Genomic DNA, 56,165 nt, shown 5'->3' with positions numbered 1-56,165 from the left:
TGGCACGTCTCGGCTTTGCCGGCGAGGGCGAACTCATCCTCCTGTTCGGCGCGCCGGACTGGTGGGGCACGCATCTCGGTCAGTCGATCTATATGCGCGACATCCATGGCCGAAACGATGGCCCTCCCCCGCCGGTCGACCTTGCGCATGAGAAAACGGTCGGCGATTTCGTGCGCGGACTGATCCAGGAAGGAATTGCCACCGCGGTGCACGATGTCTCCGACGGCGGACTGGCGGTAGCGCTCGCGGAAATGGCGATGGCGTCGGGTATCGGCGCTGCGGTCAACCAGTTGGAGGACGGCGATCCGATCCCGCAGTTCTTCGGCGAAGACCAGGGCCGCTATGTCGTGACGGTCAAGGAATTCCCCGATCTCGAGGACTTTGCGCTCTTCATGGCCCGCATCAAGGAAGCCGGCATTTTTGCCCCGTGGATTGGCACCACCGGCGGCTCAGAATTGAAACTCGGCAATGCGCGTGCGATATCTGTATCGGAACTGAAAACCGCGCACGAATCGTGGTTTCCTGGTTTCATGGGCAACTGACGGAGAATTTTCTATGGCGATGGATGCCCACGAAATCGAAAAACTGATCAAGGATGGCATTCCGGACGCGAAGGTGACAATTCGCGATCTCGCCGGCGACGGCGACCACTACGCGGCGGAAGTTGTTGCCGAGAGCTTTCGCGGCAAGACGCGCGTTCAGCAGCACCAGATGGTCTACGACGCCCTGAAGGGCAATATGGGCGGTGTGCTGCACGCGCTGGCGCTGCAGACCAGCATTCCGGAATAAACGCTGCATGTCCTTCGTCAGCGATCTCGTCAAAAGCGTCGTCCACGATGTCGTGCAGGACATGCTGAAGAAGGCGACGGGCAAGCGCGCACGCCGGCGCAAGCGTACATTGACCGCCGCCGAACGGCTGAACCGCATTGAAAAGCTGCTCAAGCCCGCCAGGAAGCAGACGAGCCGCAAGCGCACAGTGAGCTCACGTTCCAAGACACGCCGCCGCGCCTCTTAAGATCCCGGCGCGTCGTTCTTCGCGGACACGGCGATAATCGGCCCCGCCGGAAAATCGCCGCCGACAATTGTCTCCCTGCCGTTGGACAGCGCTGAAATATCGCCGTCGAAGAACAGCGCATTCGCGCATCCAAGCGCATCGCGGAAGAACCGCGCGAAGCTGCCGAGGCTGACTTCCGACCGGGAAATCGCCAGAATCGCCGTGTCAGCATCGCGCACACCGACGCCGTTTCGGATAAGGCGTGACGCGCCGTTTTCCTCGAACCGCGGATGTATCTGACCGTCGATCACCAGCATGGGACCCGACTGCGTGGCTCCGGTCACATCCGGCTTTGCCGCAACGAAAGCCGTCGTCTCCATAACCGCGGGCTGCCCTTGCCGGTTTATGAAGAAGACGCCGTTCGGCTTCATGAAAAAGTTGCCGACACCATCCGCGAGGTTCAGCGGCGCCTCGACTTTTCCACGGCTGGCGAAGAGGCCGACCGGCGTCAGGTCAGCATGATACATGCCGGCATTCATGGCGAGCAGGGCCGGCTTGCCCTCGGCGGCCCTCGATTTGTCGAAGGCGCGCAGCGAGCCGAATGGCTTGCCATCGGGACCGAGGCGAAAGAGGTCGACGTCGTAGCGGCGGACATCGATTTCGCAGACGACATAGCCGATTCCCTCGAAATCGAGGTCCCGGCAAGGCTGCGGCAATTCTGAGATAGGTAAAGCAGGCGCCATCTCGGGCTCTCTAAACCACCAAACCGACGCGACCGCCACCACCAGAAGTCCGGCCAGCGCCGCAGCAAGCTCACCCCGTTTCATCGATCGCCTGGAAAAGATAGCCGGTTTTCAGTCGCCGGAAGAGAACCACATTCCAAGCCCTTCCGATTGCTTGGCCCGCAAGCGTCTTGTTTCGGGTCGCCGTAGGGTTTATTTGAATGTCATGTTTCCGGCCTGACTGCTACAGGCGCGAAAGGGTTAGATATGAGCGGTATCAACGACTACATCGACAGCGAAGTGAAGAGCCAGGACGTTGTCGTCTTCATGAAAGGCACGCCCGGCTTTCCGCAGTGCGGTTTTTCCGGACAGGTTGTGCAAATCCTCGATTATCTCGGCGTCGACTACAAGGGCGTGAACGTCCTCACCTCGAACGAGCTTCGCCAGGGCATCAAGGACTATTCCAACTGGCCAACGATACCGCAGCTCTACGTGAAGGGTGAATTCGTCGGCGGCTGCGACATCATCCGCGAAATGTTCCAGGCTGGCGAACTTCAGACGTTCCTCAGCGAAAAGGGCATCGCTGCTCGCGGCGCGGCCTGATTATCCCGCAGAAACAATAGTTTCCGGGCTTTTCCGGAGACTTCTACAGAACAATGCGCCGGTCCGCCGGCGCGTTTTGTTTTGGCAGCGACCGTAAGCAGGGCGATGGACCAGAAGACCTCTCCCGACACGACGAATCCGGTGATGACGCTCCCCCGGTGGGAGTTCATCGCGTTGGCTGCGGCGCTGATGGCGCTGAACGCGCTGGCGATCGACATCATGCTGCCCGGCCTCCAGCAGATCGGCGCCAGTCTGGGCGTCGAGAACGAGAACCATCGCCAGTATGTCATCACCGCTTACATTTCGGGCTTCGGGCTGGCGCAGCTGGCTTATGGGCCGATCTCGGACCGATTCGGCCGCCGGGCGCCACTGCTGATTGGGCTGGCGATCTATGTGGTCGCCGCCTTTAGCGCTTCCTTCGCACCGACATTCGCGACACTGCTGGTGCTGCGTTTCGTACAGGGCATCGGCGCCGCGGCAACCCGCGTCATTGCCGTCTCCGTCATCCGCGACGTTTTTGGCGGCCGCGCGATGGCCGAGATCATGTCGCTGGTCTTCATGGTCTTCATGGTCATTCCGGTGGTGGCGCCGGGCATCGGGCAGCTGGTGATGCTTTTTGCCGAATGGCACGTGATCTTCATCTTCATGGCGGCGATCGCGCTGGCGGTTACGATCTGGACAGCGGTGAGGTTGCCCGAAACGCTGCACCCGGAATATCGCCGTGCCTTCACATTGAGATCAATTGTGGGTGGCTTCGGCATCGTGCTGACCAACCGAACATCGCTTTGCTACACGCTGGCGACGACGATCGTTTTTGGCGCCCTGTTCGGGTTCATCAATTCCGCGCAACAAATCTACGTCGGCATCTACGGGCTAGGCGTCTGGTTTCCGGTACTCTTCGCGGCGGTCGCCAGCATGATGGCGGTGTCGTCGTTCATCAATTCGCGGCTTGTCGGCCGCTTCGGCATGCGGCGGCTGTCGCATGGCGCGCTGGTGGGTTTTGCGGCGGTGAACTGCGTCATGTTCGGACTGTCCCTGCTCGGTCCGGTGCCATTGCCGATTTTCGTCGGCCTCTTCACGCTGGCAATGCTGCAATTCGGCTGGATCGGCTCGAACTTCAATTCGATCGCCATGGAGCCACTCGGCCACGTCGCGGGCACGGCTTCATCCGTCATCGGCTTTACGCAGACGGTTGGAGGCGGCGCAATCGGCGCGGGCATCGGCCAGGCGTTCGATGGTACGATCACGCCCCTCACCGCCGGGTACTGCGCAGTATCGGTGCTGGGCCTGCTGATCGTGCTCTATGCGGAGCGGGGGAAGCTGTTTCAACCGCACAGCAATCCGACGAACTGAGGCTGCTACTCCGGGCTCAGCCCCACGAAATCGAACAGGCTTCGGTCGAGAAGCTGAGAGGCCCGTACATTGCCCAGCGCGCGGATCATCGTGTCCTTGCGGCCGGGCATGCGCTGCTCGATGTCCTCGAGCATCGCCTTCATCGCATTGCGCTGCAGCCCTTCCTGGCTGCCGCAAAGATCGCAGGGAATGATCGGGAACTGCATGATGCCGGCAAATTTCGCCAGATCCGCTTCGGCGCAATAACTGAGCGGCCTCAGCACCATCACATCGCCCTCGTCGTTCAGCAGCTTTGGCGGCATTGCGGAAAGCCTCCCGCCATGAAAGAGGTTCATGAAGAACGTCTCCAGGATATCCTCCCTGTGGTGGCCGAGCACCAGCGACGAACAGCCCTCCTCCCGCGCGATGCGATAGAGATGGCCGCGCCGCAGCCGCGAACACAAGGAGCAGTAGGTTCTGCCTTCGCCGATCTTGTCGGTAACAATCGAATAGGTGTCCCGGTATTCGATGCGGTGGGCAATGCCGTGTCTGTTCAGGAAATCGGGCAAAATATGCTTGGGGAAGTTCGGCTGGCCCTGATCGAGATTGCAGGCCAGGAGATCGACCGGCAGAAAGCCGCGCCATTTGAGGTCGAGCAGGATCGCCAGCAGCCCATAAGAATCCTTGCCGCCCGACAGCGCCACCAGCCAGCGATCACCGGGGCGCACCATGGCGAAGTTGTCCATCGCCTCGCGCGCCAGCCGCAGCAGCCGCTTGCGCAGCTTGTTGACCTCCACCGACTGCGGCAGTTCGCGAAACAGCGAAAACTCGCCTCCGATCTGGCCTGCGTCTTCCGGCAGTGGCTCGAAGGCTTCTTGTGCCCGCGGCTGGATACTCATCTCGACCCTCTTCGGCTCGGGCTCAAGCCCTGCCACTATCTCGCATCATCTCCGGCCGTTAAGCTTGTCATGGCGAGCGACATACCGCTAATAGCCTATCCCAGCTTCCGGTGAACCGTTCGAGGTGCGCTTTTGCGCGAAAATTTGATAGTTTCGATCATTGTTCCGGTTCTAAACGAACAGGATACGATAGCGCGGTTCGTCAAGGATTGCGTACCGGTGCTTGAGAAGGTTTGCCGCGACCAGCTCAAATCCGGCAGCTACGAGATCATCTTCATTGACGACGGCAGCGCCGACGCGACCCGCCCGGCTATCCTTGCCGAGGCTCGCGTCAACCCGAATATCAAGCTGGTGCGTTTCTCGCGAAATTTCGGCAAGGAGGCAGCGCTTGCCGCAGGCTTCCGCCACGCGACCGGCGATGCGGTCATCCCGATGGATGTCGACCTGCAGGATCCGCCCGAAGTGGTGCCCCGCATGGTTGAGAAGTGGCTCGAGGGCGCCGAAATCGTCAACGCGATCAGGCGCCGCCGCGACACGGACACCGCAATCAAACGTTTTACCGCACGGCTTTTCTACAAGCTCTATAACAAGATAGCCGATATTCCGATCAAGGCGGATGTCGGCGACTTCCGGCTGCTCGACCGTGCGGTGGTCGATACATTGAACGAATTGTCGGAAGGGTCGCGTTTCACCAAGGCGCTGTATTCCTGGGTCGGATACCGCAACGTGGACATCGAATACGACCGCGCCGGCCGCTCCGGCGGTGACAGCAAATGGCCATATCGCAGGCTGGTCCGGTTTGCCTTGGACGGGCTGATCGGCTCCACCACGGCGCCGCTGCGGGTCTGGAGCTATCTTGGCCTGCTGATCGGTTTTTGCGCATTCGTCTACGCAGCGATCGTGATCGTCAAAACAGCGATTTTGGGCATCGATGTTCCGGGCTATGCATCCACACTGGTTACCGTCCTGCTTCTCGGCGGACTGAACCTCCTGTCGCTCGGCATCATGGGCGAATATATCGGGCGCATGTCGCAGGAAGTGCGCAACCGGCCGCTTTACGTCGTGCGCGAGACGTACGGCTGGGCTGATGACAAGGGCAAGAGTTCCCGATTGGAAAGCGCGCCGGGTCGGTCCGAAATGGCCTCTCCGGTCGCGGCAAAGCGCAAATGACGGACGGACCGGCGGGACGCTCGCTCGTCTCGAAAATGGTGCGATTCGGGGCTGTCGGCGTAGCCAACAGCCTGATCGACCTCTGCATTTTTTCCGTGCTGCTCTGGTTTGGCACAGCACCCCTTTTTGCAAATCTGCTGGGCTGGTTCGGCGCCGTCTGCTTTTCCTACTTTGCCAACTCTCGCTGGTCGTTCGAACGCGCCGGAAATCTCCGGCAAGGCCGTTCCTTCCTGCGGTTCTTCACCTTGGGCGCCATTATCACGCTCGGCGTTTCGAGCGGCGCCATCGTCGCACTCGGAGGGCTGATAGGCATCCTTCCCGCCAAGATCACCGGGCTCGTCGTGGCGGCGGTCATAAGTTTTCTCGCGGCACGATGGTCCATCGAGGACCGCGTTCTGTAACGGTAACGGCGGAAACCAGTCTAGGCAGGCCGCCGGCCGTCGGCTAAAGTTATCGGCTTGCAGAGGCGTCTTGACACGGCGCCCGCTTATCAGGAAAGCCTGCTGCATGACGACCGGGACGGCACTATATTTTAGATTCAATGCCCTTGGGATGATACCTCAAGCGCAAAGCCGGTCTGCAAAATGCGGCGGCTCCCCCAAGCAGCCGTCCTGACATCAGGATGTTTTCTTATCGTGCGAAATCGCATGTGGCTGGAAACGGTCCGACGGCGAAACCAAGGTTGATTTGACCATGATGCGGCGCTTCGAACATGCCCGAATCCTGATGTACAGCCACGATACGTTCGGGCTCGGCCATCTGCGCCGATGCCGGACCATCGCCCACTCTCTGGTCGAGGATTATGGCGGCCTCAATGTGCTGATCATTTCCGGTGCGACGATCGCGGGTGCCTTCGACTACAGGGCGCGCGTCGACTTCGTCAAAATTCCCAGCGTCATCAAGCTTCGCAACGGCGAATACACTTCGCTTGAACGGCATATCGACCTGCAAGAAACCCTGAAGATGCGGCAGTCGATCATCCGCCATACCGCCGAAACCTTCCAGCCGGACATTTTCATCGTCGACAAGGAGCCGCTCGGATTGCGCGGCGAGGTGGAGGAAACCCTTTCATACCTGAAAACGCGGGGCACCACCCTGGTGCTCGGCCTGCGCGAAGTCATGGATGCGCCGCACCTGCTCGAAGCCGAGTGGAAAAAGAGCGACGTGATGCGCAAGATCGGTCGCTTCTACGACATGATCTGGGCCTATGGACCACCAGATTTCTACGATCCGCTAACCGGGCTCGATGTACCCGCCCAGGTCAGCGCCAAGATGAAATTCGTCGGTTTTTTGCAGCGCAGCCTTTCCCACGACGAAATGCCGGGACACCGCCCGGAAGGCGACTACATTCTGGTCACCACGGGCGGCGGCGGCGATGGCGCCGAACTCATTCACAACGTCATCCACGCCTACCAGCAGGACCCGGAACTGCAGCATAAGGCGCTGATCGTGCTCGGCCCCTATATGCCGGTCAAAAAGCGCCGCAAGTTGATCAAAAAGGGCGGGAAAATACCGCAGATCAAGATCATCGAGTTTGATTCGCACATGGAAGAGCTGATCGCCGGCGCCAAGGCGGTGGTCGCGATGGGCGGCTACAACACCTATTGCGAGATTCTTTCCTTCGACAAGCCAGCGCTGATCGTGCCTCGCGTCAAGCCGCGCGAGGAACAGCTGATCCGTGCACGCCGCGCTGCCGAACTCGGCCTGGTCGAAATGCTGCTGCCGGAAGAAGCGGACGACGCGCCGCGCTTTGCGGCAGCGTTAAGGGCCTTGCCCGACCGGCCGCGCCCCTCGCAGAGCAATCCCGATCTGCGGCTGGCAGGACTGGTCAACATTTCGGAGATCGTCGGCGGCTGGCTCGACCAGCGCACCCACCCTCACCTCTCCGTGGTCGATGGCGCGAGCTGAAGCTTGTCCAACCGCCGCAAGATTGTCGTCGTCCTGAAGGGTTATCCGCGTCTGTCGGAAACCTTCATCGCGCAGGAGTTGCTGGGACTGGAGCGTGCCGGCATGGAGTTGGTGCTGGTCGCGCTGAGGAGGCCGACGGACGGCAAGCGCCATCCCGTACATGACGAAATCCGCGCGCCTGTGCACTACCTCCCCGAATATCTGCATGAGGAGCCGTCGCGGGTTGGCCGCGCATTGCTTTCCTGGCTGCCGCACGGCAGTTTCTGGAAAACTCTGCGGATTTTTGCTGCTGACCTTCGTCGTGACCCGACACGTAACCGCATCCGCCGTTTCGGCCAAGCGTTGGTGTTGGCAAGAGAATGGCCGGAGGACGGCGAATGGCTGCATGCACACTTTGCCCATACGCCGGCGTCGGTGACTCGTTACACGAGCCTGCTTCGCGGGCTTCCTTGGACCTGTTCGGCGCATGCCAAGGATATCTGGACCTCGCAGGACTGGGATCTCGCCGCCAAGCTTTCCTCCGCGCGCTGGATGGTGACATGCACGCGCACCGGCTACGACCATCTGAAAAGCCTGGCCAACGGCGGTTCCAATATACATCTCAGCTATCACGGGTTGGACCTCGCCCGCTTCGGCCATTTCGAAGGAACGCGGCCAGCCCGCGACGGGTCTCTCGGAACCGATCCGGTTGTCGTGCTGAGCGTCGGTCGCGCGGTTGAGAAAAAGGGTTACGATGTGCTGTTGCGGGCGTTTGCCCTGCTGCCGGCCGATCTTCATTGGCGGTTCGAACATATTGGCGGAGGCGAACAGTTAAGCCGGCTCAAGGCCCTCGCAGAAAGCCTCGGCATTGCGCAGCGCGTTTCATGGAAAGGCGCGCTGGCCCAGGAAGACGTGCTCGAACACTACCGCCGGTCGGATATTTTTGCGCTGGCCTGCCGGATTGCCGCCGACGGCGACCGCGACGGTCTGCCAAACGTGCTGGTGGAGGCGGCGAGCCAGAAATTGGTATGCGTTTCGACCAATGTATCCGGCGTGCCGGAACTGCTGACCCATGATGAAAACGGCCTGGTTGTCGCTTCCGAAGATCCTCAGGCACTCGCCCGGGCACTGGAACGCGCGATACGCGAGCCATCGCTGCGCAAACGTCTCGGCGATGCTGCGGAGCGGCGGGTGCGCGATCATTTCGACCACAATTCAAGCATCGTCCAGCTGAAGAGCCTGTTCGAGCGGGAATGGCAGGCGGATACCGCGTGATACAGCCTCGCGTGTTGTTCTACGTTCAGCATCTGCTCGGCATCGGACATCTCGCGCGCGCCAGCCGGATTGCCACCGCACTTGCCGATGATGGCTTTGACATTCTTGTGGTAACCGGCGGCGCGCCTGTTGCCGGCTTCCCAGCGCCGGGGCTGAAGACGCTGACGTTGCCACCGGTGGTCTCCGGCGACGAGGGGTTTTCCGGCTTGACGGATCTCAACGGGAACCCGGTCGACGACGCCTTCAAGGAAAAGCGGCGGCAAATGCTGCTGCAGACGGTCGACGATTTTCAGCCCGACATCGTTATTATCGAAGCCTTCCCATTCGGCCGCCGCCAGATGCGGTTCGAGCTCATTCCGCTGCTCGAGAAAGTTGCCGCGCTGGCGCCAAAGCCGCTACTGGTGGCTTCGGTGCGAGACATCCTGCAGGAACGCACAAAACCCGGCCGCAACGAAGAAACAGTCGACCTTGTCGAAAACTTCTTCGACCTCGTCATGGTCCATGGCGACCCGTCTTTTGCCACGATCGGCCAGACCTTCCCGCTCGCCCGGGTAATCGAAAGCAAGGTCGCCTATACTGGCCTTGTCGCGGCTCCGCCACCCGCCGTGACGAGCGAACACTTCGATGTCCTGGTTTCGGCTGGCGGCGGCGCTGCCGGCGGGGATTTGGTCGCATCGGCACTCGCTGCCGCAGGTATGCTGGCCGGCAATCTGAAATGGTGCCTGATCACCGGCCCCAACCTGCCGAAACCCGACTTCGAGGCAGCTGTTGCGGGGGCGCCCTCAAACCTCACCATCTCCAGGTTCCGTGTGGATTTCGCCAGCCTTTTGACCGGCTGCCGTCTTTCGGTTTCGCAAGCCGGCTACAACACCGTCTGCGACGTTCTTCGCGCCCGCTGCCGCTCGCTGCTCGTCCCTTTCGCTGCGGGCGGAGAGACAGAACAGACCTTTCGCGCGGAGAGACTGGAGCGCATGAGGCTTGCATCGGTGTTGACCGAACGGGACCTGACGCCGCCGGCCCTTGCCCAGGCCGTCGAACGCGCCCTCACCGCGGCCTCTCCCGATACCCCTGCCCTCGACCTCGATGGTGCGAAGGGTTCGGCGAAAGTGCTGCGCAAACTGCTGAAATCGAGCAATCTGACGATCAAACCATCCCGATCAGCATGAAACGGGTGTATTTCTTCATCGGCAGCGATCCTGAGAACCGCAACTCCGCGAGTCCTGCCAGCTGCTCGAAAGCCTCAAGCGAGGCCACACAGTTGATGTGCGTCGGTTCGCTGAAATAATCGTTCGATTGGAGCAGGACCTGTGTTCCTTTTGGCAGCAGGTCGAGCCAACCGCGAACATCGGCGATGTGCTCGCAACTGGTATTGATGACGAGATCCGGCCGGGCTGCGCCGTAGTCGAGCGCATACATATCCGCGGTCAGCGCGTGGAACCGCTCTCCCGCCGGCCGATTCAACGTTTCGGCCACCGCCGCTACCGCAGGATCGATGTCGATGCTGTCGATCGCCTCGATGTCGAACCGGGAGTCGTCAAAAAACATCGCAGCGAGCACGCCATACCAGCCACCGAGAATCCAGATGCGCCTGAAGCTCCCATCGCCGCTTTCGAGCAGTTTGTCGCGCGCCCACATCTTGCAGGCGACCTGCTTGTGATTGAAGGCGTTGCCGATATCGGCGTTCGGGTGGTTGGCAATGATGCGGGCAAGGCCGGCAACCAGGGGATTATCGGTATAAGCAGCGATTCCGCGTGTGAGATCAAAAGCATGCTCGCGCCAGTCGGCGCCCGGGTCGTCTGGCTGGGTAGCGTCCATCATGGCCGTGTTGTATGTTGAGATTCTTGGTAACACAACGCAATCTGATCCGATGGACCTGAAGATGCTTGAAACCGCCGCGTCGCCGGCGGGCACGGGGGAAGGACTGTCGCATCTGTCGGGGCCTGCGGCCGTGATACGCCAGGTCGTCGCCGCTCATTTCCTTCGCAACTGTCCGCATGTCCTGGAAATCGGCGGGTATTTGCAGCCGATCACCAATTACCTCACCCACACGCCCCTGTCGGTTCTGTCGGTCGACCCGAAGACCGTGCCCTACGAAGCCGAGGAGCTGAACGGCCGGCCTTGCCGCGTCCGGCACGTTGCGAGGAAGTTCCAGGAAATCACCTACGACTACGCCCCGCGCAGCTACGGGCTGGTTCTGCTCGGTTATTCGCTGAAGCCGTTCGGCCGCCGCGAGCCGCTGGGACAACTGCTTTTCTCGCTGATCGACAACGCCAGCACCGTGGTGATCGACTACGCCCCGGAACTCGAACGGGCATCCTCGCAAGTGCCGGAGATCGTCAGCCGGCCGACGGTGCGGGTCCATTGCAGTTTCGAGCTTTTTCTCGATGATGAAGCAATTGCCGCTTCACCTTATGCGAAAAGGCGTTTTTATGTTTTGCATCCCGCAGGTTGATTGGTTCGCCGCCGCTCATGGAAGCAAGTCTCGCCCGCTATATCTGGACCCACACCTGGAAACACCAGCTCTGGATTCTGATGATCGTCGGGCTGTCGATGATCCCCTATTTCATGTCCTTCGATCTGCCCAAGCTGATCGTCAACGGGCCGATACAGGGAGACGGCTTCGAGTCGCCCGGCGCCACCAAGACCTTCATGGAGCTTGGTTTCAACCTACCGTTCATCGGACACGTTCAGCTGTTTTCGGGATTCCAGCTTGAGCGGGAACAAACACTATTCGCGCTGAGCCTGGTCTTCCTGCTGCTGGTCGTCATCAACGGTCTCTTCAAATTCTACATCAACACCTACAAGGGCCGTCTCGGCGAACGCATGTTGCGGCGTATCCGCTTCGAGCTGGTCGACCGCGTTCTGCGCTTTCCGCCTTTTCAGTTCAGGCGCGTGAAATCCGCTGAAGTCGCAACCATGGTGAAGGACGAGGTGGAACCGCTGGGCGGCTTCATCGGCGATGCTTTCGTGCAGCCGGCTTTGCTCGGTGGTCAGGCCCTGACGGCTCTGGTGTTCATCATCATCCAGAATTTCTGGCTCGGTCTCATTGCGGCGGCGATCGTCGGGGTTCAGCTCGTCCTCATCCCGCGGATGCGCAGGCGGCTGATCCGTCTTGGCCGCGAAAGGCAGCTTACGGCGCGTGAACTGTCCGGCCGGGTGGGTGAAATCGTCGACGGCATTGGCACGATTCACGTCCACGACACGTCGAACTACGAGCGCGCCGACATCGCTTCGCGCCTCGGCCGCATCTTCAAAATCCGCTACGATCTCTACCAGTGGAAGTTCCTGGTAAAGTTCATCAACAACTTCCTCGCCCAGGTGACGCCGTTTCTGTTCTACCTCATCGGCGGCTATCTGGCCCTGCGCGGACGCCTTGATGTCGGGCAGCTGGTCGCGGTGATCGCAGCGTACAAAGACCTGCCTGGACCGATGAAAGAACTGATCGACTGGGATCAGGCGCGCCAGGACGTGCAGGTTAAATACGCTCAGGTCGTGGAGCAGTTCAGCATCGATCGGCTCGTCGACCCCAAGGTCCAGGCCATCAACCTGGAGCCGGTCGGCCCGTTGACCGGCCCACTGTCCGCGGTGAACCTGTCGATAGTCGACGACAGTGGCGCGACATTGCTCGAGCGCGTGTCCTTCCAGGTCAAGTGCGGCGAGACCGTGGCGATCGTTACAACCGCGAACGGCGGTGGCGAGGCACTCGCCGAAGCGTTTTCCAGACTGAACTGGCCGGAGAACGGAAAGATCACGATCGGCGACGCCGACTTGCTCGAAATGCCCGAGGCCGTGACCGGGCGGCGGATATCCTATGCCTCGTCCGATACATACCTTTCGCAGGGAAGCCTCCGCGACAACCTGCTCTACGGTCTGAAGCACGTGCCCCTAACGGCGGTATCCTACGAAGGCGAAAGGGCAAAGCAGCGCAACTGGGAAATCGACGAAGCGCGCAAGGCCGGCAATCCAGACTATGATCTGAACAGCGACTGGGTCGACTACGCCGCGGCAGGCGCCACCGGTCCGAACGACCTGTTCGGCGTCATTCGCCACATACTCGACGCCGTGGTGCTGTCGCGCGATATCCTGGATCTCGGCCTGCGCACATCCGCCGACCTGCAACGCCACCAGCAGCTCGTCGACCGCATCGTCGAGCTTCGCGAAGCATTGCGCAACCGGCTTGAGGAGAAGGGCCTCACCGGACTGGTGGTCTCCTTCGAACCCGGCGCCTACAACAGGGAAGCGACCATCGGCGAAAACCTGCTGTTTGGCGCGGCGACCGGTCCAGCACTTGCGGACAAGGCACTGGCAACGAACCCTTATTTCGCATCGGTGCTCAGGGACCAAGGGTTGGATCAGGTGCTCTACGGCATGGGACTTGAAATCGCCGAGCAAGCCATCGAGCTGTTCAGCGACCTGCCGCCCGACCATCCTTTCTTCCAGCAGCTCGCCTTCATGACCGCAGAAGAAATACCGGCCTATCAATCGCTCCTGCAAAAGCTGAAGGGCAAGCCCTACGACACGGTGTCGGAAGCGGACCGCGCGTCGATGACCACCTTGAGCTTCGCTTATATCGAGCCGCGGCATCGCTTCGGCCTGCTCAGCGACGACCTGATGGAAAAAATCGTCACTGCTCGCGAAAGCTTCTACGAGAACCTGCCGGAAGATTTGCAGGGCGCCATCGAACCTTACGATCCGATGCGCTACACCGCCGCGGCCACCGTCATGGACAATGTTCTGTTCGGCAGGATCGGCCACAACCATCCGGACGGCCCCGAACGCATCCGGGCGATCGTCAACGAGATCCTCGACGAGCTTGGTCTTTACGACGACGTGCTCGATGTCGGCCTCGGCTTCAACGTCGGCGTCGGCGGCAGGCGCCTCACTGGCGCGCAGCGCCAGAAACTGGACGTTGCGCGCGCCCTGCTGAAACGCGCGGACTTCCTCATCTTCAACCGGCCGCTATCGGCTCTCGACCAACGTTTGCAGGATCAGATCCTGCGCAATGTGCTGGAGGAAGCGAAACGTGGCGACCGCTCTCCGGCGATCATCTGGGTGCTGACCAATCCGGCGATGGCGAAACTTTTCGACCGCGTCGTCGTCTTCAATTCGGGCGAACTGGTCGAAGACGGAACACACGAGACACTTTTAGAAAGAAACGGTATCTTTAAGGGGTTACTGTCATAGTATTCCCTTAAATGGGGCTTGGGGCGAGGTTGTGCGATGATGCTTCTCAAGGACGAAGTGGGAATGCTCCGGCGGGTTCCGCTGTTCTCAGGCGTGGAGCCGGCCAAGCTCAAGCTGCTTGCCTTCACATCGGATCGCGTCAGCTACAGCCCCGGCCAGATCCTCTTCAACCAGGGCGACGAGGGCGACGCAGCCTATGTCATACTATCCGGAACCGCCGATATTCTGGTCGATTCCGAGACCGGCCAGATCAAGGTCGCCGAACTCGAACCCAATTCCATTGTCGGCGAGATCGCCATCCTGTGCGATGTTTCCCGCACCGCGACGGTGCGGGCGGCGGGTCAGCTCGAGGCTTTGCGCATCCGCAAAGATCATTTCCTGCGGCTGCTGAAGGAGTTTCCGGAAATGACCATCGAGATCGTCCGCGTGTTGGCCGACAGGCTGAGCCACACCACCGCCGAACTGGCTGATGCGCGCAACAGCAAGCACTGAGCTCAGTAGGGTTACCGCTGCGTCGATTCCTAGATGGTTGAAAAACGCGTCAAATACGTGTCTCGTCTAGTCGCGGCAGGATGGCTGCGATAGTGGCTGTTGGGGATCGCCGCAGATGGACATGATGGACGAAGATCTATTCCGGGTCCGCTTCTGGGGAGTACGTGGCAGCGTGCCGGTGTCCGGCCCGCAATTCATTCGCTACGGCGGCAACACCGCCTGCATCGAGCTGCGCTGCGGACCGCACACCTTGTTCTTCGATGCGGGCTCCGGCATACGCCCTGCCGGCGACGCGCTGAAGGCGGCGGGAATAAAAGATTTCGACGTGTTCTTCACCCACTGCCATTACGACCACATCCTCGGGCTGCCGTTCTTCCACCCATTCTACGATCCGAAAACACAGGTCCGACTCTGGTCGGGACATCTCGCCGGGCGGATGACGACGCGCGAGATGGCCAGCGAGTTCATGCGGCCGCCATGGTTTCCGGTGAAGCTGGAAATCTGCAAGGCCAACCTCGATACGGTTGATTTTGTCTCGGGCGACGTGCTTCGTCCGCGTGAGGGTGTCGTCATCAAAACCGCCAGCCTCAACCATCCCGGCGGCTGCATAGGTTATCGGATCGAATGGGGCGGACGGGCAGTGGCGGTGATCACCGACACCGAACATGTGCCCGGCACGCTCGACACAGCAATTCTCGGGCTGATCGAAAATGCTGATCTGGTCATATACGACTGCACCTACACCGAAGAAGAAATGAAGAAATACCGTGGTTACGGGCACTCGACCTGGCAGCAGGGCATCAAGCTTTGCGAGGCGGCAAACGCACGGCAGCTTGCGCTGTTTCACCACGACCCTGCCCGCACCGACGCTCAGATCGAGGCGATCGAGCAGCAGGCTATCCGGGCCTTCGCCGGCAGTTTTGCCGCCCGCGACGGCCAGACGCTGGATATCCAGCCTCATGCAGCGCGCAAGCGCTGATCAGCGCGTTCTCGCGATCAATTCGCGCACCCCGCGCCATCGGCAGGACGAATGACCTACGGTTATCTCGAAAAGGCGCGCTAGAAACAGCCACGCCGCCTCGTCGTGCACCAGGTGATGGGTGAGTATCCCCACTGCATCGCCACCATCGAGAGACCGGGAAAGCTGGGCAACGATGTCGCCGACCAGCGCTCCATGATCGCGGCAACCGCCCGTGCCATGCCAATCCATCAGATCGACATTGCTGTTGACCATCTGCAGGGCTGCCGGTTTTGAGGCCCCAAAAACCGAGAGTGCTTCAAAACCGATCGGCACGAGGCCAGCTATCAGAGCGGAGTCGATGCGGTTCCATGGCGCAACCAACAATGGCACCAAGCGCGGCCCATGCAAACGCCCCATATGAGCCAACCCTTGGCTCAACTCGTCGAGCACGATATCCCGGTCGCGATGCCGCCCGAGCTCCTGCTTTTTCTCACCGGCTGCGGCATGGTTCTCATGCGACCAGCCATGAACGGCGACAGTCACGTGCGGCGCGTCGGCGAGCCGCTCAACAAGGTCTGCGCCGGTGAACGCCGGAATTACCGCCAGCGTAGCCGGCACGCCGTATTTTTCGGTGAGGGCGAGCAGGCGGTCGAGCGCTGTGGTTGGCTCTACCGCGTCGTCGTCGCGCAGCCAGAAATCCGCCTTGCGTCCCGCCCGTTCCCAACGCGCGAGTTCATACAACAGCGGCTGCCAGATTTGGCTCTCGCTCATCGGACAACCGCCCCGGCCGGAAGCATCGTGCCGAGCCGAGCCGCCGCCGCATCGAGCGAGCGCTCCAGCATGACGAAGTTGCGAGCCGCCTGCCCCATCGCCCGCCTTTTACCAGCGTCGCTCAGCAGCCCAGCAATTGCGCCGGCAAAAGCATTCACATCACCGGGAGGCGTCAGAATTCCCGTTTTGCCACTCTGCACGACTTCGGGCACGCCGGCGGTATTCTGCGCCACGACAGGCAGACCGGCCGCCTGGGCCTCAAGATAGGCCAATCCGTAAGCTTCCCCACACCCCGGCCACACATAGATGCCCGCTTTGCTCAACAATTCCGGAACCTCGTCGGGCTCCTTCTTGCCGAGCCATTCGATACGACCGGCCGGCAACGCGGCGAATGCCGCTTCGACTTCCGCGCGGCAAGGCCCATCCCCGACTATTGCAAGCGTCCACGGAACCTCCGGAATTCGTTCAAGCGCACGCGCCAACATCCTGTAGCTGTCAAGCTTGTCGCCTGGGCGCATCATCGCCACCGCAACTAGCCCCGTCGATCCGGAATGCGGCGACGCCGCGAAGACCGACGTGTCGATGAAAGGTGGCAGCATGGCGAATGTCGCATCGGGCACGACCTCTGCCAGGCCGTCACGGTCCCTGTGCGTAAAGCAGATGTTGAGTGCGGCGATCTTCACGGCCTCTTCGACCGATGCCTGCGTCTCGACCCAGACACCGATATTGCGCCGCGTGGAATAAGATGCTTCGGCTGTCACGTATGGGATCTCAAAAGCGGACGCCAGTTTCGGCCCGATCAGATCGGGCGCCTTGTAATAAGGGTGATAGCAGAACCAGAGATCGGGCTTGCCCTTCGAAGCCCACAGCGTCGACAGCCTCGATATTTCACCGTCGGCTCCTTCCAGCACGGCTGCATAGTGCTCGGCCTGCGGTTTGGAGGCGAAACTACGCAGTTCGGACGCTACGGTCACCTCATGGCCGGCATGTTCAAGCGCCTTGATCAGCAGCCGTGCCATCAGGCGGTCGCCCGACGGAACCGGATGATTTGGCGATTTCATTGGCGCGTAAAAGGCAATTCGCATCGGCGCGAGCCTATCGTCTGAAATTCCGGGCGAGTCAATTTCGTGTCTGCTTCGAATGGTCACCGGAAAACGGAAATGTGCTAGTTGTAAGCAATGGATAAAATCGCCGACAGGGATACATTTTTTGATGCCGTGCCGATCTTCACGCAATTTGAGGGCGTGACGGACGCGGCGAATTACCGGCCTTTGCCGGACAACTGGCAATTGGCGACCGCTGATATCGTCGGTTCCACGAAGGCGATCGAAGCCGGCCGATACAAAACCGTGAACATGGCCGGCGCCAGCGTAATCTCAGCCCTCCTCAACACGCTGGATCGGCGCGACCTTCCGTTCGTATTCGGCGGCGACGGGGCACTTGTCGCCTTTCCCGACGGATTGCGTGAAAGGACGCGCGAGGCTCTGGCGGCGGTTCAGGCATGGGTTGCCGAAGAACTCGGGCTGACAATGCGTGCGGCGATCGTGCCGATGGCGGACATCCGCGCCAAAGGGCTCGATGTGCGCGTTGCCCGGTTCCAGGCCTCGGAAGAGGTCTCCTACGCAATGTTCGCCGGCGGCGGCTCAAGCTGGGCAGAAGCCGAAATGAAAGCCGGCCGCTACGGGATCGACCCCGCTCCCGCCGGAACAAGGCCGGATCTGACCGGGCTTTCCTGCCGCTGGAACCCTATCGAAGCACGGCACGGGGAAATCGTTTCGATCATCGCCGTATCGTCCGGCTCCAACAACATCGCTGCATTCAGGCAGGTGGTCGCAGACGTCGTCGCGCTCGCTGGTGAAGAAGAACGCGCCGGCCACCCGGTGCCGCGCGACGGACCCGACTACAGCTTCCCGCCACGCGGGCTCGACGCCGAAGTCCGCGCCATTGCGCCCAAAGGACACCGGATATGGCCGCGGCTCTTTATCCTGGGGCAAATGGCTCTCACGAAGATCACCGACAAATTCGGCTGGACGATCGGGCGCTTCGACCCCAAACAATACAAACGCGACGTCGCCGAAAACTCGGATTTCAGGAAGTTCGACGATGGGCTGAAAATGACCATCGATGTCGGGCCGGCAACCGTCGAAAAGATCGAGGCACGCCTGATGCAGGCCGAGCAGGCGGGAGTGTGCACCTTTGGCGTACACCGCCAGGATTCTGCGCTGATGACCTGCATCGTTGCCTCGCCCATGCAGCGTGACCACGTGCATTTCGTCGACGGCGCGGCTGGCGGCTATGCGATGGCGGCGGCGAAGATGAAGGCCAAGGCCAAGGCTGCAGCCTGAACCCAGCCGGGCGCAGCATCTTCTTGCAGGCGCCCCAACGACACCATATGTGCTCTGTGACGGTTGGCATTCGGGATTCGCCGTTGTGGCGTGCCACCCTTTTTGCGAGAAAAAGCAGGCGCTTGGCGCCTTGCTTCGGGCGTTCAATCGAATTTCGGAATTCCAGTAGCGAGTTCATGGTCGTTCCAAACTTCACAGGTCATTAATTGCCCAAAGCCCAACCCATGAAGACCGTCGATGTCAGCTATGCCGGCCACACCGTCAGGCTGGCGAACCTGCCTGAGTACCAGAAATTCTATCGCAAGCTCTCCAGCGGAGCCTGGGAAGCGCGAACCTTCGAAACTCTTTCACGCAATCTTGATCGCAACACCGTGTGCATCGATATCGGCGCCTGGATAGGCGTCACGCCGATGTGGTCGGCGCAACTTGCGAAATCCGTGATTGCGGTGGAGCCGGATCCGAAATGCGTGGGCATCCTGAAAGCGATCTCCGGTACCGCGCCCAACGTTACGATACTTGACGGGGCGCTCGCCTGCGACTGTAGCGTCGCCATAAACGCGGTGGAGGGTTTCGGCAGTTCCGAAACCAGCGTGCTCGACATCGGCGACGGCGAATGCGCCACGGTGCGCGGTATCAGCATCGACGAAATCATGCGCCAGACCGAAGGTTCGGAGGTCTTCGTCAAGATCGATATCGAGGGCTATGAATTCGCCATTGCCGACGAGATTGCCAAACTGCGCCGCTATCGGGTTCGTGGGCTGCAAATCGCGGTCCACCCGCAGCTCTATGAAAAGACCCTCAAAGGTAATCGCCTGCGCCGACGCCTCAAGACGGCATGGGCCACCTGGAAGTTCGGGCGGCTGTTCGCCGGCTTCCTTCCCGGCCCCAGTTTCGCTAAGTTCGGCAGCCTCGCCGGCTATGTGATCAAGGGGGTTTTGTTTCGTCGTACACCAAAAGGAGCAGACCTCGTTTTCGAACGCCCTCCCGCTCGAAGCGACCCTGAAAGATCATGAAAGCAGTGCAAACCGAAGTCTCCACTATTCTCATGGACAAGGTTAGCGACTGGCTGACCAAATCCTCGCTCGCCGGTGACAATCTCGAACAGATGGTCCACGGCTTCTGTGAACGGCTCGCCGCGGCAGGCCTGCCGCTTATCCGCGTGCATCTCAGCTTCTCCATGCTGCACCCGCTCTATGATGCGCTCAGCTTCACCTGGGAGCGGGGGCGCGGCATGCAGGTCGAGGGGTTCCGCAAGAAAACCGGCTACTCTTCGGATCGATTCCTGAACAGCCCTTATTACTACCTGCTTTCGAACGATCTCGAGTTTCTGCGCCGCCGCATCGACCCCGGCCTGCCGTCGGAGTTTCCCATCTTCGACGACCTGAAGCCGCTTGGCGCCACCGATTACATAGCATTCGTCCAGTCCTTCGGCGCCAACTCCAGCCAAGGGATGATCGGATCGTGGACGACCGATAGTCCAATAGGGTTCTCCGACGACATGATCGCCGCCCTGCTGCACATCCAGCGCAATCTGGCTGTCGCAACCAAAATGGCCGTTCTCAACAAGCTGGCCGACAACATGCTGACCACCTATCTCGGTGGCGATGCGGGTAAGCGCGTGCTCAATGGCCAGATCAAGCGCGGCGAAGGCGACACGATCCGTGCTGCACTCGTCATGGCCGACATGCGCGGTTCGACAAAACTGGCCGAAACATCCGGCCGCGAGGTTTATATCGACACGTTGAACCAGTTCTTCGATGCGATCGCCGCGCCATTCAATCGTTCCGGTGGCCAGATCCTGAGCTTCCTCGGCGACGGCTTTCTCGCCGTCTATCCGTGCGAGCGACATCACGGGCCGTCTGAAGTGGCCTGCCAAGCTGCCTTGAACGCCGCCTTCAAGGCCGCCGCCAGAATGTCCGAACTCAACAAGCATCGCCGCAAGCAACGCCTGCCCGAGATCGGCTACGGCATCGGGCTTCATGTCGGCAACGTGATGTTCGGCAATGTCGGGCTGACCGACCGGCTGACGTTTTCGGCCTTCGGCTCCGCCGTCAACGAAGTGCAGAGGCTGCAGCTCCTAACCAAGAAATATCCGCAGCGGCTGATCGCCAGCAAGGATTTTGCATCCTACTGCAACGGCAACTGGGCAACGCTCGGCGAGGAAAAGCTGGCCGGCGTCCGACACAAGTTGACCGTTCTTTCCCCCGATATGTCGGATGTCGGCACCTACGAGGAAGACGGCGGGCTGGAACCCAGCTACGATCGGATGTCCGATGCGGAACAGGTCATCCTGCTGCATCGCGACACCCGGAGAATCCAGTTGCCCCCTGAAGATCAGAAGAAAATCCAATGACGAACGGGGGCATCCGGATGGCGAGCCTGGCTGCTGCGTTCTGTCTGGCCGTTCCCGCTGAAGCAGGGGGCGGTTCGCAGGTTCTGGTGGATGGCTTCGATGGCCCAGGTTTTTCAGAAAGCGGCGGGCTCTACTACAAGGAAAATTTCGAGCAAAGCGCCGGCATCGTCGAGTTCCAGAAGGAAGTCGTGCGCAACGGCGGCGGCGCGCTCAAACTCAGCGTCAAGCCGCTTTGTCCGGCAAGCAAGACGTCGTGCAGCGAGCGCGCGGAAATCTGGGAAAAGACCGATCTGCGCGTGCCCTATGATGAAGGCGTCTGGTACGGCTTCGCAGTCAAGTTCGGCGACCCGATTCCCGATGACGACCATCGCTATCTGATTGCCCAGTGGAAGCGGGAGATCGACGCTGGCGCCGATGGAGATTTCAGCCCGTTTCTCGCCTTGCGGCTAAGGCAGGGAAAACTGTTCGCAACTGTCGAAACCAACTACGTATCGCCGACCGTCCAGGCCGCCAGCGCTGGCGGTTGCGCCAGCGGAACGCCCGTGTGGTTCAGGCCGGAAACCAACCAGATGCGGGCACTGGTGGCCACTGATGCGGCCTGGCTGCCGGAGGATGGCGACCTCTACGGCGCCTGTACGGATGCAATCAGCGTGACCGACCACGGCAACAAGCTGCCGGCTCCAAATTCAGGCTGGATCGACTTCGTGGTGTTCACCAAGCCAGGTCCGGACGGATCGGGTCATGTCGAGCTCTTTGCCAACGGCAAGCCGATCGTGACGGTAAAGGGCCGCATCGGTCATGCCGATCCTGGTCTCGGGAAGAACCAGTATTTCAAGTTCGGTCCCTATCGGGCGGCGCACACGACAGACTGGACGATGTATTACGACGACTTCCGGCGCTCACCCAATTGCGCCGATGTTCTGCACGATGGTCCTTGCCCCGCCGACTAGGTATCGAACCGCCTTCCCGAACTCATCCTTCCTACCAATGAAGACAGTCTAGGCAGGCTAGCGACTGTACGATAGTCTGCTACCGACTAGGCAAGGTTCTGTATCTTGCAAGCCTGGTCGGGGGGAAATGGACAGGAATGGATTCTAGCGCTGATCTGTTGAGGATCGAAGATCTTGGCATATCCTTCGCCATTGTCGGCGGGCCGATTCATGCGGTCAAGCGCGCCAATCTTCGGGTTTTGCCAGGCAAGGTAACCGCACTTGTTGGTGAATCCGGTTCGGGCAAATCGGTCATCAGCCAAGCCGTCATGGGAATACTTCCCAAAACTGCCAATGTGCGCGGCCGCATCCTGTTTTCCGATCCCGAAACCCCGGGAAAAACTGCCGATATCCTGGAAATGCCCCGCGACGGCCAGGAGATAAGGTCACTGCGAGGGCGCCGCATCGGCAAGATCTTCCAGGAACCGATGACGTCGCTGTCGCCGCTCCACACGATCGGCAACCAGATCAGCGAGGTCCTGCTGATCCACACCGACATGTCCGCTACCGAACGGCGGGAACGCACGGAAGAAATGCTGGGGCTTGTCGGCTTCCCCAATCCCAGGCAGGCTTACGACAAATATTCCTTCGAACTTTCGGGCGGGCTGCGCCAGCGCGCCATGATCGCCATGGCGTTGATCTGCCGCCCCGCCCTGCTGATCGCCGACGAGCCGACGACTGCACTCGACGTGACGATCCAGGCCCAGATCCTGCAATTGCTGCGCGACCTGCAGACCAAGCTGAACATGGCCATGCTTCTGATCACTCACGATCTGGGCGTGGTGGCCAATGTCGCCGACGAAGTGGTTGTGATCTATCACGGCGAGATCATGGAAGCCGGCCCGGTGGAGGCGATCTTTCGCAAGCCCAGCCATCCCTATCTGAAAGGTTTGATGGCGGCCGTTCCACATTTTGACATGAAACCCGGGGAGCGCTTGAAGGCGCTTCGCGAAGTGCCTGTGAATGTTGAGAATCTTCTCGACACGCGTCGCGCGCCGCAAGCCGGACGAACGGATGTCCTGCTGTCCGTGAAGGATCTCACCAAGACATTCACTACCCGCAGCTCAAGCTGGTTTGGCGGCCAGAAGCATCAGGTTCGCGCCGTCGACGGGGTCAGCTTCGACATAAAGCGCGGTGAGTGCCTGGGACTGGTCGGCGAATCCGGTTGCGGCAAGACCACCGTGAGCAAGATCCTGATGCGGGCGCTGACGCCGGAAGCCGGGTCGGTTATCTATAACGGGGCCGATGGCCCCATGGACGTGCTGGCGGCGGAGGGATCCGAACTGCGAGCGCTGCGCACCAAGATCCAGATGGTATTCCAGGACCCCGTCTCGTCGCTGTCGCCGCGCATGACGATCCAGAATATCCTGAGCGAGCCGCTGGAAATCCACGATCGCGGAGACGCTACCTACCGGCTCGAAAAAGTGAAGTCGCTGATGCAGGCGATCGGCCTCGACAAGCGCTACCTGAACCGCTACCCGCATAGCTTTTCCGGCGGCCAGCGGCAGCGCATCGGCATCGCGCGCGCCCTCGCACTCGGCCCCGATCTCATCATCTGCGACGAGCCAGTCTCGGCGCTCGACGTTTCCGTTCAGGCCCAGATATTGAACCTTCTCAAGGACTTGCAGAAGAAACTGGGACTGACTTATCTATTCATCTCGCACAATCTCGCAGTGGTGGACTACATGGCGGACCGTATCGCAGTCATGTGCGGCGGACGCATCGTCGAGCTTGCGCCACGCGAAATCCTGCTGCGCAAGCCGGTCCACCCCTACACGCGTTCACTGCTTGCAGCCGTGCCCTTTCCCGACCTCGACCGACCTCTCGACTTCAAGACGCTGCAAGCCAGTGGAGCATCCGATACGCGGGCATGGGGCCCGCAATTTCGCGACGATGGCGTCGAAAATGCCATGGAACCAGCCGATCTCGGTGGCGGACATTTCGTCCTTGCGCGACGAACCGCCGATGCCAGGGAGTTACGGTCATGATGAACAGGCGAACTGCATTAGGCGTTATTGCATCTGCATTGGTTCCGGTGACGGCACGCGCCGCCGGCATGGAGCCGACCTTTCTGCAGCCAAGGCTGGACGACAAGAGCCTGCCTCCCATGGCCGAGCGACTTCCCAAAGTGCCGCGGCTGGTGAATGTCGGCGCCATGGGACGGGAGCCCGGAACGTATGGCGGCGAGGTGCGCACCTTGATCGGCAGCCAGAAAGACATCAGGCTGATGACGATCAACGGCTATGCCCGGCTCGTTGGCTTTGACGAAAAACTGGGACTGCACGCCGACATTCTGGAAAGCTTTGAAGCCGTCGGCGATCGCGTCTTCACCTTCAAGATTCGCGAAGGCCACAAGTGGTCCGACGGCAGCTTGCTCACGTCCGAGGATTTCCGCTACTGCTTCGAAGACGTCCTGATGAACGAAGACCTGTCGTCAGGCGGACTACCAACCTCCATGATGGTCGACGGAAACGCTCCCCTTTTCGAGATCCTCGACACGCTGACCGTCCGCTTCTCGTGGGAAGGCGCCAACCCCGACTTCCTGCCCAGTCTCGCAGCAGCCCAGCCGTTGGGCCTCGTGCTGCCTGCCGCCTACCTCAAGCAGTTTCACAAAAAGTATCAGGATCCCGATGAACTCGAGAAACTGATGAAGAAGAACAAGGCCAAGAAATGGACCGCGCTGCACATTCGCATGTCGCGCCAGTACCGGCCTGAAAATCCAGAACTGCCGACGCTCGACCCCTGGCAAAACATGACCAAGCCACCTGCGGACCAGTTCGTCTTCGAGCGCAATCCGTTCTTCCACCGCGTCGACGAAAACGGCCTGCAATTGCCGTATATCGACAAGTTCATCCTGAACGTCAGCTCGTCGTCGATCATCCCCGCCAAGAGCGGGGCCGGCGACAGCGACCTGCAGAGCGTCGGACTGGATTTTGCCGACTACACGTTCCTGAAGGACGCCGAAAAGCGCTATCCACTGAAAGTGCAGCTCTGGAAACGCACGCAAGGTTCGCGACTGGCGCTGCTGCCGAACCTCAACGCGGGCGACCCGACCTGGAGAAAGCTGCTGCAGGACGTGCGCATGCGCAGGGCGCTTTCCCTCGCAATCAACCGGGAAGAGATCAACAAGGCGGTGTTCTACGGCCTCGGCCGGGAAAGCGCCGATACCATTTTGCCGGAAAGCCCCCTCTTCCAGCAGAGTTTTGCCGACGCCTGGGCCGCCTACGATCCGGCCAAGGCCGCAGCCCTGCTTGACGAGGTCGGCCTGGAGCAGCGCGGCGACGACGGAATCCGTATCCTTCCGGATGGCCGCGCAGCACAGATCGTGGTCGAGACCGCCGGCGAAAGCATCATCGAGACCGATGCGCTCGAGTTGATCACCGACCATTGGCGCGAAGTGGGTATTGCGCTGTTCATCCGCACCTCGCAGCGCGACGTCTTCCGCAGTCGCGCAATGGGCGGCGAGATCATGATGTCGATGTGGTCCGGCATCGACAACGGCGTACCAACAGCCGACATGAACCCCAAGCAGCTTGCGCCGACCGCCGACGATCAGTTGCAGTGGCCGGTCTGGGGCGCGCATTACATTTCGCATGGACAGGTGGGAGAGCCACCGGACCTGCCTGCGGCGGCGGAACTGGTCGAGCTCGTCAGGCAATGGCGTCGTTCGGCAGAAATGCCCGAGCGCGCCAAGGTGTGGACATCGATGCTGACGCTCTACACCGACCAGGTGTTTTCGATCGGCCTCGTCAACTCCACCCTGCAGCCGGTGCTGTGCACCTCTCGACTGCGCAATCTTCCGAAGGAAGGGCTCTACGGTTTCGATCCGACCTCCTACCTCGGGGTCTACATGCCGGATACATTCTGGCTGGCGGGAGAGGCCTGAGCGTGCTGCGATACATACTCTGGCGCATCGCCGTCATGGTTCCGACACTGCTGATCATTTCGGCGCTGGTCTTCACTATCATCGAACTGCCTCCTGGCGACTATTTCGACAGCTACGCCGCGGAAATGCGCGCGCAGGGCGAAGGCGTCGACATGGACAAGCTGGAAGCGCTGCGCGCCGAATACAATTTCGACAAACCGCCGATCATTCGCTACTTCTACTGGCTCGCCGGCATGCTGCGGGGCGATTTCGGCTATTCGTTCGAATACGAGCTGCCGGTCAGCGACGTCATCGGCGACAGGATGTGGCTGACTGTCCTGGTGTCCTTCGTGACCATCGTCTTCACTTGGCTCCTCGCCTTTCCGATCGGCATGTATTCGGCAACGCATCAGTACAGCTGGGGCGATTACGGCCTGACATTCCTCGGTCTGCTCGGCATCGCCATCCCGAACTTCATGCTGGCGCTCATCCTGATGTATTTCGCCAACATCTGGTTCGGGACCTCCATTGGCCACCTGATGGACCAGAAATACCTTGGCGAGCCTATGAGCTGGGACAAGGCAAAGTCGATCCTTGAGCATCTGTGGATTCCGGTCATCATCGTCGGCACCGCAGGCACGGCAGGCATGATCCGGCGCCTGCGCGCCAACCTGCTGGACGAGTTGCAGAAGCAGTACGTCATGACGGCCCGCGCCAAGGGGCTTCATCCCTTCCGCACCCTGGTCAAATATCCGCTGCGCATGGCGCTCAATTTCTTCATGTCCGACATTGGATCGATCCTGCCGGCGATCATTTCCGGTGCCGAGATCACGGCCATCGTGCTCTCGCTCGAAACGACCGGTCCGATGCTGATCAAGGCGCTGCAAAGCCAGGATATGTATCTCGCCGGATCATTCCTGATGTTCCTGGCCTTTTTGACCGTCATTGGCGTCCTGATCTCCGATCTGGCGCTGGCGGCACTCGATCCACGCATCCGGTTGCAAGGCGGAAGCACCAAATGAACTCACCGCTTCCCGCACCGGGCGCAGGCCTCGGCCACTACATTTCCACCGCACCGTTCGATCCGCTTTCCGTCGAAGCGATGACGGAGGAGCAATCGCAGGTCTACCAAGCCTCGCAACTGAAGCTGATGTGGTGGAAGTTCAAGCGGCACAGGGTTGCGGTGGCTTCCGGCATATTCCTTGCCGCGCTCTACCTGATGATCCTCGTCTGCGAGATCCTTGCGCCGTACAACTTGCATACGCGCAACATGGATTTCATCTACTCGCCGCCGCAGCGTGTCCACTTCTTCAGCGACGGCCAGTTCATCGGACCTTTCGTCTATGGCCGGCAGATGACGCTGGATATGGATACGCTCAAGCGGAACTACAGCGACGACAGGAGCCAGGTGCAGCCGATCCGCTTCTTCTGCCGCGGCGACAGCTACAAATTCTGGGGGCTGGTCGAAAGCAACATTCACCTGGCGTGCCCGGCCGAAAACGGCCAGCTGTTCCTGCTCGGCACCGACCGGCTGGGGCGTGACGTGCTGTCGCGCATCATCTACGGCGCCCGCATTTCGCTTACCATCGGGCTTGTCGGCATTGCCTTCAGCTTCGTGCTGGGCATCATCATCGGAGGGCTCGCCGGCTACCACGGCGGCGTGTTCGATCTGATCGTGCAGCGTGTCATCGAAGTGCTGCAGTCCATACCGAGCATTCCCCTGTGGATGGCTCTGGCGGCGATCATGCCGGTGACCTGGAGTCCGATCCTCATCTATTTCGGCATAACGCTCATTCTTGGATTGCTCGACTGGACCGGATTGGCGCGAGCGGTGCGCTCGAAACTCCTCGCCCTGCGCGAGGAAGACTATGTGCTCGCCGCGCAATTGATGGGCGCCAAAAGCAGCCGCATCATCGGCCGGCACCTGATCCCCGGCTTCATGTCGCATCTGATCGCCACCGCGACGATCGCGATCCCCGGCATGATCCTGGGAGAGACCGCGCTGAGCTTCCTTGGATTGGGTCTCAGGCCGCCCATCACCAGCTGGGGCATTCTCCTGACCGAGGCCCGCGGGGTCAGCGTGATCGCTTTCTACCCGTGGCTGCTTTTCCCGATGATCCCCGTCATTCTGGTCATCCTCGCGTTCAACTTCCTTGGCGATGGCCTGCGCGACGCGGCCGACCCATATCGCTGACGGGACGGAAAAAGGGGCGGCGGCGTGCGCGCTCCGTGGCGCTCCCATCCGGCCCTTGTTTTGGAAGGCCCCCCTCTCCGGTTTGCTGCGCAAACCACCTCTCCCCCGCTTCGCAGGGGCGAGGAACCCAAGCTGGAAGGGCGTCGGCATCGCGGCAGCGGTTCCTCGCCCCTGCGAAGCGGGGGAGAGGTGTCGAGGCGAAGCCGAGACGGAGAGGGGGCGCAAAGCAAACCGGAGTGGGGGTCGACCAATCACATGCGATTGCCTCGCCCTTGTGGGAGATAACGCCAGCGTGGCACCGGCCGGCGTAGCTGTTAAGCGACCTCGCGACGGGCCGGAGCGGAAGCCGCGCGATTGACCGAATCGCCGCGGCCGATGGCGTAATAAAGCAATCCATGCTGACGCACCTGCTCCGGGTCATAGAGATTGCGCCCATCGACAATCACCGGGTTGATAAGATTGGCCTTCAGCCAGGCGAAATCCGCCACCCGGAATTGTTTCCACTCTGTGCAGATTGCCAGGGCATCCGCGCCAGCAGCAGCTTGTTGCGGGCTTGATGCAAGCACCAGGTCCGCCCGCCCGCCATAGAGACGGCGCGCCTCGGGCATCGCTTCGGGATCGAATGCCCGTACACTGGCGCCGGCGCCCCAGAGCGCTTCCATCAGCCTGCGGCTCGGCGCTTCGCGCATGTCGTCGGTGTTCGGCTTGAATGCCAGGCCCCAGAGCGCGATGGTGCGGCCTTCAAGATTGCCGTCGAAAGCTTGCGACAGCTTCTGAAACATCACATCCTTCTGCGCGTCGTTGACCCGCTCGACCGCCTGCATGAGATCGGCCCCAAAACCGGCCTCCCTGGCGATGCTTGCAAGCGCGCGCACGTCCTTGGGGAAGCACGAGCCGCCGTAGCCGCAGCCGGGATAGATGAATTGATATCCGATGCGCGGGTCCGAGCCGATGCCCTTGCGCACCTCCTCGATGTCAGCGCCAAGCCGCTCGGCGATATTGGCCATCTCGTTCATGAAGCTGATCTTGGTCGCCAGCATCGCATTGGCGGCATATTTGGTGAGTTCGGCCGAGCGAACGTCCATATACATCAGCTTGTCGTGGTTGCGGTTGTATGGCGCGTAACAGTCGTGAAGCTTCTTGCGAACGATTTCCGACCCCGTGCCGACGATGATGCGGGCCGGCTTGGTGAAGTCCTCCACCGCGCTGCCTTCCTTGAGGAACTCCGGATTGGAGCAGACATCGAAAACGTGCGCTACACCGCGCGCCGCCATCGTCTCAGTGATCGTCGCGCCAACCCGGTCGGCAGTGCCGACAGGAACGGTCGACTTGCCGACCACGATCTTGTAGCCGTCGATGTGCTCGCCGATCGTCCTGGCAACATCGAGCACATGGCGCAGATCCGCCGACCCGTCGCCGTTCGGCGGCGTGCCGACCGCAATGAAGATCAGCTCGGCAAACTGCACGCCAGCGCGAGCGTCGGTGGAGAAGACAAGCCGGCCAGCCTCGGCATTGCGGACAACGAGTTCCTTGAGGCCCGGTTCGAAAATCGGCACTTCGCCGCGCTGCAACGTACCTATCCTCGTTGCATCGATGTCGACGCAGAAAACCTCGTGTCCCACGTCGGCAAAGCAGGCCGCGGTGACCAGACCCACATAGCCGGTCCCGAAAATCGTCAATTTCATCGAAAAGTTCCTTGAGTGCTCAGGCTACCGGCGCCCCGAATGTCGTGCGATCCTTCGCGGCGGCCTGGCCAGTCATTGCAAAGTTTGCCGTTCAACCCTATCCGTCGCCCTAGTGGAGCGAATTTGACATTCGCATCCAGTTTCACATCGCGCGCACGGTGCGAATGTCAAATTCAAAGCTCCACTAGAATTATGTATCTGCTAGTGGTCCTTTGATTCCAACATTCGCCTGAGTGCCCTGTATCAGCGGGATGCGAATGTTGGAATCGGACCACTAGATAAACGCGGCGCGGTTGATTTGCCACACCGCGTCGCAAACAAGGCGCGACCGCGCGGGGACATGATGAACGTTCTTCTGACCGGGGCCGCCGGCTTCATCGGCTGCCATACAGCTCTCCGGTTCCTCGAGCGCGGCGACCAGGTCCTGGGTATCGACAATCTGAACGACTACTATCCAACAAGCCTGAAGCACGACCGCCTGGCATTGCTGCACGCCCATAAGGGCTTCCGTTTCCAGCATATCGATGTGGCTCGCCGCGACCTGGCTGAGAAAATCGGCGGGGAAGCGACCGATGCCGATGTGATCGTGCATCTGGCCGCACAGGCAGGCGTTCGGTATTCCGTGGAAAATCCCTTCGCCTATGTCGATTCCAACGTAACCGGACAGGTAGCGATGTTCGAGATGGCGGCAAGGCTGCCCAAGCGTCCGCCGGTCGTGTACGCCAGTTCGTCATCGGTCTATGGCGCCGCCGAAACCGTGCCCTTTGTCGAAACCGCCCGCGCCGACGCCCCGGTTTCGGTCTATGCGGCCACCAAACGTGCCGGCGAACTTCTCGCCCACGCCTATGGCGACCTGTATGGGATCCGCTCGAGCGGGCTGCGGTTCTTCACCGTTTATGGCCGATACGGCCGTCCCGACATGGCGCCCTGGCTGTTCACGGAGGCTATCCTCAAGGGCAACCCGATTTCCGTATTCAACAATGGCGAGATGCAGCGCGACTTCACGCATATCAGCGACATCGTGGACGGCGTGGTGGCGGCCGCGGACCGCATCGTCGCCGATCCGACCGGAACCGCGCCGATCTACAACCTCGGCAACAATTCGCCGGTCATGCTGCTCGACTTCATCGCGGCGATCGAGAAAGCCGCCGGGCGCACCGCCATCATGAACATGAAGCCGAAACCGGCCGGCGATGTCTTGCGCACCTTTGCGGACATCTCGCTCGCCGAACGGGATCTCGGATTCAGACCCAAAACCCGGCTGGAAGACGGAATGGCCGATTTTGTCGACTGGTTCAGAACCTATCCCAGCCTGAACGTCGGCAAACACTCGTGACGCCGTTCCACATTCGTGCGCATCTCCACATAAGCAGAGTTAACCCATGAGCCGCCTCGACAGTTTCATTCGCCGCGTTACCGCGCAGAGAGACGTTCTCGACCACATTTCAGCGGAAGTCGCTGGCATGGATGGGCCTGTTATCGAACTCGGCCTCGGCAACGGCCGCACTTTCGATCATTTGCGGGAGCGCCTTCCCGGGCGGCGCATCATCGCGTTCGATCGAGCCCTCGCGGCGCATGGCACGTCCACTCCCGACCCGGAGGACCTCGTGATCGGCGAAATCCGCGAAACCGCACCCGCGATGGCAGGAATCGATGCCGCCCTGGTCCATGCCGACATCGGAACCGGCTATGCCGACAAGGATGCCGCGACACTGACCTGGCTTCCCGAGCTGACGGCGCGGCTGCTGCGGTCGGGAGGAATTGCCGTCAGCGGGCTGCCCTTGGAACATTCCGAACTGGCGCCGCAACCCCTGCCCGCCTCGGTATCGCAGGACCGCTATTTCCTCTACCGCCGCAAATAGAGCGGAATGCATTCACGCTGAGCCGGGCACCTGGCTGCAAAAAATGCTCCAGCCGGAACGGATTGGCGCTGAACTGCCCGCCGTCGGACTACGGGATGGTAAAGACCGGCACTTCGCGTTCGATGCCTCGCAGCGAGGCATTGTGCGATACCGGCTTCAGGTCCCTCGATTGAAGCAGATCGGCGGCCTTGAGGTCGTCGACGACAACGCCGGTGACGAAGATTGCTTGCGAAGTCGCCAGTCCCTGCACGCGCGACGCGATGTTGACGGTCTGACCGAAGTAGTCCTGCCGTTCATTCATGGTCACAGCGATGCACGGCCCGGCGTGCACCCCGATCTTCAGGATCAGGTCCTCGCGGCCGCTCTGTTCGTTCATCTCCCGCATAGCTTCACGCATCCTGAGTGCGGCGGCCACCGCCCTGTCAGGGGTCGGGAATGTCGCCATGACCGCATCGCCGATCGTCTTGACCACCGCGCCGGCCTCGATCGCGACGATGTCGTGCAGCACCTGGAAATGCGAGCGCACGATATCGAACGCGGCGAGGTCGCCGACCCTTTCGTAGAGTTCGGTCGAGGCCCTGAGGTCGGTGAACAGGAAGGTCAGGCTGGTGATTTTCAGGCGCTGATCGACGTCGATCGTATCGGTCCGGTAAAGATCCCGGAAAGTCTGGTTGGTCAGCAGCCGCTTGGCGGTAAGGAACGGCCGGCGCTTGGCCAGCAGATCATGGATGGCGTCTTCGACGATGAACACGGTCGGCAGAACGCGGGCATCCGTCTTGTTTTCCAGCGAGATGCGCAGCGGCCCGGGATGCATTTCGATGACCTGGCTGTGCGTGTGATCCCGGTCAAAAGCCAGCGACAGGTTCTGACGCTCGCGCGTGGCTTCGCCTTTGACATCGAGAAACTGTGCGCTATGCGTCACCGGCTCGAACACGGTCAAGAAATGCGCCGGCAACTGGAGGGAAAGAACGGCCTTTTCGCCGGGAGCGAGCTCGAAGTCCTCGATCACGATACTGTCGATCAGCTCCTCGAAACCCTCGTCAGGGAGATCGACGCCGGACCCCCAATACATCTGGCGGAAATACTCCACCATCGGCAACTCGTCGGGATTGTGCGCCGCGATCTTGCGGACCCGCGGGCTGACCGTGAAGGTGACCTCGACCATTTCGTCGAGCGTCGGGGAGTAATTGTCGGCGCACAAGGCGCACACATATTCCTCTTTCCTGATCGTCTTCAGCGTGGCGTTCGAATCGAGGACCCCGCCGCAGCCGGGGCACAGCACGTTCCAGGACATGTCAAAGATGCCGATCTGCGCGGCATGCAGAAACGTCGCGATCGTGGCTTCCTCGTCGAGCCCCCGCTGTGCCGCAAACGCCAGCGCATTGATCCGGCAGAGATGGCGATCCAGCCCTTCGGCAATCACTTTCTGGATTGCATCTACAGCTTCCGCAGAAACGCCCGGCGACTGGCGCAAAAGCGCGAACGATGTTTGAACTTCGCTCATGGAACAACCTCTTGTGTGGCGCTCGGAATGGACCTGCAAACGACGAAGCGCTCCGCTTCGAATGCGCCGCAATCTCCGGATTCTATACCGGTTCGCTGCTAACGGATATGCATGAGTTCTAACGAGCTGTCACAACTCATTGAGGGAGGGCCGCCCCTCGCTACGTCAGTGCGCGGCGGGAAAGCGCATAAGCAACGTGCCGGTCCAGGCTGGTGTCGCGGCAGTTCCGAACTCGACGGGAACCTGCAGGGCTTCCTCGGCGTCGATGCGACCGAACAGTTCAAGGGCCTGGGTACGGCAGGCATCGACCGACCCGAGGGCGCAGATATAGGCCGCGCCGGCTTTTTCTATGTCGTCCCTGCTAACCCAAGGCGTGAACTTGAGGGACGCTTGCTGGACCGCATACGGCCGGTCGGCCGCATAGAAGGAGACAGCATTGGCAACCATGTTGTCGCCGGCGACGATGCCCAGCGTTTTGCCTGTCGCCGCGTGCCAGCGTGCCTCAACGACCTTGGAAATCGCGGCGAGCGGCGTGGCGGCGTTGCCGCGCGCACTTTCGAAGCTGCGCTCCTTTAGCGACGGCGCCAGCGCCAGCAAGGCGGCGGCATAGAGCGCAATCATGGCGGGCACCACGATTTTCTGGCGGCCGGCGAGTTCGCGGGGCAGCAGCGGAACAAGGAAAAACGGAATGAAGACGAAGAACGGTATCGCCCAGAGCGAAGACACCTGCGCGTTGAGCGCCAACCCCAGCACCAGTGTGATCAATGGCGACAGGACGCCGACATAGGCAAGCGCCCGGCCCTGCAGAGTGTCGCGGAAGACACGCCATTGTCCCCAGGCGAACAGCGGCTTTCCGCTTCTTGGGAAGCGATGCGGGATAAGCAGGAGGAAAATCGGCAAGGTGTAAAGCAGCATCGCCACCGGGAACCGCGCCGCGTAGCGCAGCGTATCCATCCAGTTGCCGGAACCCTGCTCCGACGCATAACGCACGGTTATGAAATCGTTGGCGACCATCCACAGGAAATGGGGAGCCAGAACCAGCGCTCCGACAAACGCTACGATCCACGGCAATTTTGTCAGGAAGATCGGCCGCACATCCCGGTCGACGAGCATGTGCGCTGCGATCGCCAGCAGGAGCACGATCGAGTGATATTTCGCGAGAATGGCGAGACCCGCGAAAAGCCCGAGCAAACACGCATCGAGCACCGAACGGCGCTCGATCAGCCGGAGATAGAAGAGGAACGTCAGCGCCCACAACGGCAGCATCGCCGAGGTCGCGTTGTAATTCTGCGCCAGGAAGGTCAGCGGCGGCAGGAAGAAAACCGATGCTACCAGCAGAATCTGCTGGTTACGGTCGAACAACCGGGTCGAGATGCGCCACATCGCCCACATCGCCACCGCGACGCTTACCGAGGAGAGCAGATGGTAGAAAACGTTGGTTCGGGGGAAGACGAGGAACCAGGCAGCAGAGGCCCAGGCGAAGAATGGCGGATGCTTGTAGTAGCCGAGTTGCCAGCCAATGCCCCACGCGAAGTTCTCGACCATGTCGCCATGGGCGTCGAGATTGTTGCTGCTGAGCGAGGACTGCAGCGTCCAGAAGGCAATGTAGAAGAGGACTGTGAGCAGAACCGCCGATGTGGCGGTCGTAGTCTGGCCGTCGGAGATCGGATTGCCCGGAGATCTGCGGCTGTCCATGCTCGGCCTTGTTCCTGCGATATGAAGGAAGCGGCCCAAAGGCCGCTTCCTCGCATTTCGTACGGCTGCGCCGAAGTCGAAATGATTAGCGCGAGTAGAACTCGACCACGAGGTTCGGTTCCATCTGGACCGCGTACGGAACGTCCGACAGGCCGGGAACGCGAGCGAAGGTCGCGGTCATCTTGGAGTGATCGACTTCGATGTAATCCGGCACGTCGCGCTCGGCGAGCTGGACCGACTCCAGAACGATCACCAGCTGCTTCGACTTCTCGCGGACTTCGATAACGTCGCCAGCCTTGCAACGGTACGAACCGATGTTGGTGCGCTTGCCGTTGACGTTGATGTGGCCGTGGTTGACGAACTGACGGGCAGCGAAAATGGTCGGCACGAACTTGGCGCGGTAGACGACCGCATCCAGACGCGACTCGAGCAGGCCGATCAGGTTCTCGGAGGTGTCGCCCTTGCGGCGGTTTGCCTCTTCGTAGGTCTTGCGGAACTGCTTTTCGGAGACGTCACCGTAGTGGCCCTTCAGCTTCTGCTTGGCGCGCAGCTGCAGACCGAAGTCCGACAGCTTGCCCTTGCGGCGCTGGCCATGCTGGCCGGGACCGTATTCACGCTTGTTGACCGGCGACTTCGGACGGCCCCAGATGTTTTCGCCAAGACGGCGATCGATTTTGTATTTCGCGGATTCGCGCTTGCTCATCGCATTCCCTTTCAAACAAATACACACGGAACCTCGCGTTCCGCGTGAAGGAAACGCGCCCTCCTCTGGCTTCCGTTTTCGAAGCCTGACAGGATTTTCCACGCACGCTTTGCGGAAAAACCCACGGGACACGTCAAATAAGACGCCGGACATTGCTGCCCGGCGCTGGCGGTTCACTAGATCAGTGTTCGCATTTTGTCAACGCCGCTGAGCAGCCTCAAGCCGCATCGTGAAAAATGATGCCCGTGGTGAACCGCTCGCCGGACCGAACGCGACTGACGCCATGCCGCATCTTTACGCGATAATCGCCGCGAGAGCCAGCCTTTGGCCGATCATTGACCGCGAAGAACGCGCCGTGTCCCATGCGAAGCGGCACCACTTCTGCGCGCGACTGCATGCGCGGCCGCTGTTCGGTCAGCACCAGTTCACCACCTTCGAACTCCGTGGCCGGATCGCTGAGCAGGATCACCAGTTGGATCGGAAACAGATGCTTTCCGTAGACGTCCTGGTGCAGGCAATTGTAGTCGCCCGGCCCGTATTTCAAAAGCAGCGGCGTCGGTCGGGACTGATTGTCGGCATGGCATTGCACCAAAAACGCATCCAGGGTTTCCGGATATCGACGGTCAAGGCCCATCCGCCGGTTCCAATCGTTGCCCACCGGCGCCAGCTTTTCATAAAACGCGTGTCTCAAGGCATCGATCTTCGGGGGCAGCGGGTTGGCGAAATATTTGTATTCGCCGGCTCCGAAACCATGTCGCTGCATGACGATGCGGCTGCGGAAATGCCGGTCATCGGAATAGAGCCCACGCAAGGCACGGCAATCCTTCTCGTCGAGGATTTGCCCGGTGGATGCGACGCCGAACTCGTCGAGATCGCGCGTTACCGTACCCCAGTCGAGCTCGGGCACCATTTTCTTCGGGGCGTTCATGGCTGTTGTCCTCGCTGTTTCCTTAGCTGCGAAGACCCTATCCAGCAGTCCGGAAGCCTGCATTCCGTTTCTTGCCAAGCGCGATGCGGCGTATTGCGGCGAACTCAGGAAGCCTTTTGCGCGGCATCGAACGCGGTCCGCGCGGCTCGCAGCAGGTCGCGGTTCTGTTCGGCCCAACCCGCCAGCCCCGCTATCGGGACGGCGATCGAATGGCCGATGTCCGTCAGTGCATATTCGACCTCCGGCGGCGTAGTCGGCCTGACTGTACGGCGCACCAATCCCTCGCGTTCCAGCGAACGCAACGTGACCGTGAGCATGCGTTGCGAAATGCCTTCGATCGCACGCTTCAACGCATTGAAGCGTGTTGGAGCTGCCTGGAGATTGATGATGACGAGGATGCTCCAGGTATCGCCGACCAGGTCCAGCACCTCGCGGATCGGACAGTTGCCGCGTTCGTCCTGGCGAAAACCGGGATGCGAATGCAGGAGCGGCGTCGACTGCACGGACTTGTTCGGGGCGTTCATGTGGTTCCCTCAAGATAACCTAGGCAACAAATCATGCGTTCTTTCGCTGCCTGGAGGGGATGGCTATGTAGTTACCGTTGATAACCAGATTACATAACATGCCTGCATTCGGGACCAAAGGCCCGGCGCCGGCAAAAGGAGACGAAATCATGAAGATCGCTTTGATCGGCGCCAGCGGATTTGTCGGCAGCGCCACTCTCAATGAGGCCCTGCAGCGCGGCCATGCAGTCACCGCGCTGGTGCGCAACCCCGACAAGGTCACGGCGCGCGCGGGTGTAGCCGCCAGAAAGGTCGACGCAACCGACGCAAAGGCGCTCGCTTCCGAGCTTGCCGGCCACGAAGTCGCCATTTCCGCATTCAACGGCGGCTGGGGCGATCCAAAAATCTACGAAAAGCACCTCGAAGGATCGAGAGCCATCGTTGCGGCCGCCAAGGCCGCGGGCGTTCGTCTTATCGTGATTGGCGGCGCCGGCAGTCTTCATGCGCCGGACGGGAGCCAATTCGTCGATTCTCCTGATTTCCCCGAGGCCTACCGCGACGGTGCGCGCGCGGCGCGCGATGCGCTCGCGGAACTTCGTGGGGAAGCCGGGCTTGAATGGTCGTTCCTGTCTCCCGCCGCCCACATGGCGCCGGGAAAACGCACCGGCAAGTTCCGCCTCGGTGGCGATCAGCCCGTGCTCGACGCCAAGGGCGAAAGCCACGTCTCTGTGGAGGACCTCGCGGTCGCCATCGTCGACGAGGCAGAAACGCCGAAGCACACGGGAAAGCGCTTCACGCTGGGCTATTGAAGGCGCAACGGCCTGCCGGCCGGGATCAGCCCTTCGACTTTTTCTCCGGCAGGCCTTTTCGCTTGGTCTCGGCGAATTCCTCGAGCTGCTTTTCGCTCATGGATTCGTACATTTCCTTCGAAGCGCCGAAAAGTTCGCTCTTCTTGGTTTCGCCGCGCTTGGCGGAAAGTGCGGCGCCGGCAGCTTTCTGCTGGGCTTTCGATGTGGCGGGCATAGCTTTTCTCCTTCCGAACCCTGACAACGCCAGCGCATCAAGCCGGTTCCATGTGGAGCCTCCAGGGTGTCATACACCACCTAACATATTGTAATCATTGTATTTAGAGCGATTCCAAGGTGCGTATTTATGTTGACTTCTGGCATCATCTTTATATTCTGAGCATGTCCTGAACCTGCCAGGCGGAGAGACGCCGGCTTGCCGAGGTCCATCATCATGCTCATTCGCCACTTCCCGCTCGCAGCCGCTGCCGCGGCGGTTTTCGCCTGGTCGGGCTTTGCATCGCAGGCTGCGGAAACCCCTTACACGCTCACGATCAAGGACCATCGCTTCAGGCCCGAAACGCTGACGGTGCCCGCCGGCAAGGAATTCACGCTGGTCGTCATCAACAGTGACCCGACGGCAGAAGAATTGGAGAGCAATGACTTCCATGTCGAGAAGGTCATCGCCGGCGGCAAGCAAGCCACCTTCCAGGTCGGCCCGCTGACCGCGGGCACCTACGGTTTCTTCGGCGAACGCCACATGGACACCGCGCTGGGCAATCTCTTCGCGGAGTGAACGCATGCTCTCCACATTTATCATCGTTTTTCGCGAAACGCTCGAAGCTGCGTTGATCGTGGCTATCGTGCTTGCCGCCAGCAAGGGCATTTCCGGCCGCGCCGGCTGGGTGGCAGGCGGCGTGGCGGCCGGGCTCTGCGGCGCGGCGATCGTCGCCTTCTTCGCCAGCGGGCTCTCCGATCTCTTCGACGGCAACGGAGCCGAGGTGTTCAATGCGGTCGTGTTGCTGATCGCGGTGGTCATGCTCGCCTGGCACCAGATCTGGATGAGCGCGCATGCGGCCGAACTCGTCGGCGAAAGCCGTGCGGTCGGAAAGGCGGTCAAGGAAGGTGCCAAGCCACTGTCGGCGCTGGCGATCATCTGCGCGGTCGCGGTGCTGCGCGAGGGTTCTGAAACCGTACTCTTCCTCTATGGCATCGCGATCGACGGCCAGTACGGGTTCGCCACGATGCTGCAAGCCGGCCTGCTGGGCGTGATTGCCGCTTCGCTGGTAGGCTGGCTGTTTTATGCAGGGCTGCTGCGCGTGCCGCTGAAGCAGATATTCCGCGTCACCGGCGTCATCATCATCCTGCTTGCCGCCGGCCTGGCCGCGCAGGCAGCCGCCTTCCTGGTGCAGGCCGGATACCTGCCGCCGCTCGGATACGATATCTGGAACACATCCGATATCCTGCCGCAGACGACAGCCCTTGGATTCCTGCTGCACATACTGGTGGGTTACGTCGCGCGCCCCGAAGGCATCCAGATCGCCGCCTATGTCGCGACGATCGTCATCATCCTGGCGGCCTCGGCAATGGTGCGCCGATCGCAGCTTCCGCCAGCGGCTAAACCAGGCTGAGCCCGAAACCCTGCATCAAGCGCGCCGTGGCGAAATGCGGCTTGCCGGAGGTGAAGATCGCAAGATCGCGGCCAAAGACCGCGGCGGCGGCATCGTCGGGCCGGGCAACCACCTTCAGCAGCGAAAGCGCGCGGCGCGCGATCGCTTCCGCCGGGTCGAGCCAGTCCACCGGCCAGGGCGCCATCTTGCGCATGCGGTTGACCAGGAACGGGTAATGCGTGCAGGCCAGGACCACGATATCCGTGCGCTTGCTGTCCTGTTCCAGGAAACAGGGCGCGATTTCGGCCCGTACCGCTTCCTCGTCGACAAAACCCTCGCGCATGTAGATCTCGGCCAGCCTGGCAAGCTGCGTGCTGCCTACAAGACGCACATGGCATTTGGATGCCCAGTCGGTGATCAGGTCGCGCGTATACTGGCGTTTGACGGTTCCCGGCGTCGCCAGCACCGAAACGAGGCCGGAGCGCGTGCGCTCCGCGGCTGGCTTGATGGCCGGAACCGTTCCGACAAACGGCACCAGCGGATAGGCCTCGCGAAGATCGCCGAGCGCCAGCGTGGACGCCGTATTGCAGGGGATGACCGCGATTTCGGGTTCGTGCTCGCGCAGCAGACGGCCGAACAGTTCGATCAGCCGGCTGCGCAGCGCATCCTCTTCCCAGTCGCCGTATGGAAACGCAGCATCATCGGCGACATAGACGAAGCGGCGTTCGGGCATCAGGACGCGCGCCTCGCGCAGGACGCCAAGCCCGCCGATGCCCGAATCGAACATCAGGATCGGACGGTCAGTCATGGCCGCCCTCCCCGGTGTCTGTCTCGGCTTTGCCGGTTCGCGCCGCTTTGTCCGCTTTGGCCTTGCGTTCGGGATAGCCCGAGCCGCGCGGCTGTTTCGGCGAAAAATAATCCAAGGATGCCACCACCCCCCGCAACAATTTTATTTCCGCGGTGGCAAAGCCGGCGCGGGTCAGCACGGCGCGAAGATTGTCGACCATTTTGGGCTTTTTCGAAGTCGGGCGGAAATAACCACGCGCCTCCAGCGCATCTTCGAGATGCGACAGCAGGCCAATCAGTTGCTCCTTTGGCGCCGGCGTTATTTCAGGCCCGGAAAAGACCGTATCGGTCTCGCTTTGCAGCCCCGACTTCAGCCACTCGTAAGACATCAACAGCACCGCTTGCGCGATGTTGAGCGAAGCAAAGGATGGATCGACCGGAAAAGTTACGATCTCGTCGGCCAACCCCACCTCTTCGTTGCTGAGGCCGAAGCGTTCGCGGCCGAACAGGATGCCGGTCGCCTGCCCCGAGGCCTGGCGCGCCCTTAGCATCCTTGCCGCAGTGACGGGGCTGCGCACTGCCTTGAAGCCGTCGCGCTCGCGCGCGGTCGTGGCGAAGATGAAACCGAGATCGGCAATCGCCCCCTCCAGCGTGTCGAACACCACGACGCCGTCGATGACGTGATCGGCCTTGCTGGCAGCGGCGCGCGCCTTGTCGCTCGGCCAGCCGTCGCGTGGGTTGACCAGACGCAATTGCGAAAGGCCGAAATTCGCCATGGCGCGCGCCACCATGCCGATGTTTTCGCCGAGTTGAGGTTCGACAAGAATGATGACCGGTCCCTCAGTCATTCGTATCTTGCCTGGTGTCTTGCCTGTCATGGAGTTTGCTTCGATTGCGACTGTTGCGCGTCCCTGACATATTCCACCGGGAAAATGAAGCTTTGGCAAAGAAGCTGATATGACCGACGACCTGCCCGACCGCATTCGAGCCGAAATAGGCGACGATCCCAACATCGGCGAAATCCGCATGTTCGGCGGCATCTGCTTCATGCTCAACGGCAACATGCTTGTCGGCACGATGAAAGACGGCAAGCTGCTGGCGCGGGTCGGCGACGAGCAGGAAGCGGCCGCACTGACCAAGCCCGGCGCGGCGCGCATGAACTTCACTGGCCGCGACATGAAGGGTTTTGTGCTTGTCGGACCGGAAGCGCTGGACGACAAGGCCTTGAGGGAATGGATCGCCATGGCATCCACCTATGTCGGGCCGATGCCGCCAAAGAAGAAGAAATGATCAGCGCCCGGTGATAAAAAGCCTGATCGCATCGGCCACTTCGGCCGGTTTTTCGTGCAATATCCAGTGGCCGGCGCCAGCGATCCTGCGGATCGCAAGCTCCGGTGCGTAGCGGTCCAGGCCGTCGAGACAGACAGGCAGCAAGGCCTCGTCCGCCTCGCCCCAGACCACCAGATGCGGCATGCGGATGGCGACCGCTTCATCCGGCAATGACAGCAGGAATGAATCGCCCGCCGCCTCGCCAGGCGCCGGAACGACGATCGGCGAAGCGCGATACCAGTTTAGCATCGCAGTCATCGCGCCCGGCCGGCCCCACGCTTCCAGATAGCCGGCTTCGCTCTCAGGCGTCATCCAATCCGTCTTCGAAAACCCGGCGATCATCCTGAGCGTGCGCCGAAAACGGTCCTCAGACATCAGCACGTCGGCGTCTGGGGCGCGCAGGCGGTTGATGTACTGGCTCGCGCTGCGTTGCGCAGCATCCCTGAAAATGGCGCGCTGGAAACACACGGGATGCACGCCATTGGCAATGACGAGATGCGTCAGCCGTTCGGGATGGGCGAACGCATAGGCATAGGCGATCGACGCGCCCCAATCGTGGCCGGCGAGCACGAACGGCCGGCCGGGCGAAAGGTGATCTGCCAATGCGGCGATATCCGCGACCAGATGTTTTGCGCGATAGGCCTCGATACCCTCCGGTTTCGATGAAAGGTTGAAGCCGCGAAGGTCCGGCGCCACCACATGATAATCGCGGGCCAGCGCCCTCATCACCTCGCGCCAGGCGGCCCAGTATTCGGGAAAGCCATACAGGCAGATGACCAGCGGTTTGGCCGGGTTGCCGGCGGCAGCAAAATGCAGCTCGATCCCTCCCGCGGCATGAAAACCGAAGCGCATTTCGCAGTCTCCGTCAGACATCTTTTCGCTCCGAGGAATCCGCCGCCGCCAAGGCTTTGCCTCTACGGTACACAGTGCTATAGGGGCCGCGGCCCCTGACGCAAACCTTTCCGGGATAGTCCGTCCCGCACCCCAGAAAACGAGGCATTTCCTATGGCGAAGATCAAGGTGAAAAATCCGGTTGTCGAGCTCGACGGCGACGAGATGACCCGGATCATCTGGCAGTTCATCAAGGAAAAGCTGATCCACCCTTATCTCGACATCGACCTCAAATATTACGACCTCGGCATCGAGCACCGCGACGCGACCGACGACCAGGTGACGATCGACGCCGCCAATGCGATCAAGAAATACGGCGTCGGCGTCAAATGCGCTACGATCACGCCGGACGAACAGCGCGTCGAGGAGTTCTCGCTGAAGAAGATGTGGAAGTCGCCCAACGGCACCATCCGCAACATCCTGGGCGGCACCATTTTCCGCGAGCCGATCATCATGAAGAACGTGCCGCGGCTGGTGCCGGGCTGGACCAAGCCGATCATCGTCGGCCGCCATGCCTTCGGCGACCAGTACAGGGCAACCGACTTCCGTTTCCCCGGCAAGGGCAAGCTGACGATCAAGTTCGTCGGCGAAGACGGCAAGACGATCGAACACGACGTCTTCGACGCGCCGTCCTCCGGCGTCGCGATGGCCATGTACAATCTCGACGATTCGATCCGCGAATTCGCGCGCGCCTCGCTGAACTACGGCATCCTGCGCGGCTACCCCGTCTACCTGTCGACCAAGAACACCATCCTCAAGGCCTATGACGGCCGCTTCAAGGACATCTTCCAGGAAGTCTACGAGAAGGAGTTCGAGGCGGCGTTCAAGGAAAAGAAGATCTGGTACGAGCATCGCCTGATCGACGACATGGTCGCTTCCAGCCTGAAGTGGTCGGGCGGTTATGTCTGGGCCTGCAAGAACTACGACGGCGACGTCCAGTCCGATACGGTCGCCCAGGGCTTCGGCTCGCTCGGCCTGATGACCTCGGTGCTGATGACGCCGGACGGCCAGACCGTCGAGGCGGAGGCGGCCCACGGCACGGTGACACGCCATTATCGCCAGCACCAGAAGGGCGAAGAAACCTCGACCAACTCGATCGCCTCGATCTTCGCCTGGACGCGCGGCCTGGCGCATCGCGCCAAGCTCGACGACAACGCCGAACTGAAAAAGTTCGCCGACACGCTGGAGAAGGTCTGCATCCAGACGGTGGAGAGCGGCTACATGACCAAGGACCTTGCGCTGCTGATCGGCGCCGACCAGCCGTGGCTGTCGACCACCGGCTTCCTCGACAAGATCGACGAGAACCTGAAGAAGGCGATGGCCTGAGCAACCCGGCTATCACATTGAGGCCATTGGGCAAGACAGAGCTGACGGCTGTCTTGCCCTGGTTCGACGATGCGGATACACGCCGCTGGCTGGGCGGCCGAAGCTGGCCCGCAGCGGCGTTGAAGCTCGCAGATGGAAACGACAACCGCCACGTGCTGCTTGCGGTGCATGGCGATACACCGGTCGGCCTCGCCGATGTCGAACGTTACGCCGACGGCCGGGCAAGCTTTGCAAACATCACTGCGCCAAGCGCACGGCGACGCGGCTTCGGCACCTCGACCATAGGCGCCTTGCTGGCAGCGCCTCTGTTCAGCGATGTCGTCGAATTCTTCGCAGGTGTGGAAGACGGCAACCTGGCCAGCGAAAATTTGCTCCGCGCAGCCGGCTTCACCGAAGTGACCGGCATCGATGCCGATGGCTTCCGCCATTTCGCGTGGTCGCGACCAGGGCGCGCGTTTTGCGTGCCCTGGCAGCCACCCGCAGGCTGAAAATCAGCCCGCCATCGCGGCCTTTACCGCGGCGATCGCTTCGTCGGCCTTCGACGCATCGGGGCCGCCTGCCTGCGCCATATCCGGACGGCCGCCGCCGCCCTGGCCGCCAAGGGCAGCCGACGCCACGCGCACGAGATCGACGGCGCTGTAACGGCCGGTCAGGTCGTCGGTGACGGCAACAACGACACTTGCCTTGTTGTCTTCGCCCGCACCAACAAACACGACGACACCTGAACCGAGCGAGCTCTTGCCCTCGTCCGCCAGCGGCTTCAGGTCCTTCGGCGACACGCCGGAAACGCTCCTGCCGAGGAAACCGACCCCGGCGACCGTTTCAGCCGCGCCGCCGGAAGCACCGGCTGCGGCGCCGCCACCCAGCGCAAGTTTCTTGCGCGCGTCGGCCAGTTCACGTTCCAGCTTGCGGCGCTCGTCGACAAGCGTTTCGACACGGGTCAGGACATCCGCCGGCGACACTTTCAGCGCAGCGGCAACCGCCTTGAGACGCCGGTCCTGCTCATCGAGGTGGCGGCGCGCCGCTTCACCGGTGAGCGCCTCGATACGCCGGACGCCCGCCGCCACCGCGCCGTCTGAGACGATGCGGATCAGGCCGATGTCGCCGGTCGACGTCACATGCGTGCCGCCGCACAACTCAACCGAATAGGGCCGGTTGGCCCTGGCGCCATGCAGGCCCATGCCCATCGACACGACGCGCACCTCGTCGCCATATTTTTCGCCGAACAGCGCCATCGCGCCTTCCGCAATCGCATCGTCGACCGACATCAGCCGTGTCGTGACCGGGCTGTTCTGGACGACGATCTCATTGGCCATCCTTTCGACCTGCTCGAGCTCGTCGGCGGAAACCGGCTTGTTGTGCGAGATGTCGAAGCGCAGGCGCTCCGGCGCGACCAGCGAACCCTTCTGCGCGACATGCGTTCCCAGAACCTCGCGCAGCGCCTCGTGGATGAGGTGTGTTGCCGAATGGTTGGAGCGCAGCCGCGAGCGGCGGGCGTGGTCGACCTTCATCTCGACAGCCGCGCCGGGCTTTACCGTACCCTTGGCGACCTTGCCGAGATGCACGAATACACCGTCGCCCTTTTTCTGCGTGTCGGTGATGTCGATGGCAAACCCTTCGCCGGAGAGATTTCCGGTGTCGCCCATCTGGCCGCCGGATTCGCCGTAGAAGGGCGTCTGGTTGACGACAACGGCCACTTCGTCGCCGGCCTTCGCCTCTGCGATCTCCTTGCCGTCCTTGACCAAGGTCAGCACCATGCCTTCGGCCTGCTCGGTCTCGTAACCGAGGAAGTCGGTGGCGCCGACCTTTTCCTTGATCCCGAACCAGACCGTCTCGGTGGCTGCCTCGCCGGAACCGGCCCAGCTCTTGCGCGCCTCGGCTTTCTGCCGCTGCATGGCGTCGTTGAAGCCGTCGAGATTGACCGAGATGTTGCGCTGGCGCAGCGCATCCTGCGTCAGGTCGAGCGGGAAGCCATAGGTGTCGTAAAGTTTGAACGCCGTTTCGCCGTCCAGCATGTCGCCAGCGCCGAGCTTGTCGGTGGCTTCGGAAAGCAGGCCGAGGCCGCGCGCCAGCGTCTTGCGGAAGCGCGTTTCCTCAAGCTTCAGCGTCTCGGTAATCAGCGGCTCTCCGCGCACCAATTCGGGATAGGCCTGGCCCATCTCGCGCACCAGCGCGGGCACCAGCTTCCACATCAGCGGCTCGGAGGCGCCAAGAAGCTGCCCATGGCGCATGGCGCGGCGCATGATGCGGCGCAACACGTAGCCGCGGCCCTCATTGGACGGCAGGACGCCATCAGCCACGAGGAAGGACGCTGAGCGCAGATGATCCGCGATGACGCGATAGGATCCGACGTTGTCCGCGTCGGGACCGCGCCCGAGGGCGGAAGACGCCACTTCGATCAGGTGTCGGAACAGATCGGTTTCGAAGACGCTCTCCACTCCCTGCAGGATGGACGCCATGCGTTCCAGCCCCATGCCGGTGTCGATCGACGGGCGCGGCAGATCGATGCGCTCCTCCTTCGTCACCTGCTCATACTGCATGAACACCAGGTTCCAGAATTCGAGGAAGCGGTCGCCGTCTTCTTCCGGTGTTCCCGGAGGGCCGCCCCAGATATGTTCGCCTCGGTCGATGAAGATTTCCGAGCACGGGCCGCAGGGGCCGGTGTCGCCCATCGCCCAGAAATTGTCCGAGGTCGCGATGCGGATGATGCGATCGTCCGAAAAGCCGGCGATCTTCTTCCAGTAGCCGGCTGCCTCGTCGTCCGTGTGGTAGACGGTGACCAGCAGCTTGTCCTTCGGCAGGCCGAATTCCTTGGTGATCAGGTTCCAGGCAAGCTCGATCGCGCGCTCCTTGAAATAGTCTCCGAAGGAAAAATTGCCGAGCATCTCGAAGAAGGTGAGATGGCGCGCGGTATAACCGACATTGTCGAGGTCGTTGTGCTTGCCGCCGGCGCGCACGCTCTTCTGCGCGGTCGCGGCACGCGAATAGGGCCGCTTCTCCAGCCCGGTGAAGACGTTCTTGAACTGCACCATGCCGGCGTTGGTGAACATCAAGGTCGGATCGTTGCGCGGTACCAGCGGGCTCGAGGCGACGATCTCGTGGCCGTTCTTCTTGAAGTAGTCGAGAAATGCCGACCGGATTTCGTTGACGCCGCTCATGCTGATGCCTTTGTGAGAACCCTGCCTTATTTAGCGGGGCGAAAATGGACATGGCCTTTTATCGTCAGCACCCTGCCCTGTCCAGAAACACCGGACGACTACAACGTGACCGTCGAATGGGATTCGGCGGTCACGTTGTAGCTTCTTGTTTGTGCATGTCGTTTCTCCCGAAACCGAGGACACTTTCGGGCGACATGCCCTAGGAAACCCAATCTGCAGCGCCAAAACAAAACCGCCGGCGTGAAGCCGGCGGTCGGTATTGCAGGGGAAGGAATCCTCTTACATCTCGGCGGCATCGTCCTCGATTTCGCCCGGGCCGCCGTTCTCCAGGAATTTCTCAGCGATCAGTCCGGCATTCTGCCGCAGCGTCAGTTCGATTTCGCGCGCCAGTTCGGGATTATCGCGCAGGAACAGCTTGGCGTTCTCGCGGCCCTGGCCGAGGCGCTGCGAATTGTAGGAGAACCAGGCGCCCGACTTCTCGACCACGCCGGCCTTGACCCCGAGGTCGACGAGTTCGCCCGTCTTCGAGACGCCTTCGCCATACATGATGTCGAATTCGACCACCTTGAAGGGAGGCGCCAGCTTGTTCTTGACCACCTTGACGCGGGTCTGGTTGCCGACCACCTCTTCGCGGTCCTTGACCGAGCCGATGCGGCGAATGTCGAGACGCACCGACGCATAAAACTTCAGCGCGTTGCCGCCGGTCGTCGTCTCCGGCGATCCGAACATGACGCCGATCTTCATGCGGATCTGGTTGATGAAGATGACCATCGTGTTGGAACGCGAAATGGACGCGGTGAGCTTGCGCAGCGCCTGGCTCATCAGGCGGGCCTGGAGGCCCGGCAAGGAATCACCCATCTCGCCCTCGATTTCGGCGCGCGGCGTCAGCGCCGCGACCGAATCGACAACCAGAACGTCGATAGCGCCGGAGCGGACCAGCGTGTCGCAAATCTCCAGCGCCTGTTCCCCGGTGTCCGGCTGCGAGATCAGCAGGTTCTCCAGATCAACCCCGAGCTTGCGGGCATAAACGGGATCGAGCGCGTGTTCGGCGTCGACGAAGGCGCAGATGCCGCCCTTCTTCTGCGCTTCGGCAACCGTATGCAGCGCCATCGTCGTCTTGCCCGAGCTTTCCGGCCCGTAGATTTCGATGATGCGGCCGCGCGGCAGGCCGCCGACGCCAAGCGCGATGTCGAGGCCGAGCGAACCCGTGGATACCGTGCCGATCTCCACCACCTGCTCGTTAGCGCCGAGCCGCATGATCGAGCCCTTGCCGAAAGCGCGTTCGATCTGCGAAAGCGCGGCGTCGAGCGCCTTTGTCTTGTCCACCGAATTATCCTCTACAAGCCGCAATGAGTTCTGAGCCATGATACATCACCCCGTGGTCGTCAATGAAGGCCGGACAATCCGGTGTCTTGTTTATTATGTACCTGTTTTGTTCTAATTTGGCAAGAGGCTCTAAGCATCGGTTTTGATTATATAATCCCGATACGTTCCATTTTTGTTTCGATCCCCTGGAAATAGACTGAATTGGAACCAGCACCGGGTTGGCGGCAGGAAACAGCCTGCCGATTCGGCAGTCCGCCGATTGCAGGTGTGCAGGCCGCCCCATATTGTCCGTTCCGAAATCGCGCATTGGATTGCTCCCCCATGACCTCAAACCACCTCTTCGCCGTCGGCGGCGCCCATATCGACCGACGCGGCCAGGTTTCGGGCGCGTATGTGCCCGGCACATCCAATCCCGGCGTGCTGAGCGAAGAAGTCGGCGGCGTGGTGTTCAATGCGCTGCGCAATGCGATGAAACATGGCGTCAGCGCATCGCTGCTTTCGGTGCGCGGCGGCGATGCGGCCGGCGACAATGTCGCCCGCGCCATCGCCCGGGCCGGCATCGAGGACCTTTCCGTGGTCTTCCTCGACCGTTCTACCCCCAGCTACACCGCCCTGCTCGACCGCGACGGAGACCTGATCGCCGGGCTGGCGGACATGGGGCTCTACGAACTGGCCTTCGCGAAGCAGCCTGGCCGCGCGAAGGTCCGCGAAGCAGCCGCGAGCGCGGATGCCATACTTTGCGATGCAAACCTGCCTGAAGCCGGCCTTGCCAAGCTGATGGCGGTTGCAGCCGGCAAGCCGGTGTTTGCCATCGCCATATCGCCGGCCAAGGCGGTGCGCCTGGCGGGGTTGCTCGGGCATATTTCGTGCCTGTTCATGAACCGGCACGAGGCGCTGCGGCTGGCCGGCATCGGGGAAGCCGGGACAGCCAAAATGGTGGCAAGCCTGCGCGACAAGGGGCTGGCGCAAGGCGTGATCACGGCGGGCGGCGAAGCGGTGATCGGGTTCGACCGGGAGGCCATCTTTTCAATCGTGCCGCCGCGCGCCCGCAGAATTGCCGACGTCACCGGTGCGGGCGACGCGCTGGCCGGCGCGACGATCGCCGCCCTGATGAAAGGTTTTGCGCTGCGCGAAGCGTTGCGGGAAGGATTGGCTGCCGCGATGCTGACTGTGGAAAGCCCGGCCGCCGTGGCGGATTTTTCTGCCCGGGAATTCACTGCCGCCCTTGCCCTTGTGCCGCACGCCACGGAAATGGCATGAGCAGCGCGACCTTCCGGAGACCGACATGACACCCGAAACCGCCCGCCCCTTCACAGATATCCACGCGCCTGTCGCCGAAGCGCTTGCCGTGGGCCGACCGGTGGTTGCCCTGGAAAGCACGATCATCACCCACGGCATGCCCTACCCCGACAACGCTGCGATGGCGATGAATGTCGAAAAGATCATCACCGACGGCGGCGCCGTGCCCGCCACGATTGCGGTGGTGGACGGCCGGTTGAAGATCGGGCTTTCGGACGAAGAGCGTGAAAGGCTGGCGAAGACGACCGGCGCGATGAAGCTGTCGCGCGCCGATCTCGGCTTCGCGGTGGCGGAAAAACGCACTGGCGGCACCACGGTCGCGGCAACGATGATCGCCGCGCACATGGCCGGCATCAAGGTTTTCGCGACCGGCGGCATCGGCGGCGTGCACAAGGGCGCCGAAAAGAGCTTCGACATCTCCGCCGATCTCGACGAACTGGCGCGTACGCCGGTGATCGTGGTTTCAGCCGGCGCCAAGGCGATCCTCGACATCGAGAAGACCCTGGAAGTGCTGGAGACGCGCGGCGTGCCGGTGGTCGCCTACGGCTCCGACGTGATGCCGGCCTTCTGGTCGCGCACGTCGCCGCACAAGGCGCCGCTCAGGCTCGACGATGCGGAGCGGATCGCGGGATTTTTCAGGACGCGCGCGTCTCTTGGTCTCGGCGGCGGCATGCTGGTCGCCAACCCAGTGCCGGAGAAGGACGAGATACCGGCTTCGGTGATGGCGGGCTACATCGCCGCGGCCCAGAAGGCCGGCGAGAAGGAAGGCATCTCCGGCAAGGCGGTGACGCCGTTCCTGCTCGGCAAGCTGCTGGAAATAACCGAGGGCGCCAGCCTCAAGACCAACATCGCGCTGGTCGAAAACAATGCCCGGCTGGCGGCGAAGATCGCCGCCGCCCTGGAGCGGGGCTGACGCCGGTCAGGTCAGCGGCGAAAGCTGGATCTCGACGCGGCGGTTCTGGGCACGGCCGGCAGCCGTCGCATTGTCGGCGATCGGTCGTGTCTCGCCGAAGCCGGTAACGGCGAAGCGGCGGGAGTCGACGCCCTGTCCGGCGAGGTAATTGGCGACCGAAATGGCGCGGCGCTGCGACAGGTCGAAATTGTGCTGCTCGCTGCCCGTCGAATCGGTGTGGCCGTAGACGTCAACGACGGTCTGGTTGAATTTCTTCAGCACCAGCGCGACGGAATTCAGCGTCGGGTAGAAGCCGGCCTTCACCGCGTCCTGGTCGGTGGCAAACGTGATGTCCGACGGCATGTTGAGGATGATCTGGTTGCCGGTGCGGGTGACGCTGACGCCGGTTCCCTGGAGCTGGGCGCGCAGTTCGGCCTCGTTGCGGTCCATGGTGGCGCCGATGGCGCCGCCGGTGAGCGCGCCGATGCCGGCGCCGATCAGCACGGCGTTGCGCTGGGCGTTGCTGCTGCCGCCGACCGCGAGGCCGGCGAGCGCGCCAAGGCCAGCGCCAAGTGCTGCGCCGCCAGCGGTGTTCGATACTTTCTGCTGGCCCGTATACGGGTCAGTGGTGCAGGCGGCGAGCATGGTGGTGGCCACCAGGGCGACGGCTAGTCTCTTCAGCATGGATTCCCCTCGTGTCGGAAGATGCCGCGAATGCGGCAAGAAGATTGTCCCTGCGTCCTATTAGCATGAATTGCGGCAAAGTGAGGAAGACCGCGCACGATCTCCACTCCATATTGTGCGGCGGCCCCATGGCCACCTTTGGCCGCGCTTACTGCGGAAACACAGAGCGGCCGGAGAGCCCGCCGCGATGCGAGGGTTAACCCAGCCGCTTGCCGCTGCTGTCGAACCAGTGCAGCTTTTCCGGCTTGGCCACCACTTTCAATGCATCGCCGGGATTGGCGGCCGAACGGCCCGATACCCGCACGACGATCTTCTGGCCGCCGGCCGCGCAGTAGAGAAAACTCTCGGCGCCGACGGGCTCGACGCCCTCCACGACAGCCGGCAATGAGATGCCGTTGACGGATGCCACGGCACCGATGGCGACATCGGCGTCTTCCGGGCGAAAACCGAGTTGAGCGGCGCCTGCCGGCGCGGTTGCGGTGATGGCAGTGCCATCGGCAAGCAAAGCGCCGTCAGTCAGCGACAGGAGGTTCATCGGCGGCGCGCCGATGAAGGAGGCGACGAAGGTCGAGGCCGGCTTTTCGTAGATGTCGAGCGGGTCGCCAAGCTGTTCCACCAGTCCGCCATTCATCACCACCAGCACGTCGGCAAGCGTCATTGCCTCCAGCTGGTCGTGGGTGACATAGACGGAGGTGACGCCAAGCTCACGCTGCAGCTTCTTGATCTCGACCCGCATCTGGCCGCGCAACTTGGCGTCCAGGTTGGAAAGCGGCTCGTCGAACAGGAAGACTTTCGGATTGCGCACGATGGCGCGGCCCATCGCGACACGCTGGCGCTGGCCGCCGGAGAGTTCGCGCGGCCGCCGCTCCAGAAGATGCGAGAGCTCGAGCGTTTTCGCCGTCGCCTGCACACGCCTGTCGATCTCATCCTTGGGCGTGCCGCGGTTGCGCAGGCCGTAGGCCATGTTGTCGTAGACCTTCATGTGCGGATAAAGCGCGTAGTTCTGGAAAACCATGGCGATGTCGCGCTCGGTCGGGCCGATCTGGTTGACCACCTTACCGTCAATCGCACAGGAGCCCGCGGAGATCGTCTCCAGCCCTGCGATCATGCGCAGCAGCGTCGACTTCCCGCATCCCGACGGTCCCACCAGCACGCACAGCGCCTTGTCGGGAATGGCTATGGAAACGCCTTTCACAGCCTCGACGCCGCCGGGGTAGACTTTCTTGACGTCCTTCAGGTCTACAACAGCCATTGCTTGTCATTTCTCCGTATCGACGAGGCCGCGCACAAACCAGCGCTGCATGAAAACCACGACCAGGATCGGCGGCAGGATGGCCAGCATCGAGGTCACCATCACCAGATGCCATTCGGTGTCGGCATCGGCGAAGGACACCATCTTCTTCAGCGCAATGACGATGGTGTTCATGTCGTTGCGGTTGGTCACCAGCAGCGGCCAAAGATATTGCGCCCAGCCGTAGATGAAGAGAATGACGAAGAGTGCGGCGATGTTGGTGCGCGACAAGGGCAGCAGGATATCCTTGAAGAAGCGGTATGGCCCTGCCCCGTCGACCCTTGCTGCCTCGACCAGTTCACCCGGGATGGTCAGAAAGAACTGGCGAAACAGCAGCGTCGCGGTGGCCGAAGCGATCAGCGGCACGATCAGCCCGGTATAGGTATCGATCAGGCCGAGATCGACCATCACCTTGTAGGTCGGCAGGATACGCACCTCGACCGGCAGCATCAGCGTGATGAAGATCAGCCAGAAGAAGAACATGCGGAACGGGAAGCGGAAGAAGACGATCGCATAGGCCGACAGGATCGAGATGACGATCTTGCCGATAGCGATGCCGAACGCCACGATCGTGGTGTTCCAGAGCAGCGTCGAGACCGGGACGCCGCCGATGCGTCCGACGCCGCCGAACAGCGCCTCCGAATAGTTTTCAATGAAATGCCCGCCCGGCAACATCGGCAGCGGCGGCCGCAGGATGGTCTGCAGCGTGTGGGTGGATGCAACGAAGGTGTAGTAGATCGGAAACGCCACGACGACGATGCCGAGGATCAGGATGGCGTGGGCCGTGTAGATGCTAACCGCCGACTGGCCGATCATCAGCTTGTCGTGTCCTCGACTGGGCGCTGTTGCTTGCACCGTGTCAGCCATAGTGCACCTTCCTCTCCACATAGCGGAACTGCACGGCAGTCAGCGCGATCACGATGATCATCAGGATTACCGACTGCGCGGCCGAGTCGCCCAGGATGAGATTGACGAAGCCGTCATTGTAGACCTTGTAGACCAGGGTTTCGGTCGATTTGCCCGGTCCGCCGCCGGTGACTGCGTGGATGATGCCGAACGTGTCGAAGAAGGCGTAGACGGTGTTGACGACCAAAAGGAAGAAGGTGGTCGGCGCCAGCAGCGGGAAGACGATTGTCCAGAAACGTTTCATCTCGCGCGCACCGTCGATTGCCGCTGCCTCGATCAGCGTTTTCGGGATCGCTTGCAGTCCTGCGACGAAGAACAGGAAATTGTAGCTGATCTGCTTCCAGGCGGCGGCCATGACGACGAGAACCATCGCCTGGTCGCCCTTGAGAAGCGGGTCCCAGGCTATGCCCATCTGGCGCAGGAGATAGGCCAGGCTGCCGATCGAAGGGTTGAACAGGAACAGCCAAAGCATGCCCGCGATCGCAGGCGCCACGGCATAGGGCCAGATCATCAGCGTGCGGTAGAGTCCCCTGCTGCGCACCACTTTGTCCGCCATCACAGCCAGCAGAAGTGCAGCGATCATCGAGACGGCGGCGGTGGAAACGGAAAAAATGGCCGTCACCCTGATCGAATTCAGGTAGTTCGGGTCCGACAGCACTTTGGCGAAATTTGCGAACCAGACGAACTGCGACTTCAGCCCGAACGGGTCTTCCTTCAACATCGACTGATAGAGCGCCTGGCTGGCGGGCCAATAGAAAAAGACGAGCGTTATCGCCAGCTGCGGCGCAACCAGCAGGTAGGGCAGGATCTTGTTGGGAAAGACAACGCGTGGGGTCAAGTGCCGAGTTCCTTACCCTCCCCCTTGTGGGGAGGGTCGATGAGCAATTGAAGCAAAGCGGAAATTGCGAGGCGGGGTGGGGGTGAAGCGCCGCCATAGACGACAAGGGACCACCCCCACCCCGAGACGCTAGGCGTCTCGACCCTCCCACAAGGGGGAGGGTAAAGCCGGCGCTCAGTTCGTCGCTTCCTTGATCGCCGCATTGCCGCGCGAAACGGCATTGTCGAGCGCCTGCTGGGCGGTCTGCTCGCCGGCCAGCATCTTCTCGAACTCCTCGTTCATGATGTCGCGGACCTGCGGCAGGTTCGCCAGGCGCACACCCTTCGAGTTTTCGGTCGGCGCCTTGCCCAGCATCTGCTTGATCGGGATCTCGCGCGCAGGATTTTTCTCGTAGAAGCCGTCGGCCTTGGTCTTCTCGTAAGCCGCCAGCGTCACCGGCAGGTAGCCGGAAACCTGGTGCAGCCGAGCCTGAATGTCGGTCTTCGACAGGAAGTTGAAGAACGCAGCCACGCCCTTGTATTCCTCGTCGGACTTGCCGGCGAACACCCACAGCGACGCGCCGCCGGGAATGGTGTTCTGCGGCTCGGTGTCATAGGGCAGCATGCCGGTTCCGTAGTTCATGCCCGACTTGACGATATCGCCCAGGCCACCGGAGGATTCGCTGAAGATGCCGCATTCGCCGGCAAGGAAGATCTGCTTGGCCTCAGACGTACGGCCGCCATATTTGAAGGTGCCGTCCTTGGCCAGATCGGCCAGCGCCTGGAAATGGTCGACGAAAGGCTTGGCATTGATCTTCAGCTCGACATTCGGGCCGGCAATGCCGTTTTCCTGCGTGCCCCATTGGTAGTTGTTCCAGGCAGCGAAGTTTTCGGTGTGAATCCAGGTCAGCCAGGTTGAAGTGAAGCCGCAAGGCGCTGCACCGCTGGACTTGATCTTCTTCGCCGCCTCCCAGACCTCGTTCCAGGTCTTCGGAGGATTGTCGACGTCCAGTCCGGCCTTCGCGAAGATGTCCTTGTTGTAGTAGAGGATCGGCGACGACGAATTGTACGGGAAGGAAAGCATGGTGCCGTCGGGCTTCGAATAATAGGCCACGATACCCGGCAGGTACTGGTTCTTGTCGAAAGCCGTGCCACCCATCGAAAGCACGTCCGCAGCCGGCTTGATAGCGCCCTCCGCGGCCATCATGACGCCGGTACCCGCATCGAACACCTGCATGATCGTCGGCGGTTGCTTGGCACGGAAAGCAGCGATGCCGGCATTCAGCGTCTCGGGATAGGTTCCCTTGAACACCGGGGTGATCTTGAATTCACTCTGGCTCTCGTTGAATTCCTTCGAAAGTGTTTCGACGACTTCATTGTTGGCGCCGGTCATGGCATGCCACCAGGAAATTTCGGTGACGGCGAAGGCGGAAGTCGTGGAAAGAAGTGCGACGCTGGCCGCAAAACCGGCGGCAATTACCTGATGTTTCATGGTTTTCTCCCGTTTTTCGTTGGCGAAAGAGTGAATTCCGCAGACGGGAGTATCGGCGGTATGTGACAATCCGACAACGCTTTTGTTTCAATCCACCAAAAAAATCGGGGATGATGGCAACAGAGCGAATGCCATCCGAAGATTTTGCGCAAGCGCGGCTGTTTGCCGGCTTACAATACCTTCAGCACTTCCGCGGTTTCGCGATAGGCGGCAACGGCGGTCGGATAGGAAACCTGAGGCGGGCGCAGTCCCGGCCGGGCGATCAGCCACGCGACGGCAGTATCGGCTTGTCGGATACGGGCCGCCCACTCGACTATGCGCGCATGCTCGGCACTCGCCTCGGCAGCGCGCCGTGCGAAACCGGAAAACACCGGTATCGCCCGCTCTCACGGCGGCCGCCGGAACTGCAACGACATTGCTTGGAAAAATCATCGCGACCCCCAGAAATCCTTGTCTGGGCCCCGATGATTGACGGCAAAGGTCGGAAATCCGTTCCGATCCGAACGAGAATTTAATTCAAAGGGAAATCGAACGGAAGGCGTTGTCCGATTTCAAGACTTCGTTGAACTCGTCGAGGTCGACATAAAAGACCTTGGTTATCTCACCGATCATCTCATCGGTGGGACAACCCCGCTTCCTGAGAATGCCAACGGCGGTC

General features: G+C 61.4%; 56 protein-coding genes (2 of these 56 cut by a window edge). 32 read left to right on the top strand and 24 right to left on the bottom strand.

Translation table 11 applies throughout. The features are described from left to right. The 3 genes in view from purL to F3H98_RS11595 are tightly spaced (at most 13 nt apart) and all read left to right on the top strand, a layout consistent with a single transcriptional unit that may run on beyond the window. A protein-coding gene (purL, locus tag F3H98_RS11605; protein WP_149760290.1) for a phosphoribosylformylglycinamidine synthase subunit PurL crosses the window boundary here: on the top strand, positions 1-542 show its 3' end. 1,684 nt of this gene lie to the left of the window's left edge; the window shows 542 of its 2,226 coding nt (coding positions 1,685-2,226); its start codon lies off the left edge, out of view; the stop codon is at positions 540-542. Between the two features lie 13 nt (positions 543-555). Beyond that, entirely contained in the window at positions 556-789 is a 234-nt protein-coding gene (locus F3H98_RS11600; RefSeq protein WP_149760289.1) for a BolA/IbaG family iron-sulfur metabolism protein, read from the top strand. A gap of 7 nt (positions 790-796) precedes the next feature. Next, positions 797-1,015, top strand: coding sequence for a hypothetical protein (locus F3H98_RS11595; protein WP_149760288.1), 219 nt, complete (start codon positions 797-799; stop codon positions 1,013-1,015). Here F3H98_RS11595 and F3H98_RS11590 read toward each other — a convergent pair. Next, positions 1,012-1,821 (bottom strand): phosphodiester glycosidase family protein, encoded by an 810-nt coding sequence (locus F3H98_RS11590; RefSeq protein WP_149760287.1) that lies wholly within the window; start codon positions 1,819-1,821, stop codon positions 1,012-1,014. The two genes, F3H98_RS11595 and F3H98_RS11590, sit on opposite strands and share 4 nt — an antisense overlap. A 162-nt stretch (positions 1,822-1,983) precedes the next feature. Here F3H98_RS11590 and grxD point away from each other — a divergent pair, with 162 nt between their 5' ends. Continuing rightward, positions 1,984-2,319, top strand: coding sequence for a Grx4 family monothiol glutaredoxin (gene grxD, locus F3H98_RS11585; RefSeq protein ID WP_149760286.1), 336 nt, complete (start codon positions 1,984-1,986; stop codon positions 2,317-2,319). A gap of 105 nt (positions 2,320-2,424) precedes the next feature. Then, the gene (locus F3H98_RS11580) at positions 2,425-3,672 is read left to right on the top strand and encodes a multidrug effflux MFS transporter (RefSeq protein ID WP_149760285.1); all 1,248 of its coding nucleotides are present in this window, start codon (positions 2,425-2,427) and stop codon (positions 3,670-3,672) included. A 5-nt stretch (positions 3,673-3,677) separates the two neighbouring features. Here the strand turns inward: F3H98_RS11580 and ttcA are convergent, their stop codons facing one another. Then, complete coding sequence (ttcA, locus tag F3H98_RS11575) at positions 3,678-4,550, bottom strand: tRNA 2-thiocytidine(32) synthetase TtcA (protein ID WP_149760284.1); 873 nt, start codon at positions 4,548-4,550, stop codon at positions 3,678-3,680. A 132-nt stretch (positions 4,551-4,682) separates the two neighbouring features. Between ttcA and F3H98_RS11570 the strand changes: the two genes are divergently transcribed. The 5 genes from F3H98_RS11570 (at position 4,683) to F3H98_RS11550 (ending at position 10,048) form a co-directional block, all read left to right on the top strand. After that, positions 4,683-5,720 carry a glycosyltransferase family 2 protein gene (locus tag F3H98_RS11570; protein WP_210249674.1) on the top strand — a complete coding sequence of 346 codons (1,038 nt, stop codon included), beginning with the start codon at positions 4,683-4,685 and terminating at the stop codon, positions 5,718-5,720. Further along, on the top strand, positions 5,717-6,121 hold the full coding sequence (locus tag F3H98_RS11565) for a GtrA family protein (RefSeq protein ID WP_149760283.1): 405 nt from the start codon (positions 5,717-5,719) through the stop codon (positions 6,119-6,121). The genes F3H98_RS11570 and F3H98_RS11565 overlap by 4 nt, the downstream gene beginning before the upstream one ends. Before the next feature lie 292 nt (positions 6,122-6,413). Beyond that, complete coding sequence (locus F3H98_RS11560; RefSeq protein ID WP_149760282.1) at positions 6,414-7,628, top strand: glycosyltransferase family protein; 1,215 nt, start codon at positions 6,414-6,416, stop codon at positions 7,626-7,628. Between the two features lie 3 nt (positions 7,629-7,631). After that, on the top strand, positions 7,632-8,882 hold the full coding sequence (locus F3H98_RS11555; RefSeq protein WP_188130398.1) for a glycosyltransferase family 4 protein: 1,251 nt from the start codon (positions 7,632-7,634) through the stop codon (positions 8,880-8,882). After that, complete coding sequence (locus tag F3H98_RS11550) at positions 8,879-10,048, top strand: glycosyltransferase family protein (protein WP_244621673.1); 1,170 nt, start codon at positions 8,879-8,881, stop codon at positions 10,046-10,048. Before F3H98_RS11555 ends, F3H98_RS11550 begins: the two co-directional genes overlap by 4 nt. Here F3H98_RS11550 and F3H98_RS11545 read toward each other — a convergent pair. Further along, a complete protein-coding gene (locus tag F3H98_RS11545; protein WP_425294833.1) occupies positions 10,026-10,700 on the bottom strand; it encodes a class I SAM-dependent methyltransferase in 675 nt (224 codons plus the stop codon). The two genes, F3H98_RS11550 and F3H98_RS11545, sit on opposite strands and share 23 nt — an antisense overlap. Positions 10,701-10,761: 61 nt before the next feature. On the opposite strand from F3H98_RS11545, the gene F3H98_RS11540 reads away from it, so the two are divergent. From F3H98_RS11540 to F3H98_RS11525, 4 genes are all read left to right on the top strand, one after another. Beyond that, entirely contained in the window at positions 10,762-11,334 is a 573-nt protein-coding gene (locus F3H98_RS11540) for a hypothetical protein (protein ID WP_244621672.1), read from the top strand. Positions 11,335-11,351: 17 nt separating this feature from the next. Beyond that, positions 11,352-14,066: an ABC transporter ATP-binding protein gene (locus tag F3H98_RS11535; protein ID WP_149760279.1), complete on the top strand. Its 2,715-nt coding sequence runs from the start codon at positions 11,352-11,354 to the stop codon at positions 14,064-14,066. A gap of 39 nt (positions 14,067-14,105) precedes the next feature. After that, positions 14,106-14,558 carry a cyclic nucleotide-binding domain-containing protein gene (locus tag F3H98_RS11530; protein ID WP_149760358.1) on the top strand — a complete coding sequence of 151 codons (453 nt, stop codon included), beginning with the start codon at positions 14,106-14,108 and terminating at the stop codon, positions 14,556-14,558. A 124-nt stretch (positions 14,559-14,682) separates the two neighbouring features. Beyond that, a complete protein-coding gene (locus F3H98_RS11525; protein WP_149760357.1) occupies positions 14,683-15,537 on the top strand; it encodes an MBL fold metallo-hydrolase in 855 nt (284 codons plus the stop codon). Here F3H98_RS11525 and F3H98_RS11520 read toward each other — a convergent pair whose 3' ends face one another. Together F3H98_RS11520 and F3H98_RS11515 are read right to left on the bottom strand one after the other, a co-directional pair. Next, positions 15,538-16,290 carry a polysaccharide deacetylase family protein gene (locus tag F3H98_RS11520; RefSeq protein ID WP_149760278.1) on the bottom strand — a complete coding sequence of 251 codons (753 nt, stop codon included), beginning with the start codon at positions 16,288-16,290 and terminating at the stop codon, positions 15,538-15,540. After that, positions 16,287-17,375 carry a glycosyltransferase family 4 protein gene (locus F3H98_RS11515; protein WP_149760277.1) on the bottom strand — a complete coding sequence of 363 codons (1,089 nt, stop codon included), beginning with the start codon at positions 17,373-17,375 and terminating at the stop codon, positions 16,287-16,289. The genes F3H98_RS11520 and F3H98_RS11515 overlap by 4 nt, the downstream gene beginning before the upstream one ends. 93 nt (positions 17,376-17,468) lie before the next feature. Between F3H98_RS11515 and F3H98_RS11510 the strand changes: the two genes are divergently transcribed. From F3H98_RS11510 to F3H98_RS11475, 8 genes are all read left to right on the top strand, one after another. Further along, positions 17,469-18,635: a DUF3095 domain-containing protein gene (locus tag F3H98_RS11510; RefSeq protein WP_149760276.1), complete on the top strand. Its 1,167-nt coding sequence runs from the start codon at positions 17,469-17,471 to the stop codon at positions 18,633-18,635. 224 nt (positions 18,636-18,859) lie between these two features. Beyond that, positions 18,860-19,648 (top strand): FkbM family methyltransferase, encoded by a 789-nt coding sequence (locus tag F3H98_RS11505; protein ID WP_149760275.1) that lies wholly within the window; start codon positions 18,860-18,862, stop codon positions 19,646-19,648. After that, complete coding sequence (locus tag F3H98_RS11500; protein ID WP_149760274.1) at positions 19,645-20,988, top strand: adenylate/guanylate cyclase domain-containing protein; 1,344 nt, start codon at positions 19,645-19,647, stop codon at positions 20,986-20,988. Before F3H98_RS11505 ends, F3H98_RS11500 begins: the two co-directional genes overlap by 4 nt. Next, complete coding sequence (locus F3H98_RS11495) at positions 20,985-21,938, top strand: polysaccharide lyase family 20 protein (RefSeq protein ID WP_425294832.1); 954 nt, start codon at positions 20,985-20,987, stop codon at positions 21,936-21,938. The genes F3H98_RS11500 and F3H98_RS11495 overlap by 4 nt, the downstream gene beginning before the upstream one ends. Before the next feature lie 137 nt (positions 21,939-22,075). Next, positions 22,076-23,965: an ABC transporter ATP-binding protein gene (locus F3H98_RS11490; protein WP_149760273.1), complete on the top strand. Its 1,890-nt coding sequence runs from the start codon at positions 22,076-22,078 to the stop codon at positions 23,963-23,965. Further along, positions 23,962-25,863 carry an ABC transporter substrate-binding protein gene (locus F3H98_RS11485; protein WP_149760272.1) on the top strand — a complete coding sequence of 634 codons (1,902 nt, stop codon included), beginning with the start codon at positions 23,962-23,964 and terminating at the stop codon, positions 25,861-25,863. Before F3H98_RS11490 ends, F3H98_RS11485 begins: the two co-directional genes overlap by 4 nt. Before the next feature lie 2 nt (positions 25,864-25,865). Further along, complete coding sequence (locus tag F3H98_RS11480) at positions 25,866-26,864, top strand: ABC transporter permease (RefSeq protein ID WP_149760271.1); 999 nt, start codon at positions 25,866-25,868, stop codon at positions 26,862-26,864. Beyond that, positions 26,861-28,036, top strand: a complete 1,176-nt coding sequence (locus tag F3H98_RS11475) for an ABC transporter permease (RefSeq protein WP_149760270.1) — start codon at positions 26,861-26,863, stop codon at positions 28,034-28,036. Before F3H98_RS11480 ends, F3H98_RS11475 begins: the two co-directional genes overlap by 4 nt. A 314-nt stretch (positions 28,037-28,350) precedes the next feature. Here F3H98_RS11475 and F3H98_RS11470 read toward each other — a convergent pair whose 3' ends face one another. After that, entirely contained in the window at positions 28,351-29,721 is a 1,371-nt protein-coding gene (locus tag F3H98_RS11470; protein ID WP_149760269.1) for a UDP-glucose dehydrogenase family protein, read from the bottom strand. Between the two features lie 343 nt (positions 29,722-30,064). On the opposite strand from F3H98_RS11470, the gene F3H98_RS11465 reads away from it, so the two are divergent. Beyond that, positions 30,065-31,057: an NAD-dependent epimerase/dehydratase family protein gene (locus F3H98_RS11465; RefSeq protein ID WP_149760355.1), complete on the top strand. Its 993-nt coding sequence runs from the start codon at positions 30,065-30,067 to the stop codon at positions 31,055-31,057. Positions 31,058-31,103: 46 nt separating this feature from the next. After that, entirely contained in the window at positions 31,104-31,583 is a 480-nt protein-coding gene (locus tag F3H98_RS11460) for a class I SAM-dependent methyltransferase (RefSeq protein ID WP_149760268.1), read from the top strand. Between the two features lie 88 nt (positions 31,584-31,671). Here F3H98_RS11460 and F3H98_RS11455 read toward each other — a convergent pair whose 3' ends face one another. The 5 genes from F3H98_RS11455 to F3H98_RS11435 form a co-directional block, all read right to left on the bottom strand. After that, positions 31,672-33,087 carry an adenylate/guanylate cyclase domain-containing protein gene (locus F3H98_RS11455; RefSeq protein ID WP_149760267.1) on the bottom strand — a complete coding sequence of 472 codons (1,416 nt, stop codon included), beginning with the start codon at positions 33,085-33,087 and terminating at the stop codon, positions 31,672-31,674. A gap of 165 nt (positions 33,088-33,252) precedes the next feature. Then, complete coding sequence (locus tag F3H98_RS11450) at positions 33,253-34,782, bottom strand: glycosyltransferase family 39 protein (RefSeq protein WP_149760266.1); 1,530 nt, start codon at positions 34,780-34,782, stop codon at positions 33,253-33,255. Between the two features lie 85 nt (positions 34,783-34,867). Further along, positions 34,868-35,485 (bottom strand): 30S ribosomal protein S4, encoded by a 618-nt coding sequence (gene rpsD / locus F3H98_RS11445; RefSeq protein WP_149760265.1) that lies wholly within the window; start codon positions 35,483-35,485, stop codon positions 34,868-34,870. Between the two features lie 217 nt (positions 35,486-35,702). Then, entirely contained in the window at positions 35,703-36,413 is a 711-nt protein-coding gene (locus F3H98_RS11440; RefSeq protein WP_188130397.1) for a 2OG-Fe(II) oxygenase, read from the bottom strand. Between the two features lie 104 nt (positions 36,414-36,517). Beyond that, positions 36,518-36,937, bottom strand: a complete 420-nt coding sequence (locus F3H98_RS11435) for a winged helix-turn-helix transcriptional regulator (protein ID WP_149760263.1) — start codon at positions 36,935-36,937, stop codon at positions 36,518-36,520. 146 nt (positions 36,938-37,083) lie between these two features. Here F3H98_RS11435 and F3H98_RS11430 point away from each other — a divergent pair, with 146 nt between their 5' ends. Then, positions 37,084-37,725: an NAD(P)-dependent oxidoreductase gene (locus F3H98_RS11430; protein WP_244621678.1), complete on the top strand. Its 642-nt coding sequence runs from the start codon at positions 37,084-37,086 to the stop codon at positions 37,723-37,725. A gap of 25 nt (positions 37,726-37,750) precedes the next feature. Here the strand turns inward: F3H98_RS11430 and F3H98_RS11425 are convergent, their stop codons facing one another. Beyond that, positions 37,751-37,939: a DUF3008 family protein gene (locus tag F3H98_RS11425; protein ID WP_149760261.1), complete on the bottom strand. Its 189-nt coding sequence runs from the start codon at positions 37,937-37,939 to the stop codon at positions 37,751-37,753. A 198-nt stretch (positions 37,940-38,137) separates the two neighbouring features. On the opposite strand from F3H98_RS11425, the gene F3H98_RS11420 reads away from it, so the two are divergent. Both F3H98_RS11420 and F3H98_RS11415 read left to right on the top strand, forming a co-directional pair. Beyond that, positions 38,138-38,497: a cupredoxin domain-containing protein gene (locus F3H98_RS11420; RefSeq protein ID WP_244621671.1), complete on the top strand. Its 360-nt coding sequence runs from the start codon at positions 38,138-38,140 to the stop codon at positions 38,495-38,497. A 4-nt stretch (positions 38,498-38,501) separates the two neighbouring features. Beyond that, positions 38,502-39,332: an FTR1 family iron permease gene (locus F3H98_RS11415; protein WP_149760260.1), complete on the top strand. Its 831-nt coding sequence runs from the start codon at positions 38,502-38,504 to the stop codon at positions 39,330-39,332. Here F3H98_RS11415 and murI read toward each other — a convergent pair. After that, a complete protein-coding gene (gene murI / locus F3H98_RS11410; protein WP_149760259.1) occupies positions 39,319-40,119 on the bottom strand; it encodes a glutamate racemase in 801 nt (266 codons plus the stop codon). The two genes, F3H98_RS11415 and murI, sit on opposite strands and share 14 nt — an antisense overlap. After that, positions 40,112-40,945: an RNA methyltransferase gene (locus tag F3H98_RS11405; protein WP_244621670.1), complete on the bottom strand. Its 834-nt coding sequence runs from the start codon at positions 40,943-40,945 to the stop codon at positions 40,112-40,114. Before F3H98_RS11405 ends, murI begins: the two co-directional genes overlap by 8 nt. A gap of 109 nt (positions 40,946-41,054) precedes the next feature. On the opposite strand from F3H98_RS11405, the gene F3H98_RS11400 reads away from it, so the two are divergent. Continuing rightward, the gene (locus F3H98_RS11400; protein WP_149760257.1) at positions 41,055-41,387 is read left to right on the top strand and encodes a TfoX/Sxy family protein; all 333 of its coding nucleotides are present in this window, start codon (positions 41,055-41,057) and stop codon (positions 41,385-41,387) included. Here the strand turns inward: F3H98_RS11400 and F3H98_RS11395 are convergent, their stop codons facing one another. After that, the gene (locus F3H98_RS11395; protein ID WP_149760256.1) at positions 41,388-42,299 is read right to left on the bottom strand and encodes an alpha/beta fold hydrolase; all 912 of its coding nucleotides are present in this window, start codon (positions 42,297-42,299) and stop codon (positions 41,388-41,390) included. A 132-nt stretch (positions 42,300-42,431) separates the two neighbouring features. Between F3H98_RS11395 and F3H98_RS11390 the strand changes: the two genes are divergently transcribed. Next, the gene (locus F3H98_RS11390) at positions 42,432-43,643 is read left to right on the top strand and encodes an NADP-dependent isocitrate dehydrogenase (RefSeq protein ID WP_149760255.1); all 1,212 of its coding nucleotides are present in this window, start codon (positions 42,432-42,434) and stop codon (positions 43,641-43,643) included. Further along, entirely contained in the window at positions 43,580-44,131 is a 552-nt protein-coding gene (locus F3H98_RS11385; protein ID WP_149760254.1) for a GNAT family N-acetyltransferase, read from the top strand. The genes F3H98_RS11390 and F3H98_RS11385 overlap by 64 nt, the downstream gene beginning before the upstream one ends. 3 nt (positions 44,132-44,134) lie before the next feature. Here the strand turns inward: F3H98_RS11385 and alaS are convergent, their stop codons facing one another. Both alaS and recA read right to left on the bottom strand, forming a co-directional pair. Beyond that, entirely contained in the window at positions 44,135-46,801 is a 2,667-nt protein-coding gene (gene alaS / locus F3H98_RS11380) for an alanine--tRNA ligase (protein ID WP_149760253.1), read from the bottom strand. Positions 46,802-47,080: 279 nt separating this feature from the next. After that, complete coding sequence (gene recA / locus F3H98_RS11375) at positions 47,081-48,166, bottom strand: recombinase RecA (RefSeq protein WP_149760252.1); 1,086 nt, start codon at positions 48,164-48,166, stop codon at positions 47,081-47,083. A 282-nt stretch (positions 48,167-48,448) separates the two neighbouring features. Between recA and F3H98_RS11370 the strand changes: the two genes are divergently transcribed. Then, positions 48,449-49,387: a carbohydrate kinase family protein gene (locus F3H98_RS11370; RefSeq protein WP_149760251.1), complete on the top strand. Its 939-nt coding sequence runs from the start codon at positions 48,449-48,451 to the stop codon at positions 49,385-49,387. 25 nt (positions 49,388-49,412) lie between these two features. Continuing rightward, positions 49,413-50,339, top strand: a complete 927-nt coding sequence (locus F3H98_RS11365; RefSeq protein WP_149760250.1) for a pseudouridine-5'-phosphate glycosidase — start codon at positions 49,413-49,415, stop codon at positions 50,337-50,339. A gap of 6 nt (positions 50,340-50,345) precedes the next feature. Here F3H98_RS11365 and F3H98_RS11360 read toward each other — a convergent pair whose 3' ends face one another. From F3H98_RS11360 to F3H98_RS11330, 7 genes are all read right to left on the bottom strand, one after another. Then, positions 50,346-51,002: a YiaD family glycine zipper/OmpA-like lipoprotein gene (locus F3H98_RS11360; RefSeq protein ID WP_188130395.1), complete on the bottom strand. Its 657-nt coding sequence runs from the start codon at positions 51,000-51,002 to the stop codon at positions 50,346-50,348. A 196-nt stretch (positions 51,003-51,198) separates the two neighbouring features. Then, positions 51,199-52,254, bottom strand: a complete 1,056-nt coding sequence (locus F3H98_RS11355) for a sn-glycerol-3-phosphate import ATP-binding protein UgpC (RefSeq protein ID WP_149760249.1) — start codon at positions 52,252-52,254, stop codon at positions 51,199-51,201. 6 nt (positions 52,255-52,260) lie between these two features. Continuing rightward, positions 52,261-53,109: a sn-glycerol-3-phosphate ABC transporter permease UgpE gene (gene ugpE / locus F3H98_RS11350; protein WP_149760352.1), complete on the bottom strand. Its 849-nt coding sequence runs from the start codon at positions 53,107-53,109 to the stop codon at positions 52,261-52,263. 43 nt (positions 53,110-53,152) lie between these two features. After that, positions 53,153-54,037, bottom strand: coding sequence for a sn-glycerol-3-phosphate ABC transporter permease UgpA (gene ugpA, locus F3H98_RS11345; RefSeq protein ID WP_149760248.1), 885 nt, complete (start codon positions 54,035-54,037; stop codon positions 53,153-53,155). Between the two features lie 174 nt (positions 54,038-54,211). After that, positions 54,212-55,507 carry a sn-glycerol-3-phosphate ABC transporter substrate-binding protein UgpB gene (gene ugpB / locus F3H98_RS11340; RefSeq protein WP_149760247.1) on the bottom strand — a complete coding sequence of 432 codons (1,296 nt, stop codon included), beginning with the start codon at positions 55,505-55,507 and terminating at the stop codon, positions 54,212-54,214. A gap of 170 nt (positions 55,508-55,677) precedes the next feature. Beyond that, entirely contained in the window at positions 55,678-55,878 is a 201-nt protein-coding gene (locus F3H98_RS11335; RefSeq protein WP_149760246.1) for a hypothetical protein, read from the bottom strand. A gap of 145 nt (positions 55,879-56,023) precedes the next feature. Next, positions 56,024-56,165, bottom strand: the 3' portion of a protein-coding gene (locus F3H98_RS11330; protein WP_149760245.1) for a hypothetical protein. Its footprint extends 59 nt past the window's final position; only the last 142 of its 201 coding nucleotides appear in the window; its start codon lies off the right edge, out of view; its stop codon occupies positions 56,024-56,026.

The organism is Neomesorhizobium albiziae, from assembly GCF_900114255.1.
Taxonomy (GTDB): domain Bacteria; phylum Pseudomonadota; class Alphaproteobacteria; order Rhizobiales; family Rhizobiaceae; genus Neomesorhizobium; species Neomesorhizobium albiziae.
This window is presented reverse-complemented; position numbering and strand designations above follow the sequence as displayed.

What these genes read in the sequence shown, in the direction of transcription:
- F3H98_RS11390 (WP_149760255.1), top strand. Translation starts at nt 42,432, where the DNA reads ATGGCGAAGATCAAGGTGAAAAATCCGGTTGTCGAGCTCGACGGCGAC.
- ugpE (WP_149760352.1), bottom strand. Translation starts at nt 53,109, where the DNA reads ATGATCGGCCAGTCGGCGGTTAGCATCTACACGGCCCACGCCATCCTG.
- F3H98_RS11370 (WP_149760251.1), top strand. Translation starts at nt 48,449, where the DNA reads ATGACCTCAAACCACCTCTTCGCCGTCGGCGGCGCCCATATCGACCGA.
- F3H98_RS11355 (WP_149760249.1), bottom strand. Translation starts at nt 52,254, where the DNA reads ATGGCTGTTGTAGACCTGAAGGACGTCAAGAAAGTCTACCCCGGCGGC.
- alaS (WP_149760253.1), bottom strand. Translation starts at nt 46,801, where the DNA reads ATGAGCGGCGTCAACGAAATCCGGTCGGCATTTCTCGACTACTTCAAG.
- F3H98_RS11440 (WP_188130397.1), bottom strand. Translation starts at nt 36,413, where the DNA reads ATGAACGCCCCGAAGAAAATGGTGCCCGAGCTCGACTGGGGTACGGTA.
- F3H98_RS11360 (WP_188130395.1), bottom strand. Translation starts at nt 51,002, where the DNA reads ATGCTGAAGAGACTAGCCGTCGCCCTGGTGGCCACCACCATGCTCGCC.
- F3H98_RS11595 (WP_149760288.1), top strand. Translation starts at nt 797, where the DNA reads ATGTCCTTCGTCAGCGATCTCGTCAAAAGCGTCGTCCACGATGTCGTG.
- F3H98_RS11525 (WP_149760357.1), top strand. Translation starts at nt 14,683, where the DNA reads ATGGACGAAGATCTATTCCGGGTCCGCTTCTGGGGAGTACGTGGCAGC.
- F3H98_RS11560 (WP_149760282.1), top strand. Translation starts at nt 6,414, where the DNA reads ATGATGCGGCGCTTCGAACATGCCCGAATCCTGATGTACAGCCACGAT.
- F3H98_RS11490 (WP_149760273.1), top strand. Translation starts at nt 22,076, where the DNA reads ATGGATTCTAGCGCTGATCTGTTGAGGATCGAAGATCTTGGCATATCC.
- F3H98_RS11455 (WP_149760267.1), bottom strand. Translation starts at nt 33,087, where the DNA reads ATGAGCGAAGTTCAAACATCGTTCGCGCTTTTGCGCCAGTCGCCGGGC.
- F3H98_RS11465 (WP_149760355.1), top strand. Translation starts at nt 30,065, where the DNA reads ATGAACGTTCTTCTGACCGGGGCCGCCGGCTTCATCGGCTGCCATACA.
- F3H98_RS11565 (WP_149760283.1), top strand. Translation starts at nt 5,717, where the DNA reads ATGACGGACGGACCGGCGGGACGCTCGCTCGTCTCGAAAATGGTGCGA.
- F3H98_RS11475 (WP_149760270.1), top strand. Translation starts at nt 26,861, where the DNA reads ATGAACTCACCGCTTCCCGCACCGGGCGCAGGCCTCGGCCACTACATT.
- F3H98_RS11435 (WP_149760263.1), bottom strand. Translation starts at nt 36,937, where the DNA reads ATGAACGCCCCGAACAAGTCCGTGCAGTCGACGCCGCTCCTGCATTCG.
- ugpB (WP_149760247.1), bottom strand. Translation starts at nt 55,507, where the DNA reads ATGAAACATCAGGTAATTGCCGCCGGTTTTGCGGCCAGCGTCGCACTT.
- F3H98_RS11450 (WP_149760266.1), bottom strand. Translation starts at nt 34,782, where the DNA reads ATGGACAGCCGCAGATCTCCGGGCAATCCGATCTCCGACGGCCAGACT.
- F3H98_RS11600 (WP_149760289.1), top strand. Translation starts at nt 556, where the DNA reads ATGGCGATGGATGCCCACGAAATCGAAAAACTGATCAAGGATGGCATT.
- F3H98_RS11505 (WP_149760275.1), top strand. Translation starts at nt 18,860, where the DNA reads ATGAAGACCGTCGATGTCAGCTATGCCGGCCACACCGTCAGGCTGGCG.
- grxD (WP_149760286.1), top strand. Translation starts at nt 1,984, where the DNA reads ATGAGCGGTATCAACGACTACATCGACAGCGAAGTGAAGAGCCAGGAC.
- F3H98_RS11365 (WP_149760250.1), top strand. Translation starts at nt 49,413, where the DNA reads ATGACACCCGAAACCGCCCGCCCCTTCACAGATATCCACGCGCCTGTC.
- F3H98_RS11415 (WP_149760260.1), top strand. Translation starts at nt 38,502, where the DNA reads ATGCTCTCCACATTTATCATCGTTTTTCGCGAAACGCTCGAAGCTGCG.
- F3H98_RS11425 (WP_149760261.1), bottom strand. Translation starts at nt 37,939, where the DNA reads ATGCCCGCCACATCGAAAGCCCAGCAGAAAGCTGCCGGCGCCGCACTT.
- F3H98_RS11500 (WP_149760274.1), top strand. Translation starts at nt 19,645, where the DNA reads ATGAAAGCAGTGCAAACCGAAGTCTCCACTATTCTCATGGACAAGGTT.
- F3H98_RS11515 (WP_149760277.1), bottom strand. Translation starts at nt 17,375, where the DNA reads ATGCGAATTGCCTTTTACGCGCCAATGAAATCGCCAAATCATCCGGTT.
- F3H98_RS11460 (WP_149760268.1), top strand. Translation starts at nt 31,104, where the DNA reads ATGAGCCGCCTCGACAGTTTCATTCGCCGCGTTACCGCGCAGAGAGAC.
- F3H98_RS11590 (WP_149760287.1), bottom strand. Translation starts at nt 1,821, where the DNA reads ATGAAACGGGGTGAGCTTGCTGCGGCGCTGGCCGGACTTCTGGTGGTG.
- F3H98_RS11395 (WP_149760256.1), bottom strand. Translation starts at nt 42,299, where the DNA reads ATGTCTGACGGAGACTGCGAAATGCGCTTCGGTTTTCATGCCGCGGGA.
- ttcA (WP_149760284.1), bottom strand. Translation starts at nt 4,550, where the DNA reads ATGAGTATCCAGCCGCGGGCACAAGAAGCCTTCGAGCCACTGCCGGAA.
- F3H98_RS11540 (WP_244621672.1), top strand. Translation starts at nt 10,762, where the DNA reads ATGCTTGAAACCGCCGCGTCGCCGGCGGGCACGGGGGAAGGACTGTCG.
- F3H98_RS11535 (WP_149760279.1), top strand. Translation starts at nt 11,352, where the DNA reads ATGGAAGCAAGTCTCGCCCGCTATATCTGGACCCACACCTGGAAACAC.
- F3H98_RS11470 (WP_149760269.1), bottom strand. Translation starts at nt 29,721, where the DNA reads ATGAAATTGACGATTTTCGGGACCGGCTATGTGGGTCTGGTCACCGCG.
- recA (WP_149760252.1), bottom strand. Translation starts at nt 48,166, where the DNA reads ATGGCTCAGAACTCATTGCGGCTTGTAGAGGATAATTCGGTGGACAAG.
- F3H98_RS11530 (WP_149760358.1), top strand. Translation starts at nt 14,106, where the DNA reads ATGCTTCTCAAGGACGAAGTGGGAATGCTCCGGCGGGTTCCGCTGTTC.
- F3H98_RS11485 (WP_149760272.1), top strand. Translation starts at nt 23,962, where the DNA reads ATGATGAACAGGCGAACTGCATTAGGCGTTATTGCATCTGCATTGGTT.
- F3H98_RS11400 (WP_149760257.1), top strand. Translation starts at nt 41,055, where the DNA reads ATGACCGACGACCTGCCCGACCGCATTCGAGCCGAAATAGGCGACGAT.
- F3H98_RS11510 (WP_149760276.1), top strand. Translation starts at nt 17,469, where the DNA reads ATGGATAAAATCGCCGACAGGGATACATTTTTTGATGCCGTGCCGATC.
- F3H98_RS11405 (WP_244621670.1), bottom strand. Translation starts at nt 40,945, where the DNA reads ATGACTGAGGGACCGGTCATCATTCTTGTCGAACCTCAACTCGGCGAA.
- murI (WP_149760259.1), bottom strand. Translation starts at nt 40,119, where the DNA reads ATGACTGACCGTCCGATCCTGATGTTCGATTCGGGCATCGGCGGGCTT.
- rpsD (WP_149760265.1), bottom strand. Translation starts at nt 35,485, where the DNA reads ATGAGCAAGCGCGAATCCGCGAAATACAAAATCGATCGCCGTCTTGGC.
- F3H98_RS11580 (WP_149760285.1), top strand. Translation starts at nt 2,425, where the DNA reads ATGGACCAGAAGACCTCTCCCGACACGACGAATCCGGTGATGACGCTC.
- F3H98_RS11520 (WP_149760278.1), bottom strand. Translation starts at nt 16,290, where the DNA reads ATGAGCGAGAGCCAAATCTGGCAGCCGCTGTTGTATGAACTCGCGCGT.
- F3H98_RS11495 (WP_425294832.1), top strand. Translation starts at nt 20,985, where the DNA reads ATGACGAACGGGGGCATCCGGATGGCGAGCCTGGCTGCTGCGTTCTGT.
- F3H98_RS11545 (WP_425294833.1), bottom strand. Translation starts at nt 10,700, where the DNA reads ATGATGGACGCTACCCAGCCAGACGACCCGGGCGCCGACTGGCGCGAG.